The 57,671-nt window shown below is 41.8% G+C and carries 57 protein-coding genes (2 of these 57 only partly in view); 17 read left to right on the top strand and 40 right to left on the bottom strand.

Annotated features, from left to right (window positions below):
- The 9 genes from LU361_RS14230 to LU361_RS14190 form a co-directional block, all read right to left on the bottom strand.
- Window positions 1–91: the start of a hypothetical protein gene (locus LU361_RS14230; RefSeq protein ID WP_233089501.1), read on the bottom strand. Its footprint begins 365 nt before the window's first position; only the first 91 of its 456 coding nucleotides appear in the window; the start codon lies at window positions 89–91; its stop codon lies off the left edge, out of view.
- 16 nt (window positions 92–107) lie between these two features.
- The gene (locus LU361_RS14225) at window positions 108–353 is read right to left on the bottom strand and encodes a hypothetical protein (RefSeq protein ID WP_233089500.1); all 246 of its coding nucleotides are present in this window, start codon (window positions 351–353) and stop codon (window positions 108–110) included.
- 177 nt (window positions 354–530) lie between these two features.
- Entirely contained in the window at window positions 531–713 is a 183-nt protein-coding gene (locus LU361_RS14220; protein ID WP_233089499.1) for a hypothetical protein, read from the bottom strand.
- Window positions 714–1,251: 538 nt separating this feature from the next.
- A complete protein-coding gene (locus LU361_RS14215) occupies window positions 1,252–1,647 on the bottom strand; it encodes a hypothetical protein (RefSeq protein WP_233089498.1) in 396 nt (131 codons plus the stop codon).
- Window positions 1,648–1,729: 82 nt separating this feature from the next.
- A complete protein-coding gene (locus LU361_RS14210) occupies window positions 1,730–2,422 on the bottom strand; it encodes a hypothetical protein (protein ID WP_233089497.1) in 693 nt (230 codons plus the stop codon).
- Window positions 2,423–2,611: 189 nt separating this feature from the next.
- Window positions 2,612–3,328, bottom strand: coding sequence for a hypothetical protein (locus tag LU361_RS14205; protein ID WP_233089496.1), 717 nt, complete (start codon window positions 3,326–3,328; stop codon window positions 2,612–2,614).
- A 163-nt stretch (window positions 3,329–3,491) separates the two neighbouring features.
- Window positions 3,492–3,797: a hypothetical protein gene (locus LU361_RS14200; protein WP_233089495.1), complete on the bottom strand. Its 306-nt coding sequence runs from the start codon at window positions 3,795–3,797 to the stop codon at window positions 3,492–3,494.
- A gap of 71 nt (window positions 3,798–3,868) precedes the next feature.
- Window positions 3,869–4,480, bottom strand: a complete 612-nt coding sequence (locus tag LU361_RS14195; RefSeq protein WP_233089494.1) for a hypothetical protein — start codon at window positions 4,478–4,480, stop codon at window positions 3,869–3,871.
- Window positions 4,481–5,289: 809 nt separating this feature from the next.
- Complete coding sequence (locus LU361_RS14190) at window positions 5,290–5,799, bottom strand: protein kinase family protein (RefSeq protein WP_233089493.1); 510 nt, start codon at window positions 5,797–5,799, stop codon at window positions 5,290–5,292.
- A 658-nt stretch (window positions 5,800–6,457) separates the two neighbouring features.
- Here LU361_RS14190 and LU361_RS14185 point away from each other — a divergent pair.
- Complete coding sequence (locus LU361_RS14185; RefSeq protein ID WP_233089492.1) at window positions 6,458–7,408, top strand: IS110 family RNA-guided transposase; 951 nt, start codon at window positions 6,458–6,460, stop codon at window positions 7,406–7,408.
- A 46-nt stretch (window positions 7,409–7,454) separates the two neighbouring features.
- Here the strand turns inward: LU361_RS14185 and LU361_RS14180 are convergent.
- The 5 genes from LU361_RS14180 to LU361_RS14160 all read right to left on the bottom strand — a co-directional run bounded on the left by LU361_RS14180 (window position 7,455) and on the right by LU361_RS14160 (window position 11,249).
- Window positions 7,455–8,638, bottom strand: a protein-coding gene (locus LU361_RS14180) for an IS3 family transposase (protein WP_233089491.1) whose coding sequence is annotated in 2 segments (ribosomal slippage) — window positions 7,455–8,356 and window positions 8,356–8,638 — 1,185 coding nt in all. Because the reading frame shifts where the segments join, the coding sequence is not laid out codon by codon here.
- A 33-nt stretch (window positions 8,639–8,671) separates the two neighbouring features.
- Entirely contained in the window at window positions 8,672–9,601 is a 930-nt protein-coding gene (locus tag LU361_RS14175; RefSeq protein WP_233089490.1) for a hypothetical protein, read from the bottom strand.
- A 64-nt stretch (window positions 9,602–9,665) separates the two neighbouring features.
- Window positions 9,666–10,487, bottom strand: a complete 822-nt coding sequence (locus LU361_RS14170; protein ID WP_233089489.1) for a serine hydrolase domain-containing protein — start codon at window positions 10,485–10,487, stop codon at window positions 9,666–9,668.
- Window positions 10,469–10,738: a serine hydrolase domain-containing protein gene (locus LU361_RS14165; RefSeq protein WP_233089488.1), complete on the bottom strand. Its 270-nt coding sequence runs from the start codon at window positions 10,736–10,738 to the stop codon at window positions 10,469–10,471. The genes LU361_RS14170 and LU361_RS14165 overlap by 19 nt, the downstream gene beginning before the upstream one ends.
- Window positions 10,728–11,249, bottom strand: a complete 522-nt coding sequence (locus LU361_RS14160; RefSeq protein ID WP_233089487.1) for a hypothetical protein — start codon at window positions 11,247–11,249, stop codon at window positions 10,728–10,730. The genes LU361_RS14165 and LU361_RS14160 overlap by 11 nt, the downstream gene beginning before the upstream one ends.
- Window positions 11,250–11,641: 392 nt before the next feature.
- On the opposite strand from LU361_RS14160, the gene LU361_RS20370 reads away from it, so the two are divergent.
- On the top strand, window positions 11,642–11,863 hold the full coding sequence (locus tag LU361_RS20370) for a site-specific integrase (RefSeq protein ID WP_350338019.1): 222 nt from the start codon (window positions 11,642–11,644) through the stop codon (window positions 11,861–11,863).
- A gap of 72 nt (window positions 11,864–11,935) precedes the next feature.
- The gene (locus LU361_RS14155) at window positions 11,936–12,892 is read left to right on the top strand and encodes an integron integrase (RefSeq protein WP_233089486.1); all 957 of its coding nucleotides are present in this window, start codon (window positions 11,936–11,938) and stop codon (window positions 12,890–12,892) included.
- Window positions 12,893–12,975: 83 nt separating this feature from the next.
- Here the strand turns inward: LU361_RS14155 and LU361_RS14150 are convergent, their stop codons facing one another.
- Window positions 12,976–16,095 carry a choice-of-anchor I family protein gene (locus LU361_RS14150; RefSeq protein WP_233089485.1) on the bottom strand — a complete coding sequence of 1,040 codons (3,120 nt, stop codon included), beginning with the start codon at window positions 16,093–16,095 and terminating at the stop codon, window positions 12,976–12,978.
- 279 nt (window positions 16,096–16,374) lie between these two features.
- Between LU361_RS14150 and LU361_RS14145 the strand changes: the two genes are divergently transcribed.
- Complete coding sequence (locus LU361_RS14145) at window positions 16,375–17,352, top strand: DNA replication terminus site-binding protein (protein ID WP_233089484.1); 978 nt, start codon at window positions 16,375–16,377, stop codon at window positions 17,350–17,352.
- A 12-nt stretch (window positions 17,353–17,364) separates the two neighbouring features.
- Here the strand turns inward: LU361_RS14145 and LU361_RS14140 are convergent, their stop codons facing one another.
- Together LU361_RS14140 and gorA are read right to left on the bottom strand one after the other, a co-directional pair.
- Complete coding sequence (locus tag LU361_RS14140; RefSeq protein WP_233089483.1) at window positions 17,365–18,258, bottom strand: sterol desaturase family protein; 894 nt, start codon at window positions 18,256–18,258, stop codon at window positions 17,365–17,367.
- A 55-nt stretch (window positions 18,259–18,313) separates the two neighbouring features.
- Window positions 18,314–19,681, bottom strand: a complete 1,368-nt coding sequence (gene gorA, locus LU361_RS14135) for a glutathione-disulfide reductase (RefSeq protein WP_233089482.1) — start codon at window positions 19,679–19,681, stop codon at window positions 18,314–18,316.
- Between the two features lie 672 nt (window positions 19,682–20,353).
- On the opposite strand from gorA, the gene LU361_RS14130 reads away from it, so the two are divergent.
- Window positions 20,354–20,965, top strand: coding sequence for a glutathione S-transferase family protein (locus LU361_RS14130; protein ID WP_233089481.1), 612 nt, complete (start codon window positions 20,354–20,356; stop codon window positions 20,963–20,965).
- Between the two features lie 72 nt (window positions 20,966–21,037).
- On the opposite strand, the gene LU361_RS14125 is transcribed toward LU361_RS14130, so the two are convergent.
- Complete coding sequence (locus LU361_RS14125; RefSeq protein WP_233089480.1) at window positions 21,038–21,310, bottom strand: hypothetical protein; 273 nt, start codon at window positions 21,308–21,310, stop codon at window positions 21,038–21,040.
- 816 nt (window positions 21,311–22,126) lie between these two features.
- Between LU361_RS14125 and gshA the strand changes: the two genes are divergently transcribed.
- A complete protein-coding gene (gene gshA, locus LU361_RS14120) occupies window positions 22,127–23,749 on the top strand; it encodes a glutamate--cysteine ligase (protein ID WP_233089479.1) in 1,623 nt (540 codons plus the stop codon).
- Window positions 23,750–23,833: 84 nt separating this feature from the next.
- Here gshA and LU361_RS14115 read toward each other — a convergent pair whose 3' ends face one another.
- From LU361_RS14115 to LU361_RS14090, 6 genes are all read right to left on the bottom strand, one after another.
- Window positions 23,834–24,268 carry a hypothetical protein gene (locus LU361_RS14115; RefSeq protein WP_233089478.1) on the bottom strand — a complete coding sequence of 145 codons (435 nt, stop codon included), beginning with the start codon at window positions 24,266–24,268 and terminating at the stop codon, window positions 23,834–23,836.
- Window positions 24,269–24,392: 124 nt separating this feature from the next.
- Entirely contained in the window at window positions 24,393–25,217 is an 825-nt protein-coding gene (locus LU361_RS14110; protein WP_233089477.1) for a phosphate ABC transporter ATP-binding protein, read from the bottom strand.
- Complete coding sequence (gene pstA, locus LU361_RS14105) at window positions 25,217–26,044, bottom strand: phosphate ABC transporter permease PstA (protein ID WP_233089476.1); 828 nt, start codon at window positions 26,042–26,044, stop codon at window positions 25,217–25,219. The genes LU361_RS14110 and pstA overlap by 1 nt, the downstream gene beginning before the upstream one ends.
- Entirely contained in the window at window positions 26,037–26,924 is an 888-nt protein-coding gene (gene pstC, locus LU361_RS14100; RefSeq protein ID WP_233089475.1) for a phosphate ABC transporter permease subunit PstC, read from the bottom strand. Before pstC ends, pstA begins: the two co-directional genes overlap by 8 nt.
- Before the next feature lie 31 nt (window positions 26,925–26,955).
- Window positions 26,956–27,783, bottom strand: coding sequence for a phosphate ABC transporter substrate-binding protein (locus tag LU361_RS14095; RefSeq protein ID WP_434064671.1), 828 nt, complete (start codon window positions 27,781–27,783; stop codon window positions 26,956–26,958).
- Window positions 27,784–28,040: 257 nt separating this feature from the next.
- Window positions 28,041–29,003, bottom strand: a complete 963-nt coding sequence (locus tag LU361_RS14090; protein WP_233089473.1) for a ribonuclease Z — start codon at window positions 29,001–29,003, stop codon at window positions 28,041–28,043.
- 230 nt (window positions 29,004–29,233) lie between these two features.
- Between LU361_RS14090 and LU361_RS14085 the strand changes: the two genes are divergently transcribed.
- From LU361_RS14085 to LU361_RS14075, 3 genes are read left to right on the top strand one after another with little or no spacing between them, the layout of a single operon-like run.
- Entirely contained in the window at window positions 29,234–29,815 is a 582-nt protein-coding gene (locus tag LU361_RS14085) for a ferritin-like domain-containing protein (protein WP_233089472.1), read from the top strand.
- Between the two features lie 31 nt (window positions 29,816–29,846).
- A complete protein-coding gene (locus LU361_RS14080) occupies window positions 29,847–30,230 on the top strand; it encodes a c-type cytochrome (protein ID WP_233089471.1) in 384 nt (127 codons plus the stop codon).
- A gap of 10 nt (window positions 30,231–30,240) precedes the next feature.
- Entirely contained in the window at window positions 30,241–30,933 is a 693-nt protein-coding gene (locus LU361_RS14075) for an RNA polymerase sigma factor (RefSeq protein ID WP_233089470.1), read from the top strand.
- 56 nt (window positions 30,934–30,989) lie between these two features.
- On the opposite strand, the gene LU361_RS14070 is transcribed toward LU361_RS14075, so the two are convergent.
- A complete protein-coding gene (locus LU361_RS14070) occupies window positions 30,990–31,853 on the bottom strand; it encodes a YncE family protein (protein WP_233089469.1) in 864 nt (287 codons plus the stop codon).
- A 144-nt stretch (window positions 31,854–31,997) separates the two neighbouring features.
- On the opposite strand from LU361_RS14070, the gene LU361_RS14065 reads away from it, so the two are divergent.
- A complete protein-coding gene (locus tag LU361_RS14065) occupies window positions 31,998–32,753 on the top strand; it encodes a helix-turn-helix domain-containing protein (protein ID WP_233089468.1) in 756 nt (251 codons plus the stop codon).
- Window positions 32,754–32,865: 112 nt separating this feature from the next.
- On the opposite strand, the gene LU361_RS14060 is transcribed toward LU361_RS14065, so the two are convergent.
- The 4 genes from LU361_RS14060 to LU361_RS14045 all read right to left on the bottom strand — a co-directional run bounded on the left by LU361_RS14060 (window position 32,866) and on the right by LU361_RS14045 (window position 34,939).
- Window positions 32,866–33,090, bottom strand: a complete 225-nt coding sequence (locus LU361_RS14060; protein ID WP_353304455.1) for a DUF2798 domain-containing protein — start codon at window positions 33,088–33,090, stop codon at window positions 32,866–32,868.
- Window positions 33,087–33,518 carry a MarR family winged helix-turn-helix transcriptional regulator gene (locus LU361_RS14055; protein WP_233089466.1) on the bottom strand — a complete coding sequence of 144 codons (432 nt, stop codon included), beginning with the start codon at window positions 33,516–33,518 and terminating at the stop codon, window positions 33,087–33,089. Before LU361_RS14055 ends, LU361_RS14060 begins: the two co-directional genes overlap by 4 nt.
- A 10-nt stretch (window positions 33,519–33,528) precedes the next feature.
- Complete coding sequence (locus LU361_RS14050) at window positions 33,529–33,813, bottom strand: putative quinol monooxygenase (protein ID WP_233089465.1); 285 nt, start codon at window positions 33,811–33,813, stop codon at window positions 33,529–33,531.
- Window positions 33,814–34,009: 196 nt separating this feature from the next.
- Window positions 34,010–34,939 (bottom strand): N-acyl homoserine lactonase family protein, encoded by a 930-nt coding sequence (locus LU361_RS14045; RefSeq protein ID WP_233089464.1) that lies wholly within the window; start codon window positions 34,937–34,939, stop codon window positions 34,010–34,012.
- Window positions 34,940–35,271: 332 nt separating this feature from the next.
- Between LU361_RS14045 and LU361_RS14040 the strand changes: the two genes are divergently transcribed.
- The 5 genes from LU361_RS14040 (at window position 35,272) to LU361_RS14020 (ending at window position 41,492) form a co-directional block, all read left to right on the top strand.
- Window positions 35,272–36,840 (top strand): cryptochrome/photolyase family protein, encoded by a 1,569-nt coding sequence (locus LU361_RS14040; protein ID WP_233089463.1) that lies wholly within the window; start codon window positions 35,272–35,274, stop codon window positions 36,838–36,840.
- Window positions 36,841–36,906: 66 nt separating this feature from the next.
- A complete protein-coding gene (locus LU361_RS14035; RefSeq protein WP_233089462.1) occupies window positions 36,907–38,271 on the top strand; it encodes a DASH family cryptochrome in 1,365 nt (454 codons plus the stop codon).
- 19 nt (window positions 38,272–38,290) lie between these two features.
- A complete protein-coding gene (locus LU361_RS14030; protein WP_233089461.1) occupies window positions 38,291–39,286 on the top strand; it encodes an NAD(P)/FAD-dependent oxidoreductase in 996 nt (331 codons plus the stop codon).
- A gap of 101 nt (window positions 39,287–39,387) precedes the next feature.
- Entirely contained in the window at window positions 39,388–40,665 is a 1,278-nt protein-coding gene (locus LU361_RS14025) for a putative DNA modification/repair radical SAM protein (protein ID WP_233089460.1), read from the top strand.
- A gap of 8 nt (window positions 40,666–40,673) precedes the next feature.
- Entirely contained in the window at window positions 40,674–41,492 is an 819-nt protein-coding gene (locus LU361_RS14020; RefSeq protein WP_233089459.1) for a TIGR03915 family putative DNA repair protein, read from the top strand.
- Window positions 41,493–41,494: 2 nt separating this feature from the next.
- On the opposite strand, the gene LU361_RS14015 is transcribed toward LU361_RS14020, so the two are convergent.
- The 5 genes from LU361_RS14015 to LU361_RS13995 all read right to left on the bottom strand — a co-directional run bounded on the left by LU361_RS14015 (window position 41,495) and on the right by LU361_RS13995 (window position 43,406).
- Window positions 41,495–41,671, bottom strand: a complete 177-nt coding sequence (locus tag LU361_RS14015; RefSeq protein ID WP_233089458.1) for a DUF6435 family protein — start codon at window positions 41,669–41,671, stop codon at window positions 41,495–41,497.
- Between the two features lie 15 nt (window positions 41,672–41,686).
- On the bottom strand, window positions 41,687–42,034 hold the full coding sequence (locus tag LU361_RS14010) for a thiol-disulfide oxidoreductase DCC family protein (protein ID WP_233089457.1): 348 nt from the start codon (window positions 42,032–42,034) through the stop codon (window positions 41,687–41,689).
- Window positions 42,035–42,143: 109 nt separating this feature from the next.
- Window positions 42,144–42,863, bottom strand: a complete 720-nt coding sequence (locus LU361_RS14005) for an SDR family NAD(P)-dependent oxidoreductase (RefSeq protein WP_233089456.1) — start codon at window positions 42,861–42,863, stop codon at window positions 42,144–42,146.
- A gap of 148 nt (window positions 42,864–43,011) precedes the next feature.
- Window positions 43,012–43,155, bottom strand: a complete 144-nt coding sequence (gene ykgO, locus LU361_RS14000; protein WP_233089455.1) for a type B 50S ribosomal protein L36 — start codon at window positions 43,153–43,155, stop codon at window positions 43,012–43,014.
- Complete coding sequence (locus LU361_RS13995) at window positions 43,155–43,406, bottom strand: type B 50S ribosomal protein L31 (protein ID WP_233089454.1); 252 nt, start codon at window positions 43,404–43,406, stop codon at window positions 43,155–43,157. The genes ykgO and LU361_RS13995 overlap by 1 nt, the downstream gene beginning before the upstream one ends.
- A gap of 516 nt (window positions 43,407–43,922) precedes the next feature.
- Here LU361_RS13995 and LU361_RS13990 point away from each other — a divergent pair.
- Complete coding sequence (locus tag LU361_RS13990; protein ID WP_233089453.1) at window positions 43,923–45,359, top strand: amidohydrolase family protein; 1,437 nt, start codon at window positions 43,923–43,925, stop codon at window positions 45,357–45,359.
- Window positions 45,360–45,461: 102 nt separating this feature from the next.
- The gene (locus tag LU361_RS13985) at window positions 45,462–46,541 is read left to right on the top strand and encodes a purine nucleoside permease (protein ID WP_233089452.1); all 1,080 of its coding nucleotides are present in this window, start codon (window positions 45,462–45,464) and stop codon (window positions 46,539–46,541) included.
- 159 nt (window positions 46,542–46,700) lie between these two features.
- Here the strand turns inward: LU361_RS13985 and LU361_RS13980 are convergent, their stop codons facing one another.
- The 6 genes from LU361_RS13980 to LU361_RS13955 all read right to left on the bottom strand — a co-directional run.
- Window positions 46,701–48,368: a glycerol-3-phosphate dehydrogenase/oxidase gene (locus LU361_RS13980; protein WP_233089451.1), complete on the bottom strand. Its 1,668-nt coding sequence runs from the start codon at window positions 48,366–48,368 to the stop codon at window positions 46,701–46,703.
- Between the two features lie 7 nt (window positions 48,369–48,375).
- Window positions 48,376–49,863 carry a glycerol kinase GlpK gene (gene glpK / locus LU361_RS13975; RefSeq protein WP_233089450.1) on the bottom strand — a complete coding sequence of 496 codons (1,488 nt, stop codon included), beginning with the start codon at window positions 49,861–49,863 and terminating at the stop codon, window positions 48,376–48,378.
- A 144-nt stretch (window positions 49,864–50,007) separates the two neighbouring features.
- Entirely contained in the window at window positions 50,008–51,489 is a 1,482-nt protein-coding gene (locus tag LU361_RS13970) for an SLC5 family protein (protein ID WP_233089449.1), read from the bottom strand.
- A 205-nt stretch (window positions 51,490–51,694) separates the two neighbouring features.
- Entirely contained in the window at window positions 51,695–54,628 is a 2,934-nt protein-coding gene (locus LU361_RS13965) for a TonB-dependent receptor (protein ID WP_233089448.1), read from the bottom strand.
- 664 nt (window positions 54,629–55,292) lie between these two features.
- Entirely contained in the window at window positions 55,293–56,339 is a 1,047-nt protein-coding gene (locus LU361_RS13960) for a LacI family DNA-binding transcriptional regulator (protein ID WP_233089447.1), read from the bottom strand.
- A gap of 92 nt (window positions 56,340–56,431) precedes the next feature.
- On the bottom strand, window positions 56,432–57,671 hold the 3' portion of the coding sequence (locus tag LU361_RS13955) for an alpha-amylase family glycosyl hydrolase (RefSeq protein WP_233089446.1). 392 nt of this gene lie beyond the right edge of the window; 1,240 of the gene's 1,632 nt are visible here — the last part of the coding sequence; its start codon lies beyond the right edge, outside the window; the stop codon is at window positions 56,432–56,434.

The following is a 57,671-nucleotide window of genomic DNA, read 5'->3' as shown; positions in this document are numbered from 1 at the left end:
GCCTATCCACTATATCATTTCTCTGTAGAAAGGAGCTTACACATTCAGCTCCAAGCCATGATGCCACTCTTACATTCTTCGGTAATTCCATTTTTCACCCAACGCTCTTATAAACGGCGCGTGCTTTTTTTTGCATTATAAATATACCTACCTAAAACCAGCACACCTATACCAATAAAAACTTGCCATAAAAGCTTTAAATAGAATTTCGTAGGATCAGAGACCAATAATACCTGATATGTGCCTTGAGATTTACTTACAAAATAAAACGAGCCATCCAAAGCGTCCACAATAGTGATAATTACCAATAAGCTGCCAGCAATCATCATAAGAGAACCACCAAATTTATCCATATTTACGCTCTGAACACATAGTTATTTTCTACGATTTTTATGCAATTCGTCTTTTGTTTTTTCGTAAGCTTGGGCTCAGACCTTGAGTAAACATAAGTATCCGTAGATATAAGCAATGCTATCAACAAAGAACGCAGCGAAACACTGTTTAACAAACTTGTTGTGTTTTGATTACTGCTAACGTTCAGTATCGGCACATTCCTTCTGCTGGTTTTGTTCAACCTTTTCTTTTTGCTTAATATTTTTTTGGATTATACGAAGCTTCTTGTCATAGTACTTTTTATCTACAGGGCGAATAAGAAAGAACCAGAAAATTAGTGCTAACCCAATACCTATTACGTAACCTGTTCCCCAAGTCATATTCGTACCTCAGAAACTGGTGTAACGCCACCGAGAAAGCTCTTTCTTAACGGAAATTGCTTCAGCTTTATGTCTCGGGATGAGCACAACATGTTTACAATTATCTTTAGTTACCAAAATCACTGAATGTGTGACTACTGGTCCGTAATTAGTAAGTCGTTTATCAGTTTTAACTTTTGTAGCTTTGATATCAGAACGGTCGAATCTATATTTTTTCTTAAAAGTAAAGGAATGGCAGGGTTGTATGTAAAGACCTTTTGTCCCCATAAATCGAGACGGTGGTGAACACTAAATCAATAGAAAATAGAGCTAATCCAGTGCATACTAATGCTGGCACTAGAACCAAAAGCTGCGAATTATCGACGTACGCCAAAAACAATACAGTAGCGCCAAAAATGCATGCGAGCATGGAACAGATATTCTCCAAACTGAATCCATGAGAATACTTATACCCTTCTGACTTTTTCCGATTCATAGCATTAGTGCATAACGCCGCAAGCAAAGGCGAATGTTTGTACGAGTCCAGTAATACGTAGTGCTACGACTTTGGCTTACCTTGTTCGTCATTATTGGAGAATTCATTCTTTGTACCTGGCTGCAACAACACATAAATAAGATAGCTGGACAAGACCAATAAACCTAGCGACACCCAACGGCCGTAACCTACACCTCTAACACTTGAATTAAATATTGGAGCTATGATTGTACTCCAAACAGAAATCAGGCTTCCCAGGGCAATTAGTACAATAAGAACTAATGCGGCCCACCATGACCATTTTTTTCTTTTTATGAAACTGGTACCTGTTTGATACCACAAACCAGCCAAAAATATATAAATAATCGAAACTTCAACTCCGCCTGGTATTGCAAATGTACTCACAACAGAGATAAGTGCAAAGCCAAAACAAAAGTATGCAATAAGATTCTTACTCATATCTTTATAAAGTGCCTAACACCGCCAGAAGGGCTAAAAAACCAAAGCTAAGTAGTGCTTTTTGGTCACTCTGACAGCCTTGTTATAAGTTGGGCTTCGATACATTAATTGTCATTCCTGGTAGAATACCAACCTCTTTTAGGCTTCGATTATCTAGACATGGCTCTCCTATCGGAGTCTTAGTTATCATTCTGGCATTTTTGATCATTGTATCATTTTCATTGGTAAGCACCCATGAGTGACCATATTCAAATGGACCTATATGGTCTTGTAATAGGAAATATATTTCATCTGTTAGCGCGCTGAGTGAAGAAAAAGCCACGTGTGGGAGATCGAACACATCATCAGAACCAGTTAGGGGTTGAGCATTAATGGTGATAAAAGAACTGGTTTTAATAGATTCGGTAATTCTTTGAGCAATACATTCAGGCGGCAGAGTGTTATCACTAGAATTAAGTACCTCTGTGACTTTGTTTTCGATGAGCTTTTCCATTGACGCTATACCCTCTCTCTGAGATCTCATTCCATTAACGTTCTCTTGGAATGATTCGTCACTCTTATAGTCGGAAGGTGCATAGAGAGCTTTATGATTCCAGTTCAATGTACCGAAAAATAGCAACACTAAAGTAAATGGAAAGAGCATCAAGAACCATATGTACAGTTCCCGATTTGCGGGATCTATAAATGGCAAAACGCCAGTTCCGCTTATCTCTGCAACACCTGCAAATATTGCAATTACAGACAGTGGATTTTTAACTACTCCAGTATTTTTCACTAGCCTTCCATAATTTAAAATTTACTCAGACTCATAAGGCGCAGCGTCTTATACTACGTCCCAGTGAGCGATAGCGAACGAATTGAACACTCTATTAAGGACTCGTGTCTCAATCGAACACATCCGCTGCAAGCTGTGTTGCATGGACAATGGTTCCGTCCTCCTTTTTACATGTAAGAGGAATTATAACTACGGAAGTGATTTGTCCGGCACAATTCTCTGCCCATCCCCAGTCAGATAAGTGATTTCACCCTGATCACCTCTAAGATAAAAAGCAATCTTTTGTTGAGAGAAGTAAGGACTGTCGTGAATTACAAGTTCAAGATTCTGAGAGTTGAGCCAACGCCCTTCAATCCCGGCGCCTTCCGTGTGATGCTGAAAGATACCATTACCACCTGTGGCCCATTTCATGGATGCACTTGTACACTTATACTTGCCATTTACGTAGCAATCAATCACGCGAAATACTTTATTCCCATCAGGAGCAGCTAACTCAAGCATGACCTCTTCTCTCCAATCGAACTTCTTCCTTGACCGTATTTTCTTCTTGGAACGAGGAGTGCTGATCTTGGATAAGAACGCTTCGAGATGTACTTGGCGATTTTCAAGCTGTTCATCGTTAGCCTCTAAGCTCCTCCATCTATCTATATCCTGGCCACTATCGACGATTATTCGCACTTCTTCGACATAACTTACGGGTAACGATTTAGTCTCCCAAAGGGCAAGGACTGTGGCAAAAAATACGTCTATAGACTCATCAGGATTTTCAATAGAGTTCGCAAGAGAGACCTTTACCTCTGCCGCCGCCTCTTCTGGAGTGCAGCCGTCGTTATAAGTGTTAAAAAAACAGTCATACGCATCAGCAAATACATCATTCTCTTCAATTGCTGTGCCCCAAGTGCCCATGTTCCGAGTTTCCCTATTCTAATTCAAAGAGGTTTAGTGAGTTTCTGCTTCAAGCCGAAAGCGCCATGCTTATGTACAATAACGCTCACATAAAAGGCGAGCATTAACAAATCTAGCCCACGCTTTTTGTGGGCGATTTTTGATGTGCTTGTTATATATTTTACTATGTAGCATTAAGATAAGCCCCACCAAGCATTCCGCCAACAACAAACAGAATAATAAAACCAAGTACGCTTAAAAATGACTGAATCGAAAAAAACCAAGCTTTTTTGAACAAATACCTTACACCTATAAATAAAACAGCAAGTCCGCTTAGCAAGCCCGATATTACAAGAACTAACTCCCAACCCAGTATTGTGCGAACTTCAAAAATGCCTTCCTTGAACAGATGTAAATCTATTTGTGACACTCCTAGCAATATGATCCCTATAAATGTTGGAATCCAAACAAGAAAATTTTTGCTACTCATGTTTTACACATAACGACCGCGTAATAGACGCAAGTTTGCGAGCGTCCTTATTGGCGCGCTTGTTCTATGTATCACTTTCTGCTGCCTAGGAATAGTTTCATTGATAAACCGAATGCTAAACCGCCACCGAGCCAAATAACTGCCTGAATAGCAATAGCGCTAACGGTCAACTGGTTTTGGAAAATTTTTGGTAGTACCATAATACAAAACATTAAGACTCCATAGGTTACACCCATTCTGAGCCAATTAGTTTTCTTGGCCTCTGAGAGATCGCTTGATACAACTTCGGCAAAGCGACCTTTTTCTTTCTCAATCCATTTTTCTTCACCGAATATTTTCAGCCAAATCCAAATTGGGAACGTTAAGGCAAGTAATATTAGACTGGTGATATTCCAAAGGCACGGTATTCGTCCGTGACACTCTGGGCATACATAACCAAACCAGTGGCCAAGTGAATTGCCTTTAGACCAGAGTCTACCATCATTTAGCGCACTACATTCAGGGCATGGAATGTACTGTCTCTCCATTAAAGGAGCATCACTAGTTTTATCTATTAGGGTTACCTTAGGGATTCTCTGTCCAAGGATTAGCTCATTGAATGCAAGCCCCGGATTGATAATCCAATGAAGCAACATTGGGTGAGGTAGTTTCCATACTTTGTATTTTTCTTTATCGAATTCCATACTTACTCGGTACTCTATTCATGGATGACTTAGAACGCTAGGGTAAATCGAAGACGCATAGCGGCTTTCGATTTGGCCCACTTGTTGTACGTTTTGAAGTAACAAGAATTACTTCGCTAAACACTAATTTACCACGAAAATAGCGGACTGAGAGCCAAAATTCACCGTAAGCCAACGCGGACAAAGAAAATACAGGCTGAAAATCTGGAAGTTTACTGCAATCTAATGTGATCAAAGAACAACAAACAGAAAGAGCTGTAAAAACTGGAGAATTTTAAACTTGGTAACCACCATTAGGAATTAACACTTTGGTTTATCGAAATTTAAGCAACTAAGAATTGTAATTTTAGACAACAAAATACAGACAAATTAGAACTAAGAAAATACCACGAGAGACGTACAACGCTAGGGTAAATTGAAGACGCGCAGCGGCTTTCCATTTGACCCACTTGTTGTACGTTTTGAAGTAATAACAATTATCTCACCGAGCCTTAATTTACCATGAAATTAGCGAGTCTGAGAGTCAAAATTCACTGTAAGCCAACGTGGACAAAGAAAATACAGGCTGAAAAGCTGGAAGTTTACTGCAATCTAATGTGATCAAAGAAGAACAAACGAAAAGATTTGTTGGAACTAGAGAAATTTAAAATTAGTAACTGCGATTAGGGACTAACATCTTAGATTACCGAAGTTTAGGAAACTAGGAATTGCGATTTTAGACGACAAAAAATAGTGAATTCATAACCAAGAAAATACCACGAGAGACGTACAACACCTAAAGCAAGCGCACATTTATGCGTCGCTTGCCTTTATTTGTTAGGGAGTTCTGCACGATCAAATTTAGAGATACGCGTAGAACGCCCATTAAATTTTTCTTTTGCCAGCTCATTTAATGAATCCACGGCCTTACTTACTGCCACTAGATCACTATTGGTAGTGGCGAACTCATTTGACTGAGGTTTTTGCTCAAGCTCTCGGAATTTGGCCCAAAACTCCTTTTTGGAGATTTGCACATAACAATGAATTGATCCTGCTTGAAGAAGCCTAAAACTGAGGTTCTGTGTATGACCTGTGAGCGGCTGAAGCCCCCATGACACACTAGAGTTTAATAATTCGAAGCCTTGCCCTTTAAGTAACTCAATGACTTCGGTTGCGAGAAGATCAACCTCTTCATCGCTGTTCAGTATTTTCCTGGTTCCATCGACGCCTAGGCCAGCTTCAATGTGCTGAACATCATGATACTTAAGCACTGCACTTTTTGGAAGGCATCCACTTATCAGCGTCGTCATCATAATTATAGCTATTACACGAAATTTCATTTGTGGGCCTAACGCCTCAATAAATAGCGCGCAAAGCGCGCCCAAGAGAAGCGATTTGTTTGATTTTTTAAATGTTCACTCAACTAATAACGCTGCCCATAAAATTGGAGATATTAGCGACAATGCCACCAATGGGTATCTGAACTTCCTTGCCGGCTCAATTACTACTAAATAGCTAAAGCCTACTAGTGCAACTAAGCTTAAACACAGCCAAATTATTGAAGAATAGTATGCAATATCTAGAGAGATAAAGAAGTCTAGTTGTCCGTATAATTTTCGGTATAAGAATGCGCCAACTATTACCACGATATAGACAACATATCCAAGAGTCAGAGACCAAACTGCAGTGTTATTTATATTAGCTGGATTCATGACGGAGATTTAACGCAGCGAAGGTCCAAGCAGCTTTTGCTGATGTTCTTTGAGCGGCTTGTATGGATAATTTCCACCATATTCCCCTTTCGTATAAAGTGAAGCCCGTAACCCAGTAGCAGCTAGTGTACCGGTTCTGTAGCTCGATGAGCGCCTGGTTTTAAAACCGTTAACAAGCAGGAGTACAGAACCGACCCCGGATGTATAAACTAAAGTTCAACTCGAACAGTCGAATGGGCTGGGCTGCATTCAGCCTCGAGCCCGAATTTAGCAAGGTAGAGTTCTTATGGCAAATTTATCAAAGAGTAAAACAATTGTTAATGTCGGTGTTGACGTCGGTAAGTTTTTTCTCGACGTATATATTCATGAAAAAAACATCTATTTTCAAGTCAGTAACGATGCAGATGGTATCAAATTCATCTTGAAAAGAATTTCCTACTATCGAGTCAGTCGCGTCGTTATGGAATCTACGGGACGCTATGAATTCGATCTCGCTCAGGCTTGCTATCAAAAACAATTGCCTGTCGTTATTGCAAAACCCTCATCCGTACGTCAATACGCAAAAGCCATTGATCAGCTGGCTAAAACTGACCAAATTGACGCCAAATTAATTGCACAATACGCTGCGATAATACAACCAAAGCCCACACTTCAAAAAAGTAAAAACCTAATCATTATCAAGGGTTTACTTACTCGTCGGCGTCAACTCATGCAAATGAGAACACAAGAATTAAATCGCGTAAAAATTATGGGAAAAAGTTTAGAACTTTCATGTAAACGAATCATTAAATGCTTGGACAAGGAAATTGAACGCGTTGAAAGTAAGCTGCAAAAACACGTAGAACTTCAACAAGAATGGCACGATAGACAAAAACTTTTGCAATCCGTACCCGGTGTTGGAAACACTTTAATTTATTCCATTCTGGCAGACTTGCCCGAAATCGGAACCTTGAATTCAAAACAAGTAGGAAAACTCGTTGGTGTCGCACCAATGAATCGCGACAGTGGGTTATTTAAAGGGAAACGACGTATTCAAGGTGGTCGAGCAGAAATTAGAACCACACTGTATATGGCAACGCTCAGTGCCACTTTATGCAACCCATTAATACGAGCTTTTTATAAAAAGCTCGTATTAATGGGTAAACACAAAAAGGTTGCCATCACGGCTTGCATGAGAAAAATGATCACGATTTTAAATGCTATGGTCCGGGATAATAAAGCTTGGTGTATAGATTAATTTATTGGGCAGTGATCTTGCCCCGTTAAAACGGACACGCTCTTTTTCATGCGGTTATTCGCTCATATTCTATCGGTGAACAGTAACCTATTCCCGAATGCAGCCGTTTTCTATTGTAGTAATCATTGATGTATCGGGCCAAGCCATACTTCAAATCTTCTGCCGTAGAAAATGTCGTATTACGAATAAGCTCTGCTTTCATCGAATGGAAAAATGATTCCATGTGTGCATTATCAGTACACTTTCCTGGTCTACTAAGACTGTGTTCAATTCCATGCGTTCGAAGTTCTTTTTGATATTCCGAACCTCGATATTCAACGCCACGATCTGTGTGTAAAATCAGTCCTTTGGGTAGCCGTCGTTTACATAGGGCATTTCTTAAGGTTCTTCGCGTAATTACCGTTGTTCTCTTCGCATCAAGACTCCAGCCCACAACACGACGTGAATACAGATCCATAATGACTGATAAGTAGTGCCATTGATTCTTCACCTTCAAGTACGTTACGTCCGCTACCCATACCTTATTCTTTTCTCCAGGAACCGCTCCCTCTGGGCGAAGGTTCTCACCTGAGGATAAAAAGCGCTTCATGCCAAGCGCTCTATATGTCACCCGTGTCACTCGGGCAATCAACCCCATTTCCCGCATAAGTCGAGCGACTCGTTTGCGAGCAACCTGAAACCCCTTTTTTAACAGAGCTTTCCATATCCGAGGGCTGCCATAACGCCCCTCATTTTCATCTGAAATCTTTTTGATGTGCTGCTTAAGTAGCTCATCTGACTTGTGTCGATCCGAGGGTTTCCTATTACACCAATCATAGTAACCGCTACGAGACACACCCAACCATTCACAAGTACGTTTGATGTCTAGTTCTTGTCTGAATCTCTTGATGAATCGATATCGTGCTGATGTTCCTCCGCAAGAAACCGTTGCCACTTTTTTAGCAAGTCAATCTCCTGTTTAAGTTTCTTGTTTTCTTCCTCAAGCCTTTTAACTTTTGAAAGTTCTTTCGCTTGCTTACGATTGGACTCTGTTAATTTCTTGCGTTTATCTGCCACGATCTTTCCTTCACGATATTCTTTACGCCATCGTGACAGCATAAACGGACGGATATCAAGTGCAGTAGCCACTTCCTGAACTTGAACACCTTGAATCAAACTAAGTTGAACCGCTTTAACTTTAAATTCAGTTGAGTATTGCCAAGTTTTTCTTGGTTGAGTGTATTTGGGCATTGGACACCTCGTCTTGTTTGACTTGGGTGTCCGTTAAAACGGGGGAAGATCATTGTCCGACAGCAGCACCTTGTTAGGCACTGCCTCCCGCGAAGGTTTAATGTCAATTGACACGGATATTTTCCCAAAAGGAGAACGCTCAGACACCTTACTATTATCAACTAAACTGTGTGTACACCAGCCTTCGACCTTTTCAAGGTACATGTTACGCTGTCCAACAAGAGATTTGATTTCCGCAGGGTTAAAAACGCTTTCAAGCCCCGAGAAAACCTGCTGGGAATTTCTAAATGGCTGAATGATGCCAAATGAAGACCACATAGTTATCAGCGCCCAGATTCTGCAAAGCAGCTTTATGTCTTTATCAATTTCCACCCACTCAATTTTAGGAGAGCTTTCTTTATGGGCTATAACTTTGTTTCTGAAAAGCATCGCTCGTGAATTTGTATTTGTGAAATGTCCTTCTGTGCGATGCATTTTCTCTTCGATTATTTCAGTTTCACCTTCACTACATAGACCACTATCTTTTACATAATCAGAAACTATCGGCCAAAGCTTACGCAGTGAGTTATCTCGATTGTCTTTGCTCACAAGCTTACCAAGCATGCAGAAAACCGTGTACGTGCCGCCCATGAGCCATTGGGCATAGAAGGCGTGCTCTTTGAATGGGTCTTGTTCTGTATCAACATTTTGAAATGCGTATATTGCAGCCCGCCATTCAATTATCTCTAGGATTAATTCATCTATCCCTTGAGGGTATTCACCATTTTTAAATTCATCGCTATTTATATATTCATCAAGGTGACGAACTTCTCTTTCCCAATACTCTTTATCCTCATCATTGTGAGCAGACTCTTGGTACGACTTATATGAGTCGAGCCGATTTTGAGCATCATCAGGATGCAAATGCTTAGCCGTTGCACTTACGGCATAATTCTTTGCGTCATCTTCTGTGTCAAATCTCATGAAGTTAATTCCTAGTTTGAGTGCCTAACGCCAGTGTAATAGGCGCGATGAACTAGTGAGCGTCCTAATTCACACTTTTGTTATACATTAATTCGGATTTAATGAGTGTTTTGACGATTTCTATTGCAAGTTTAATGACATCTGCATTATGCGTATTCATTAAAATACTAATTGAGATGTCATCATCTGGAAATACAATAATAAAGGTATTGAATCCATACTCTTTACCTCCATGCCCTACGGCACGATTGCCGAACCATTCCCCGATATACCAGCCTAGACCATAGCTTTGAGTATAGGTGATGTCGGTATTTACTCTAGATGACCACATCAAGGATCTGTTAAATGAAGAAATGTTAGCATGATCGCACCCCGCACCATTTGATGCATGAAATCGTCCCCACTTAGAAATATCTGCAATAGAAGAAAAAGCAACTGCACTTGGAGAATGCCTTTTTACATTGGGTATTTTTCCCAAGAGTAAAATTTCACCACCTTCAAAAAGCGTTGGAAATCTAATGCGGGATTCATCTATAGAGTTTAAATCGAATACAGTATCCGTCATGCCTAATGGACCCAGAATCTCCTTCTGTATAAATTTTTCGAACCCAATTCCTGCAACTCTTTCAATTACTGCCCCCAATATGTCGTAGCCTACATTGCTATACATCCAAGAACCTGACTGATGCCTATCTATTGAGAATTTATAATCACCTCGAATAAATGACTCGAGAGAACTTAGTTCAGAGTCTTCTAAATTGTATCTACCCCAATTATATGTGGTTTTGTTTATACAGGCTGTATGATCTAATAAATCTAAAATACGAACACTTCTGTCAATATTAGAACAACTTTCCAGCTCGGGAATTATATTAAGACTCGACAATTCAGATCTAAATCATGGTTCTCAGATGCCTTAACTACTGCAAAAGCAGTAATTGTTTTAACCACAGATGAAAGCATATATATCCCGTTTTCATCACTGTTATCTTTTAAACCGAAGAGAGAAAAGCCTTTTTCGAAAATTATTCCTCTGCCTTTAGTTATAGATATATCTAAATCAGGAACCCCATATCTTTCAACAAAACGTAAAATTGCATCATCAATGACTGTCTTCGAAGATGAGCTAAGCTGCATTTTTTTTCTCGCTCTTTTCTGACGAAGTATGTCCCAAATATTGAACAGCTTCAGGTTGTGATTTATCTTGCTTAGAAATTACAAAATTATATGTTGAAATTTCATTTTTGTGATTTTCGAAATACATTGTCTTTCCATAGAAAACCTGCCTTCCTGAAACCAACTTTAATATTATAGAACCACGCACATTCTTAGGGTCTTCAGGCTCATTATAATTAATATGTAATATTTGCCCATAAAGAGCACCTTCAAACTTGAATACCCTTTTTGTTGTTTTCCCGTCAATAGATTTGTTCCTTTCAAACTGGCCCTTTACTTTACTTCCAGTCTGCTTTATCAAAATATTCCCAATCGGCTCCTTATGCGAGCTATCATACCAAGCCCAACTTCCATTTATTTTTGCTTCTTTACTAATGATGTTTACGAAGCTGGGCCAATATTTGGCAATTAAGGCTGTAATGATTGCCGCTACGAGACCAGAGGCCAAACCTAATAAAAAATCGATTTCCAAAGTTTTACTCCTGCTTTCATATTCATGTATAACAGTTTAATACACGTCCAAACGACGCTTTTTCCCAAATATACCGTCACAGTAACGTATATTTCGGGTGAATTTTTCTCAACGCTATCCTGAAAGTCTCACTACGTCAACGCCTCAGACAATTTGGCGCGTAATTCATTTTTGTATTTTACGTCATTACGACGTATATCCTCAAAACTCTATAGTCTCCTAACACTATGATTTTTCTTATATCTCTGAATTTTCTAAAAATTTGTCCAAATAACCATACTTAGGTTGATTTTTCAAATCGGCATTTTCCGATAGGATATTTGAAAATTTCTAACCAGGTTTTTATTGTGGAAGACATCCCAAAACCTATTCCAAAAAACCCGACACGACTTATGGATCAGCTACGAGCATTCATTCGTGCAAAACGTTTGTCGTATAAAACAGAAAAAACCTATTGTTTCTGGATATTACGATTTATTCGTTTTCATAAACGCAATCATCCCAAAACCCTAACTGTTATCCATGTCAACGAATTCTTATCAAATTTGGTATTACACGAAAATGTATCTGTCAACACTCAAAAAACAGCATTAAATGCGTTGGCTTTTCTATAGGAGCCTCTGATTAACCTCAAAATTACTCAGCGTGATCTCAAGCGTGCAATTGCAAGGCGCCGCTTGTAATTAATGGCCGTAGTCCTTAATAAAAGCGGCAACACCGCAAATGTGCGCTTGAGATCAGGACCAGCCGCTCCAAGCATTCACGGCGTTCGCAAGCTCACCCCTACGGGGCCTGCCGGTTTTTCCCTGCTCTGCGTTGTGCTTTTTCGATTTAACCCGTTAGACCTTCAAAAGCACGTCTTGATCAGAAAAAAACTGATTGGCCTGAGTGATCTTGAGGTTAATCAGAGGCTCCTATACAACCAATTTTTATTAATGCCGCTTGAGGGTGTCGAATTTAAACCGAGCTCAAGAGAACGACGAATTCCTACCGTCTTTTCTCACCAGGAAGCTATTTCGGTGATTAGTCAATTATCTGGTCAATTCAGATTGATAACTTCACTGATGTACGGTTCCGGCCTACGCGTAATGGAGTCTGTTCGCTTACGTGTGCAAGATGTTGACTTTAACAATGGCTGTCTAATTGTACGTGAGGCAAAAGGTAATTATTGGCGAAGAACTCTGTTACCAAGTTCACTCGTTGATGATTTACAAAAACAAGTCAGTTTTGTATTAGCGCAGCACCAAAAAGACTTGACCGACGGTTTTAGTTCCGTTTATTTACCGTTTGCTCTAGAAAGAAAATATCCAAACGCGTCAACGTCACCAGGTTGGCAGTATCTATTTCCAGCAACTCATCTATCTGTTGATCCTAGATCAAAAATCAAAAGAAGACATCACATCGGCGAACAATCGGTGCAACGTAAGGTTAAAGCTGCAATCAAAACCGTAGGCATCCACAAGAAATCTGGCTGCCATACTTTCAGACATTCATTCGCAACCAATTTATTGAGAAACGGGACTGATATACGAGCAATTCAAGAAATGCTCGGCCACAGAGATATCTCTACAACCCAGATTTATACTCATGTTGTAGGAATGCACGAACGAGGTGTTACTAGCCCGTTGGATTTCTCTAACTGATAATTTCAATTTTAAAATCAAAAAAGCCCCGCAATGCGAGGCTTTTTCTTAACGAATTTATTTTTAGAAAAATTTAAATTCGTTTAGTTGACTGAATCACGCACGGTGATTTCATAAACGGTAGTAGTACCACTGTCTTCGTGACCAACAAATAATAATGCTTCGCCGGTTGGGCTGTCTTCTGCAGATACGAAGTCCATACCTTCTGGTCGCTCGTCACCTTCGTTGTTAATTAATTGAAGGAATTGCGGACCAAATGGGCTGGTGATGTCGTATAGGTAAATATCGCTTGAACGTTCTGCACCAATAAAGGCGTAGGTACGGCCATTGATAACGCCCACGTCAACAGCTTCTGGTTCTGCACCACGGTCATCTGAACGGCTGTCTTCGTCGTTGAAGTCTAAACCAACGCGGCCAGCGGCTAATTTACCGAAGTCGTCACCACTGTCGAAGACGATGCCTAGCTCTGGGTTCCAAATTGAGAAAGAGCGTGCGCCGTAGGCGTGGATGGTATCGATATCGCCGTCACCATCATCGTCGCCGTCTTGATCTGTGGTTCTCAAACGACCAAGAATGGCTTCGTCTTGTGCGCTGGCAAATTCTGGGTGGTTAGGATCAAGCTGTACAGGAGCTTCACCTGGAGTCACAAAATCCTCTACGCGGAATTCTTCAGAGAAACCGTCGTAGTCACGTGAATCACCTTCGTTTGCGGTAACAACAAGATCAAAACCGTCGGCGTTGTAGGCAGCAATGGTGTCTGGCTGATAAAGGCCAACCACATTGTCGTAGCTTTGGAAGTTAACGGCATCGTCGCGGTTACTGGCGTCGATTTGGTTACCGCGAATGGAGAAGTCTTTGGTACCTAATCCGTTGATGCTGGTAACGCTGTTGTCGGTTAAGTTGATTACGGCAATGGCGTTATTTTCTTGGAATACAACAAATGCGGTCTCAGAATCGCTACTTACGGCAATGTATTCTGGCTCAAGGTCTTGAGCAACAGATGCACCTGGGCCAAAGATGCGAACATCGTCGTCAACTTCTGCAGCACGTGCAGCACCTTCGTTAAACGCGGTAAAACCAATGATGGTGGCAGTCATTGCCGGTACACCATCAATAACGTCGATAACAGCAACGGTGCCTTCTGGATCAACAACGTAATCGTCGTCTGGCTCACCTTCACCAGCTACAACCACTTTGCTTCCGTCTGGAGTGAAAACCACGTTATCTGGAAGTGCACCTACTTCTACGGAACTTAAAAAGTTTACTGAATCACCAGCGATGTCGTAGAAGGCAATTAAACCATTGTCTTGGCTAACGTCGGCTTCAACAGCAACCGCAAGAAGATCTTCAAACACAGCAACACTGTTGGCGTTACCAATTGCTGTACCAGCCAGATCACCCACAAGATCCAAAGTTTCAATAAGGGTTAATTCGCCATCGTCAACGTCAGATGCATCCAGTACATCTACGCTTTGCGCTACGGCGTTAACTACAAATACACGCTCACCTGCTACGTCGTAAGAAACAATTTCCGCCGCGCCTTCTGGATCATCTTCTACAGTTGTGAAGGTAGCGATTGGCTCCATACGAACGGTTTGAGAAACCACGGATTCGCGGTTAATTTGCTCGCGAGACATTGCTAGCAATTGAGTTTGCTCACCCGCAATACCGAAATCGTTGTCGTTGATTAACAACATAGTTTCGTCATCGAGTAGCGCAATACCTTCTAGTTTAGTCTGCGCAGTCACACCTTCTGGAAGATCAGTCAGTGTATTAAACGCCAACGCTTTGGCCACAGGGGTAGCATCAAAGCTTACTAAATCGAATACATTTTCCAGTACGCGCGGCTCGTCGGTTTCGTTAGGCACAACGGTCGCAATGCTTAAATCTGTACCAAGAACATTTTCAGCCGTTGCAAGATCAATTTCGTATAGCTTAGTGGTTTGTGAACCACGCTCCAGCACCAATAGTTCGTCGGTGTCTAACGCGGTCATTTCAGAAATGCGCACCAAAGTAAAGTTGTTGCTGCTGTCGCCGCCCAAAGCTTCATTGCCAAAGGTTTGTGGGCGGTCGATAACGTAAACGTATTCACCAACAGCAGAACCTAAAGAGCCGTCGTTATTTAATTCATATTTCATTAAACGAACGTGACGCGAATTACGGTAAACGTCTGCGTCAGTGTTTGCCAATGGGCTTTGCATAATGAAATAAAGGAATTCTTCGTCGGGAGAAACCGCAATAGATTCAATACCACGATTCAATTGACGGAAGCGGTAAACATCTGGGATACCGCCGGTAACTGGATAATCTGCGTCGGCGAGATCGGCCGCTACACTTTCTGGAACAACACGCTCTATGATGGTTCCGTCTGCGGCAACATGAATTAAAGAAGGACCATATTCTTCAGCAATCCAGAAAGTACCGTCGCTTAGTTTAATTAATGCTTCTGGGTCGATACCTTCGTTATCGAAAGGAAGTTGAGCCGCGTTATTGTCGAAACTTAATTCGGTTGTGGCAGCTTGAAGATCGTTGGTGATACCAGTAATCAAATCACCGTTGGTATCGCGTAATTCAATTTCTTCAATAATTTCTGCGCCTACGCCAGACTCAGAAGATACCAAACGCCATTTGGTAATTTTGGGTGTATAAGTTGGCTGCGGGAAGATTTTATCGGAATCATTACCCATGCCACAGAAATCTTCGATACCTAAAATATCACCAGAATCATCACAACCAATGTTTGGACCGCGATCGGTAATAGTGTAAAAAACGGCGGCTGATTCGCCTGGCATATGGAAAGCGCCACTACCGAAACCGGTGGTGAAATCCAGGGTGGCAGTTTGAGTTCCCGACGTGAAAGTGGCAGAACCCAACGCTCCTTGTGGAATATCGATAAGCGAAGCGCCTGACTGGCGAATAGAAGCCAACAGGGTTTCTACTTCTGGTGAATCGCCCGTATTGCAAACAAAAGACGTAGACGTGACTTCTGCTTCGTCGAGCATATTGTTCGAGTTTGAATCTAAACCCGAATCAATTTGAACGCCGCCGAATTCACAATTTGCATCACCAGCCAATAAATTGGTTTGGTTTACCAAACTGTTTAATCCATTATCACCGTTATTACCATCATCCCCGTCGCATGCCGCTAAAGCGAATGTTGCTGTCGCTACCGCTGCAGCCATAAATTTTTTATTGAATCGCATTATGAATCCCTGTTCTTAATTTTATACACACAAATTCGGACACATAATGGGCAGAACACATGACTTTTACGTGACATATAAATTACATTTAAAAGTCAATATAATGACGTTAGAATGAATATCTGACTCTACAATCAAGTAAGTAAAAAACGCGAATTTTTTGATGACAGAAGTTTTAAAAATTGACAGAGCAACGACGTAATATTTATCACAAGATGACAGAATTGTTTTTGCTGCGAATAAAACAATAATTTACGCATTGAATCGAAACCATACTATATGCAAGATTCCCAACACATATTAAATACCGCTATCGAAACCTTTACAGAATTAAAGCGTTGTAAAGAGCGTTTTCTTCAAGCATTCCACAGCGATGACAATTACGCCCTTCCCCATTGGCTTCCTCCCAAGGGTGGAAATGTTGATGCCCAAGAAAAACGATTGATTGCATCGATATTATCAGCAACAACACTCTCATCTTCGCCAGCGAATACCGTCGATAAAACACTCGATAAGGCAATTAACAAAACAACCAGTAAAATAACCGACAACAAAGAACCGTCACAAAGAATACGTTCGGGCATTGTCGTTACTACAGAACAAGTCATAGATTGCGCAATTCAGTTTAATCTCGCGAAAGACAACTTTAGAGACGCTATTCGAGAAGTAAAAAATTTATCCGGACTTAAAAAAACTAAAATCGGACGGATCATTGATCAGATATTAGTGAAAGAGCCTAACGTTACCCCAGCCGCGTTAAAGCAATTAAAAGACTTGCAAGCACCAAATTTGGATTTCATTGCGTGTTATCGAAAAATACAGATATTGCCAAAAAATCTGCAATCCATCAGCTGGACTTGGATGTCACAACACAAAGAAATTACGCGAGTCAGTTTAGATGAAGCCATTGCAATGGCCCTAAAACTGGAAAATGAATTTACTCGTGATGCTGTATTGAATCAGTTGTATAAAGAAGATCCTAATAAACCTCTGGCCTACATCAAGCCGATCAATTCACAGTTGCGAGCAAATTTGGTTTGGAAAGAAAAAGTAGCCTCAGATCAAAATAACGAGCAAGCGTACGAAACTAAGCGTAAAACCGTCGTCACCTCAACAATCGTGTTATCTCAGGATGGGAAATTACCAAGAATAAAATGGCCGGTTGAAAACCAGCCATCGCATCGTCTTGCTCGAAGTGATCGTAAAATCGAATTAGATCCTATTATCAACGCCCTTCATTTGCATCGATACTTATAAAATTGCACGCGCCTAGGAAGTAGCACGCGATTCCGTATTCGTTTTATTAGAAACGGACTTTTCTACTTTACGATGACTCAGGTCATAATTGCCTTTATTAGAACGGAAAGGCATGGTTAGTAAACCAGAAATCCAAGTCACTTGTTTTGGGTCTTTGGCGTAACTCACGCCTATTTCCATATCATCGTGACCCAATTTTGGCTGCGCGCGATAGGTTCCAAATAACTTATCCCAAATGGATAAGCTAAAACCAAAATTGCTGTTAGCTTCGTTGATAATCGTAGAATGATGCACTCGATGCATGTCTGGCGTGACTATAATTACTCGTATGATTTTATCGAGCCACAACGGCAATCTTACGTTACCGTGATTAAACATCGCACAGGCATTTAATACAATTTCAAACAGAATAACGGCCACTACCGGTGGACCAATTAAGAAAATAGCACCGGCTTTAACAAACATTGAAATCACAATTTCAATGGGATGAAAACGCGTACCGGTGGTAACGTCGTAATCTAAATCAGCGTGATGAACTTGATGTAAACGCCATAAAATCGGCAACGCGTGAAACATTACGTGTTGTAGATAAATAACCAAATCCAACAACACAATAGCAATTAAAGTTGTCGCGATCAGAGGTAATTCGACGTTATTGAGAAGACCGGCATTTTGCTCTTGCGCTATTACCGCAAGACCCACAGCTGCCGCAGGAAATAGAAAGCGGAGCAAGATGGTATCGAGAACAACTAAGCCTAGGTTATTAAACCAACGTGTAGCTTTGGCAATGACGGGTTTACGTGCTGGGGCTAATAATTCCCATAGCCCCATAACGCATAAAATACCGATAAAAAAACTTAAACGAATCGTGGCTTCGTGATTAGTCACTAATTCTGACCAAACCATAGTATTTCTCCGTAAAACGCCTTAAATTCATTTAAGTTTTCATTAAGGCAACGATTTATTTTTTAATTACTTCACTGACATCACGCATAGTCACCCACTCTTCTGCCGCGGTTGGGTGAACACCAATGGTGCTGTCAAAATGCGCTTTGGTGACACCGGCTTTAATCGCTACACCAATTAGCTGTACCATTTCACCCGCTTCAGGGCCAACCATATGCGCACCAATCACTTTATCGGTTTCACCATCAACCAATAATTTCATGAGAATACGTTCTTGAGTTTCACCCAATGTCAGTTTCATGGGTTTAAAGCTGGAGCGATACACGTGAACTTCGTTGTATTTTTCAACGGCTTGTTCTTGAGTTAAACCAACGGTGCCGACATTAGGTTGAGAGAAAACAGCCGTCGGAATATCGTCGTAACTGATTTGGCGTTTGCCGTCACCGTATAAGATATCGACAAGTACCATCGCTTCACCCAACGCAATCGGGGTTAGTGCAACACGATCAATCACATCACCCAACGCATAAATGGAGGGTTCATGAGTTTGAAAATCGTCGTTAACAACAATTGCGCCGTTTTTAGCCAATTGCACCTGGGTATTTTCCAAACCAAGGTTTTGAGTTTTTGGCTTGCGACCTGTTGCGTACATAACCAAGTCAGTGGTGGTGGTTGTACCGTCTTTAAAGGTAACCAGTAATTCACCGTTATCTTGCTTTTTGATTTCTGCGATGTCGCTGTCAAATCGTAAGTTAATGCCTTTAACTGCCACTTGTTCAGCTAAAAATTCACGAACTTCTTGGTCAAAGCCTCGTAAAAATAAAGGACCACGATAAACCAGTTCTGTTTGCGCACCTAAACCGTTGAAAATACCTGCGAATTCCACCGCGATGTATCCACCGCCAACAACAATGACACGCTTTGGAAATTCTTCTAAGTAGAATGCTTCGTTAGACGTGATGGCGTGTTCTGAACCTGGAAATTCAGGAACAAATGGCCAGCCGCCTACAGCGACAAGAATTTTTTCTGCGCTAAACTGTTTACCGTCAACTTCAACGGTATGTGGATCAACCACAGTTGCTCGACCATTGATCACTTCAACACCCGCCTTCGCCAGCATGGAATCATAAATGCCGTTAAGACGCTCAATTTCGCGAGTTTTGTTGTCGCGAAGCGTAGGCCAATCGAATGTTTGTTTTTCTACATTCCAGCCGAAGGTTTCGCCAACTTCAATATCTTCACCAATATGCGAACCATAAACGAACAACTTTTTAGGCACGCAACCCACGTTCACACAGGTTCCACCCATAAACATGTCTTCAGCAACGGCAACTTTGATTCCCTTTGCAGCCGCCATACGGCTAGCACGAACACCGCCTGAGCCGGCGCCAATTACAAATAAGTCATAATCATAGGTGGACATAAACTACTCCAATTCGGTATCTGTTGATTCACTAATAGCCTGTAACAACCGTCGCTATTAGATCTAATTTTTATCGCTTCACAAGATTCATCAATCTAAATGTAGCTGTGTTCTTGCGCTTTAGGTTCGCTTACTGCGTTCAAACTGTGGCAATGGCTTCATGAGAAATCATTTTGTCGTAAAAGTTCGTCGCCAAGCGCGGGATTAAAAATAAATTTTATGATGAATATTATAAATTCTGAACACTTCAATACGTAAGCAACTTTACGTTAGAGCTTAACGTTAAAGTTTACCCTTCACAAAACCTTATTCAGCGTTCAGATCACTCACTCATTATTTTCAAAAACCCTAAATTAGATAGCAACAATACCAGCGCATTACCCTACCATTTGGTATGTAGGACTTCAAGATAGCCCGATTGATCCGTTTGAGACACATCAAAGTATACTTTTTAGACAAAAATGTTCAGCTACTACAAACTTGAGTGTATAAAAAAGCTCGATTAAATCGCTTTTATCAATGATTGCGTCACCATTAATCTAATTTTTAGAACATTACGGTATTTCAGATTATTCTAGTTGCCAATTAACCTAGTGATTCCGACCTATCCTACTGATTTGTTTAATTAACAAACAAACGCAATAATAATATTTAATAAATGAAGGAAGATTTATGTATACCCTTTATTACATGCCCGGCGGTTCTTCATTTGGGATTCACGCTTTGCTTGTGGAACTCAAACAAAAATACACCCTAAAATTTTATGGAGATATTCCCAACTATCTGGAAATAAATCCAACAGGTGGAGTACCAACGTTGGAAGATGACGGAATGATCATCAGAGAAGGGGCTGCTATCGCTTTGCATTTAATTGAAAAACACGATTCCAATTTATTGCCAACATCCAGACCTGAACGAACCGAAGCCTTGCAATGGTTAATGATGGCAAACGCCAGCATTCATCCGGCTTACGGAAAAATGTTTTTTATTGCCAATAACGTTAAAGATGAAAAACTGAAAATAGAATTATTTCAGGCGCAAGCTGAAACCATTTCAGACATGTGGCAAATTGTGAATAAACAATTGGAAGGAAAAGCGTTTATTTGCGGTGACGAACCAACCGTCGCAGATTTTTTGCTGCCGGTTTACGCAAACTGGAGTCGTTTTTTCCCGGTAAAAATTAATTACGGCAGTAATTTTCTTAGCTACTGCGTGAAGATGATGCAATACCCTTCTTTCGCAAAAGCGATTTCAGTAGAAAATATCGAATACTCGGTTTTATAACAGTTAAATACCGAGAGTACTCATACGATATTTTAATAACTCCTGAATCAATTCGGAAACCTTCAGGTATTTTTAGATTTCAATAGCAACGCTGTGGCCGCGACGGCGGTCACCGCCACTGCGTGTATCCAGTAAACACCAGCGTTGGCTTTTTCTGCGATCGGAGCCCTCTCTCTGATCAAAGTGAGCGGTGATTGAATGAGAATGTTGGTCAACGGCTTTATAGGTTTGTGTTTTTGTATAAGTAGTCGCGTTTACTTTCTCTACTTTCTTTGATGCTCGAACTCGACTTTCTTTGGCCACAAATGGGATTTCATTTAAATGTGAATAGTTTGATACTTTCATACCGTAAATCCTTTATTACTGAGTCTCAGAATTTCAATGGACTCATTATCGATACAATTGACCAATCAAAACATTCACACACTCTACCGATTTTACAAAAAACACACAATGTTACTATGAAATTCTAATATAGGCGCCTCTGATTAACCTCAAGATCATTCATTTTCGCCCAATATGCAGTTTTCCAGAACTGCTCGGGTAAAACTTCCAACAAATAACCTCTCAGTTATCGAGAAAAATAACCCACACAAAACGCAGGCCGGAGTTGTAAAAAATTAAGCGTGCTGAAATCAGATCTGTTGAAATAGAATGCTTCGAAAAAGAGTGCACTAATAAGAACGGCTTTATCGGTTAAATTAACCTTATAAAACACACAAAATATCTATTGATAATATTTACTTACCAATAATTAGATGGGATACACAATAAATTCAGTAATAATTGAGAAATTTACAATTTGCCAATACCAAAAGATTAATAGATAAAATTGATTACTTTTTAATTAAAATAATTAAATAAGCACGCCAACAAACAGAAATAACAACAATAAGTTCAATAAAAAATGTTTTTCGCGACAAAGTGATTACTTTACAACCAATAAAAATAAGGAAAAATTTTACACTATAGAACCATTCATATGCCATTACACGGGTTTTCATTAAAAATGTTTCTTTCACTTACTCACTGATTCGGTAAAATCCAGGCCCAATAATTAAGAGCACTTAATGTCCATAAAAATTTTGGCATGCATCTTTTAAAAATAATTAAGCCTCGTAAATTTCTTTTTCGCTAAGCATAAAAACAAGGACTTTCACATTGTTGCGCCTACGAAATATTCTCAACGACATCTCCCGAACACACAATCATGCAGGTATTCACCAAATTACCCGAGGCATTGAAAAAGAGAGTTTACGAATCACACCCAATGGCAAATTGGCAACCACACCTCACCCATCGCTTTTTGGGTCACCACTAACACACCCAAATATCACCACGGATTACTGTGAGTCGATGGTTGAATTTATTACGGAACCCAATACCGATCCCGTAAAAGTATTAACGCAGTTAGAAGAATTGCATATATTCAGCACACACAATTTACCTACTGAGCAGTTATGGCCGGTCAGTATGCCTTGCGAATTGGTGCCCGATGCGCATATTCCCGCGGCAAAATACGGATCATCAAATATCGGTAAACTTAAATCGATTTATCGAGTTGGCCTTGGTAATCGTTACGGTCGCTTTTTAACAATTGCCGGATTGCATTATAACTTCTCGGTTTCTGATGAACTGTGGCAATTTTTATATAAAGATGCGAATAGCCAGTTATCATTCAAAGATTTCAAAACCGATGGTTACTTAAAACTCATTAGGAATTTTTTACGCAATTATTGGTTATTGTTGTATTTGTTTGGCGCGTCACCTTGCACGTCGAAAAACTTTCTTGACGGAAAACAACACGACTTACAAGATTTAGAGGGCTGTGAAAACACACTGTATTCTCCACACGCTACGTCTTTAAGAATGAGTGACTTAGGGTTTAAAAGTAACGCGCAAGACAATTTGTTAATGACTTATAATTGTTTAGAAAACTACATTCGCACGCTATGCTCTGCAATAACCCAACCACACAGTCGTTATACAAATAATGGCCTTAAAAATTCAGACGGCCATTACCAGCAGCTCAACCAAAATTTATTACAAATTGAAAATGAATTTTACAGTGTCGTCCGACCAAAGCGGACCACCCAAAAAGGTGAAAATGGCTTGTCTGCGCTTGCCGAGCGAGGCATTGAATACGTAGAAATCCGATGTCTCGACTTAAATCCATTTACCCCAAACGGAATAACTCATCAGCAAATTCAGTTTTTAGATACCTTCTTGTTGTATTGCCTATTAACTGACAGCCCCGCTTTAACTCAGCAAGATATACAAGACATCAGAAAAAACCAGCAAATTGTCGCCTACAACGGCCGCGATAAAAATCTAGAACTGATAAAAAATGGGCAATATACGCCTTTGCAGTCTTGGTCGAATTCTCTGTTCAACGACTTACAATTAACAGCCCAACTACTGGATGATGCCGAGCACAATAAAACTGCATCAAAGACCAAAAACACAACCTATTCGCACAGCGTAGAAAAAGAATACGAAAAAATAAAAGATCCAACACTCACGCCATCGGCAGAAATTCTATCGACATTAAAACAACAAAAATTGGAATTTTCAGAATTTTCGATGAATCTATCCAATCAATACAAGTTTTATTTTGAGGCAAAAAAATTGAATAACGCGTGCTTATACAAAAGCACTGTTGAACAATCTGTTCAACAGCAACAATACGCAGAATCGAAAGTGGAAATTAATTTTGAAGATTATTTGAGGGAGTACTACTTACGCTATACCCAATTATTGGATTCTAATCGCAACCTTCAATAACTCATACAACCGCTCTTACAAGAGCGCATACAACAAATACTGTTAATTTAGCTATGAATGAGACAGAACAAGGCAAAACAACAGTTACAGTTTGATCAAACCGTGTTTGTATTTATAAATCGCTTTTTCTTCTTCGTAATTTAAATTACGTCTCGAAATCGCCAAGCAAGCCAAAATATTTAAAAACGGAAGTAACACGGTGTGGATCGTAACGCCGTCTAGGCTAAACCAAACTAAGACAATCACTCCGCAGATTAAGCTAGGTACAAACCGGTAAACCAGCTTAATGGGACGCCCCAACAGTTTGATTAATATTCCAGAAACAAGCCCAGGCAGTACAAAGACATACAGAGGAACAATTCCTGGAGCCAGCGATAACGCGACTAACATCGCAACAGTACCAAACAGAGCAGATAACAGCGCAAGAATAATACTCTGTTCTTTCAGCAATTTAATCACCAACGACTGATACTCATCGACTTCTAAATTGCTCTCTGGTGATTTATACACGTCATTCATAAATTTCAGCCTAAATTATAACCACACCGTAGTAAAATACTGCCCGTTGCAATTAGTGCTGATTATTCAATGAGAATCTCACCCAGCTTACTGTTTATTGATGCATTTTTATTGCGCTTTGAAATTAACCTTTTGTGCCAGAAATGTACGCGGAGGTTAAAGCATTTTTCGGCGACTGAAACAAACATTGGCTGTCGCCAAATTCGATCATTTTACCGGCGTTATTTTCCGTCCAGAAAAACGCAGTAAAATCAGAAATACGCTTTGCTTGCGCTAGGTTATGAGTAACGATCACAACCGTATAATCTTCCCGCAATCTCATGATTAAATCTTCAACAACACCAGACGAGATCGGATCTAACGCACTGCAAGGCTCATCCATAAGCAGTATCTCTGGCTCTAAAATTAACGCTCTGGCAATGCAGAGTCGCTGTTGTTGACCGCCAGAAAGCGCCAATGCCGGGGTATTTAGGCGAGTTTTAACCTCTTCCCACAAGCCCACATCTTGCAATGCTTTTTCGATTTTTTCTTGTCTCAGGGCACGAGATTTAACACCGTGCTCTTTTAACGGTAAATCTAAGTTGCGAAAAATAGACAGTGGAAATGGGTTCGGCTTTTGAAAAATCATGCCGATTCTGCGACGCAAGGTAAGAAAATCGATGGAGTCTTTAACGAGGTTTTCGCCATCAAAAAAGATATCACCATCGACTCGAACATCAGAATTTAAGCTTGAGAGTTGATTGAGTGTGGTTAGAAAACTGGTTTTCCCACAGCCTGAAGGTCCAATTAACGCCGTGATTTTGCCGCGACGCAAAGGCAGAGAAATACCGCCAACGGCCAATTTTTCTCCGTAATAAATGGATAAATCGCGAATATCCATATGCAATGATGTCGGCGAAATTGCAACGTCATTATCAATAACAGAATCGATTACTTCAGCAACAGTCATTATGAATACTCACTTCGTCTAAACCAAGAGTCCAACAAACTCTGAGCCAAGGCGTTCAAAACAATAATTAAGACAATTAAAATAAGCGCAGATCCATACGCTGCTTGATCACCGCCGGTTACATTCATGGTTAAATCGTAAATATGAACCGCCAACACCCGCGCAGAATCAAACATGGATTCTGGCATCCGATCCACGTAACCGCTGGTGAAAATAAGCGCAGCGGTTTCAGCCGTGGCACGCCCAATGGAAAGCACAAGGCCCGCAATAATGGCCGGTTTTGCTGCTGGCAATAAAATTTTCCACACCACCACCGAGCGGCGCATACCCAAGGCGATTCCGCCTAAGCGCCAATCGGAATTTACCGCACGAATACCCGACTCACAGGTTCGAATAAACACCGGTAAAATCATGCACGCCAGTGTTAAACCGCCCGATAAAATCGAATAACCCAAGCCGAGATAAATACAGAAAAAGGCGTTGCCAAACAGTCCGTAAACAATGGACGGAACACCTGCCAACACATCCAGTGCCGTACCAATGTGCACCGCACCGGTATTACTTCGAGAAAATTCCGCTAACCAGATTGCAGTCGCTATGCCAAGGGGTAACGCAATGACCAATGCAATCAGCAATACCCACAGCGTCGACACAAGAATCGGCGCAATTCCACCGCCGCGGCCAGCGTCTTCGGGTTCTGAAACAATAAAGTCCCACGACACCAGAGAGTAACCTTTGAGAACAACATCACTGATGATCCAAACAAACGCGGCAACGACAATAAGCGAGATGCAATAAATGCTGAAGCTAAATATTCGATCAGACACGGGCAAACACTCTCGACTTTTCGTTTAGATACGACGCCAGATAAGCCAAGAGCCAAACAATGAGCGTTAACAACAAACCGGATGCGTACAAGCTGGCGCGATGATCACCGAGCGCGTACGCCATTTCTAACGCAATGTTAGAGGTTAACGCACGCACAGGAGCAAATAAGCTATCGGGCATCTGAACAACATTGCCCGCGACCATTAATACCACCATGGTTTCGCCAATGGCTCGGGCAGTAGACAACAACACACCGCTGATAATTCCACTGCGTGCAGACGGAATAGCAACGGCAATGATCATGGTTTTTTGGGTAAAGCCTAATGCGTGTGCACCGGCAAGTGTATTGCGATTGACTCCGGACAAGGCCGCAGCGCTGGTCAGTGCGACCGTTGGCAGGATCATTAACGAGAGTACGATGGCACCGGCTAAGACACTGGTTCCAGGTGCTTTTATCGCAGCAATTAAGGGAACCAGCTCGGTTAACCCCCACAGCCCAAACACCACCGAGGGTATGCCAGCCAAAAGATTCAGCAATGAGCGAAACGCTTTTTTCGGTAAACCACGGGCATAGAATTCAAGATAGATTGCGCAAGCCAGGCCAATCGGTAACGCGATGAGCACCGCCCCCAAGGTCAGTGCCAGCGAGGCAACAATCATGGGCGTCATTGCGTACAGGCCCTCAAGGGGGTACCAACCTTCATCTAAAAAGAAGCGTTGCCACTGGCCAGAAGCAATTAACGTCCACGATTCAGAAATCAAAAACCATAAAATCAAACACAGCAGCGCCGCACACAAAAAGGACAGCACGCTGAGTACAACAGACACCACAACATCAAGCTTGCTGCCCAATTGAGTGTATGACGCTTTAGAAAGCAAAATAGAAATCCTACCCGATTCGAAAACTTCGTTATGGTGCTACAAAAAACTGATTTTCAATTAAATCGGAAACAGCATCTGACTGAACGAATTTTATAAAATCTGCGGTTACACCGTTAAGTTCGCCCTTGGTCACCAAATTAAGAGGACGCGATAACGGATAATCGCCACTGGCGACACCAACAACCGATGCTTGTTCACCGTCCATAGGCAACAATTTAATGGCAGTGCCTCGATTGTGTTCGAATTCCGCGGTACCAATCGATACATAACCAATTGCGCCGGGATTACCAGAAACGGTTTTGATTCCCTGCTGGTTATCACCAATCACCACTTGAGGTTTAATTTGACTGTTTTTTAGTTTAAAAAAGTGCAGGAAAAGCTCTAGGGTTGAGCGCCCTTCTGCCTTATTGACTACAGTGATTTCAACATCATCACCGCCTACCTGACGCCAATTTTTGATGTTACCGGTGTAAATATCAACAATTTGATCGCGAGTTAATTGAGTTACGGTATTGGATGAATGAACGATAATACCGATTCCGTCGAGCGCGATAACATGGGGTGTTAAATCTTTTTCGGAGTCTTTCAGACCTCTCGATACCATACCGATATCAGAAAGACCAACACGAGCATCGTTGATGCCACGGGACGATCCTCCAGTTTGCACGTTTATTCGAACATCGGGATGATTTTTTTCATAGCGCTTTGCCATTTCTAACGCCAAAGGAGCTACTGTGCTGGATCCGGTTAAAGTTAAACGTTCGCCGGCAATTGAAATATTACTGAAAACAGATAAGCCTATACTTACGGTAAGTGTTAGGCTTTTGGTTAAAAATTTACGGGATGCTTGAGACAATAGGTTTCGAAACGACACTCTCATCAATACTACTCACGGAATAAAACGGTAAAGGCTATTCATTTAATCAACCTAAAATTATCCGTGTTATTGAACCTCACTTTCAAGTAATAATTTTTTTTGTGACATATTGTTTAAATATGCCTAAATGAATATTCGAAATTGGCAATCTATTCTTGATGCGTCTGTCCCAGAATAAAAAGCCAAACATTCATTTATTAATATATTTAAAATATTAAATTACACAAACCTCTGATCTAGATTTTATCGATTTTTTTAAGTTCTCCAGCATTACTCAAACAGAATCGCTGTAAATCACTGGCGAGAAATAACCTACCCTCATACACATTTAACGCTTCACGCTCTAGCTCATCTATGGATTTTGCATTACCCGCACCAATTTGGTACCTCGAACTAAAATGGGTCAAGATTAAATTGGGCAGTTGGCTCTTGTGTGCAAATTTAGCCACCTGTTCAGCATAACTGTGACCATACATTTTTGCTTTCTCAGCAAACTCTTTGGAATAAGTAGCTTCGTGAATTAATAATTGACAATCTGCAATGTCGTTTTTAAGTAAATCGGGATTGTCGTTATCACCACAAATAATTATTTTTCGACCAGCACTTGCGGGTTTTATAAAATCTTCAGCCTTGACGGTACGACCGTTAAAAATCACGTCTTCGCCCGATTGCAGTTTTCCCCACAAAGGTCCGCGTGGAATGCCGGCAGCATTTAATTTTTCTTGGTCAATATTGTTGGCTTTTTTAATTTCGGTAAAAACATACGCGTAAGATGGAACTCGATGCGACAATTCTGTGATAGAAACGGTTAACTCGCCAACACAAACTTCGCCTAAATCTTCAGAGTGATAAAACACAATGTCATACGGCAAATGCAAATCGGTGAATTGTTGCGTTGCTAAAAACCATTCCTTTATTTTTTCCGGTGCGACAATAATTAAGGGCTCGGTTCGACCACCAATGCCCACACTCGCCAGCAACCCCGGAAGCCCGTAACAGTGGTCGCCATGAATGTGAGAAATAAAAATTGCCGCTAATTTTTGTGGCGACAACGATGTTTTCAAAACTTGGTGCTGTGTCGCTTCTCCGCAATCCACCAAGCACCATTCACTGCTATTGCTTTTTACGACTGCCGTTGCCGATACGTTCCTAGAATTTGTTGGAACACCAGAAGATGTGCCTAAAAATTGTATTTCCATGATCTAAAAGCTCCTAAACTGCCCTGCCTGTGCATCAATAATGTTCATTTTATAGTGCAGAAAACCTCAAATAGTATCAGGCGTACAGCTTGTTCAACCAGTAACCACGCTCACCTTTATTTTATTCCATTGTATTGTCACCTTTTTTCATCTCACGCATCTACTTAGACAGCAAGCGTTATAACTGAGCGCTAAATCCCAGATAAGAGAACTGAAACGAGGGAACCGAGATGACAAAACTAGACTTAAAAAATACCGCCTTAGGAAGAAGACAATTTCTAGAAACCGGTGGGAAAATTGGACTGTCCGGTGCGGCTATTGCTCTGCTGAGCGGCGTGAATACAGCATGTGCTGAAACACCGGCAACCAACCTTCAACTGGAAACCGACGTTCGCATTTTAAATACCGCACTTTCAGCCGAACACGAAGCTGTCGCCGCCTACCAGGTGGGTGCCGAAAGTGGTTTATTAACGCCCGGTGTATTAAAAGTTGCTGTTAAGTTTCAAGGTCACCACAAGGAACACATCGATTTATTAGCAAGCACTGTTAAAAAACTCGGCGGCAAACCAACAGACGCAAAACAACAGTACAATTTTCCGGTGCACCAACTCAACAATGAGCGGGATGTACTCACCTTTGCCGCAGGATTAGAACGCGGCGCAGTCAGTGCCTATGTCGGGGCCATTCCATTGTTTGATAACGGCGATTTAGCAAAAGCCGCAGCCAGTATTTTGGCAGACGAAGCCATGCACTGGGCTATTCTTCGACAAGCTCTGGGATTAGACCCGGTTCCGGGCGCGTTTTTCTCGTAATGCTAGACGGACACTTCTAAACGGATACTTTATGATCACTCGATACCTAGCGATCACTTTAGTAGCCTTGGTGAACAGCACTATCGCTGGCGAAAACAAGGACGTTTCCGTCGGTGAGCAACTGTACGTTCAGTGCACTGGCTGCCATTCACCGAGCTACCACAGAACAGGGCCAAAACATTGCAATATTGTCGGAAAACAAGCGGCAACGGCAAAAGGATTTGACTATACCGAGGCCTTAAAAAATTCAGGAATTATTTGGAATTTCGATTCTTTGGATTTATTTTTAAAGAACCCCATAAAAATGGTGCCCGGAACCAGTATGGGTTTTATTGGTATGAACCAAAAACAGCAACGGCATGAGTTAATACGGTTTCTACAAACTCTAGATAACAACAACCCACGGTGCCAGTGAGCCTAACTCAATGATTAAACAATCGTTAGTTTCAACCATCAATAAACTGAGACCCAATAGCACTCTGGTCAGCGATGAGCAATTAATTATTCAAACTCAAGCTGGCGAAAAAAATGCGTTTGAACACATTATGCGGCGCTACAACCAACGACTTTTCCGTATAGCACGCAGTATTTTAAAAGACGACACAGAAGCCCTAGACATTGTTCAAGAAACTTACGTCAAAGCCTATTTTCAGCTCGATCAATATCGTGGTCCGACGGGGTTTGGCAGTTGGTTGTCGAGAATCGCAACCAATGAGGCTTTAGGTCGTCTGCGCAGTTCCAAATACATCACCTACGATTTCGATGACCCAGAGTATGAATTTGATATGGAGTCTTGCGAACCCGAACCTTTAAATTATCTCGCCAATCAACAATTGCGCGAACTACTCGAAAACGCAATCGATCAATTACCGCTTCACTACCGCAGTGTATACGTTCTTCGCGCCATTCAAAAATTAAGTACCTCAGAAACGGCAATTACCTTAGACATTAGCGAAGATACGGTAAAAAAACGATTTTCTAGAGCCCGAAAAAATTTGCAGAAAATTTTTGAATCGCATTTGCAATCTGCCGAATTATCGGTATTTGAATTTGCCGGTGAGCGGTGTGATTTGATTGTGAAAAATGTGCTAGAAAAACTGCATAAAAAATTAAGCTAGAAAAAGGCGCTCAATGGCAGTATTGAGCGCAAGCGATCTAGCGAACCTGGCCGAAATTACTTCTCGTATTTATAAGCAACCACTTTGTTTGCCATCAAATACGGAACAACAATCAAGTCTTGTCCTTCAACCAAGAAAAAGTCAGCCGCAGAAGGCGCTAATTTTTCACTGGATTTAATCGAACCTTTATCGTCCAAAGTCAACAATTCACCTTTCATAAAGTCGGTAGCTAACCAGCCGCCGTCGATTGGGTGCAATCCATCAAGATTCATCCAAGCGTCGTTGCCCTTCTCACGCAAGTTTTCAATTTTGCCGGTTTTTAGGCTGATTTTTTTGAGAAGACCACTGGTGTCGGTGGTGAAATCCGCACCTGGATTAAGGCCCCAAGAAGCAACGTACAAGTGATTTCCTTTTACAACTAAGCCGTTTGGTGATTCAAGCTCTTTGCCACTTAACCAAACTTTTAACTCATTATCTTCGAGTTTATAGATTTTGTTTCCAGCCCAATCGGATACGTAAAGCGTGCCTTTTTTATCGAACGCTAAGCCATTTAATACCACGGCTTCTGGCGCTGGGAATCGCGCGGTAATTTTGCCTTCTTCAACATTAATAACAACAAGTTCTTTGGTGTCGGCTGCATATAAGTAATCACCTTTTAAAGCCAAGCCTTTTGGTGAACTTAAACCAGACACCCATTCCAAAGTGTGAGCTTTGCCATTGCTATCAATCAGGCCGATGCTACCATTGTTGTCTACGGCAAGTGGGCCCTGGTTAATATTAGAAACGTAGTATTGACTGCGTTGCTCATCGTAAACCACTGATTCCGGCATTTTGAAACCGTCGATCTGCCAAACCGGTTTAAGATCAGCCAGTGCCGAACTGGCAGCCAATAACGCGCCGAATAAGAAAGGAAGTTTCATAATTTGTACCCGTGTTCTTGTGAATTGATACAGCCTATGTAACACTACGATGAACTATTTCACTAGCTCATATTGAAAAGGTACAAATTTTTAACCCTAATGTCTAATTTAGGGTTAACGATATGACCCACGCAGGAGCATCGCATGCAGGAAGTCGCCCACTTTGAAATTACCCTCGCCTTAAAGCAGGCTTTTAAAGCTCGCGGTGTTACCTACAAAGATGTTGCTGAACGCATTGGGGTGTCAGAGCAAACCATTAAACGTCTCTTTCGAGAAAAAGACTGTTCGTTAAGTCGGCTCAATGAATTATGCGACGCTATTAATATCTCTGTCTACGACTTACTTGATATTTCACGCCAACACAACGAAGCCGCAACCAAGCTAACCGACCAACAAGAAGAATTTTTGCGAGACAACCCGTCTCATTTTTCTTTCCTGTTTTTTCTGACAGCGCAATACAGCTTGGAAACCATCAAAAGTCGATACGAACTCAGTGAAGTTACCACCTTCCGCTATTTGCGCGATTTGGATAAACAAGGGTTTATTGAATTGTCGGCAAACAATCAGTTTCGATTGTTAATTGAAGGCAGAATTTTAATGCAGTTGGATGGCCCACTCGGTGAAGTGGTTCGACAGCGCAATCATTTTTTCCTTGAATACGTGTGCGATCACGACGGCGAAACCGGATCGACGTTTTCAAGTTCCTTTCGCTTAATGTCAACCGATACGCTCAATGCCTTACACACGGACTTTGCCAAGCTCGATAAAAAATACCGCAAAGCCTCTTACCAAGATGCGTCTCTCCTTCCGAAAGAAAAATTACATCCAGTAAAGTGGGTATCAATGGTGGCCCCGTTTGAAATTTGTGGCCAGTGGCCGCTGGATAAAAACATTGAATAATGTCTGGACATCGCCCAGCCATAGTTTCTTGTCATACCACTCTGCCATAGCAACGAAGAGCATTACCGAAAAACGTTTAGCAGTTAAATTGATTTAATGACAGTTAATTGATTCAGTGGCTGTTAACAGGTCCGAGAATCGCCGCTGTAATTCGTTGCGCAATGGGCGAAACCACAAAAGAAATAATTCCCGCAGCCGGCCATGCTAATAAAAAAGCAAACAACCACTTGCTCACAAAACCCGAGCCAACACCAATATTGATGTAAGTAATCCATAATGTCATAAAGAATGACAACATACCTGACATAAGCACAGTAAAAAGTATTCTATGTTTCATAAGTTGAATCGATTGATTAATAAATAGTAGTCAGGCAACAGGGTATTTAAGGTTTTTTTCCCTTGCTTAGAAAGCGATAAATGTTTAACTCGACCGTCACAATCATCTGCTTTTACGAGAAGTAGTTCATCATCCAGCAGCTTATTGATGGTTCTGCTCAACACCGGTTTAGATACGTCAATTCTATCAGCAATTTCAGCCGACGTTAGAGAAGTACGCTCCAGTTCTCGATCAATCACGATAAGAATAAGAAATTTTAATTGCGATAAACCGTACTGAGCAAAATAGTCTTCCAACTCACGCAACAATAAACTCGCATTTCTCAACGTGATCAGCGTCTTCTCAACATTATCGACATCGAGTTCCTTAAATTGGCGACTGTAATTCTCAATCATCGCCCTGGCAGGTAACTCTTTCAAAAAAAACATAGGCGGATGTTTATCCCAATAATTTTAGCTTTGTAATTTCAACCGGTTTTTCAAGCCAAGCTTCATAAGCCTCAAACACCGGTTTAATGTAAGGCTTGGCGTAGTGTTCATCCAGCGCTTCTTGGCTCGTGAATTGCTCGTACAAACACAGTTGATTTTCTTCCTGGTTTTCGTGCAACCAAAAAGTAATGCAGCCTTCCTCTGCTCGTGTGACTTCGAGTATATCAACAATGGCTTGCTTTGCCGTTTGATAAAATTCTTGTTTGGGGGTGATAAAAGCAACTAGGCACAACATAAACACTCTCCTCTCTTTAATTTAGTTATCATGGTAACTAAATTGCTGAACGCCATCAATGGATAGTTTCTGAGCGAAACTAAATCGTCATACGATTGAGCACGAAAAGAGAAAGAGAAAAAAGAACAAGACATAAAGACAAACAAACGGCTGCAAGCTTAAAAGCAACCGCTTGTTTATCAATAAGATTCGCTAGTTAGCGTACAGATTTGGGCGCGTGAGGAATTTTTTGGTTGCCGTCGTGGTCGTGCTGGAGAATGATTTTAGCTCCAGAAACCGCAGCTAATGCATCAATCATTTTCATGCTCGCTCGGGTTTGCTTAACGTCGTAATTGAAACCAGGCACACGAGAAAAATGATAGTTAGAGGCAAAATGCCATAAATCGCCCGATAAAATAACCGGACCAGACTCTAAATTAACGTACAACACTTGGTGCCCCGGTGTGTGGCCCGGTGCTGGAATAATAACCACAGACCCGTCACCGAATACGTCGTGGTGACCATTGAGCTTAACCACTTTACTTTGATCAAGCTTTGCGTAAGTGGCTTTGCGGAAATTAAATTTGGGAGCGTCTTCACCAAAGGCGGCGTTGTATTCGGCTTCTTGAATAAACCAGTTGGCGTTGGTAAACGCATTTGCGTTACCGGTATGGTCAGCGTGCATGTGCGACATTGCCAAGTACTCAACAGAAGCCGGTGATATACCGTTTTCTTTTAGCAAGGCCGGGAATGGTTTGTCTAAAAACAAATTGATTTTACCACCGGCAATCGACAATCCGTTTTCAAGCTTAGCAACTGGTGCCGGAATCCCGGTATCCCAAACCATGAGCTTGTCTCCATGGCGAATCAAGTAACAACTCGCCACCATTTTATGGGCAACACCAACATCAACACCCGGAGACCAGTGAGAGCGATCGGGTGCTTCCACGCGGCCGCATTCAAACACTGTAAGGCTATCAACTTTTGCGCCTTTACCTAAACCAGATGCTACACCATCCAACACCTTACTGTTTACCGCCGCATCCACCGTTAATAACTCGGTGTTTTCGACAGCCAATGCCGCGGCACTGACCGCAGAAAGCATTGAAAAACCGGCCGCTTTTAGCAACTTTCGAGCACGTTTCATTTGAATGTTCACTTTCACAGGTCTCTTATTATGAGTCTTCATCGGGTTTTTAAATGAAATATTTTAAAAATATAAGAATGAGTTTTTTTAAACTTTTTGGAATATTTAAATTATTCGTTCAAAATTATAACACCCATTCTGCATAACCCTCTATAGTATTTATCACAAGTTACTCATTCTAAATACTCTCAAAATACCTTCGTTGATCAGCGTTATTTTTCCCTCTTGGTGCCAATTGCCCAATCAAGCCTGTGCGAAAAATCCGATAAGCCGTTGATACGTTTTCAAAGTTGCTGCGTATAGCCCTCATTTGACTGAGCTTTTGGCCTGTTATGAAGATCGATAAAAATTACCGTACCGTGCGCTTGATTTTGGGCGATCAACTCAACAGTCAACACTCTTGGTTCAATTCCATTGATGAAACCGTCTTGTACGTTATTGCCGAACTCAAACAGGAAGCGACGTACGTAAAACACCATATTCAAAAGCTGTGTGCTTTTTTTTCAGCAATGGAAAGCTTTGCGCAAGAGCTAACCCACAAAGGACACCAGGTATTACATCTAACCCTCGACGAAACCGAGCATTTTTCGTCCATTATCGAGCTGCTAGCCACTATCACTGCCAGTGCCAATGCTGATGTATTGGAATACCAACAACCGGACGAATATCGCCTGCTCACTCAGTTGCGAAAATTGTTACCGCAAGCATTAGGTGAGACTCAGATAAACGAAACCAACAGCGAGCACTTTTTAATTCCCCTCGAAAAGATTCGCACCTACGTTAAACCACAACAGCATAACCGCATGGAATCTTTTTATCGAAAAATGCGCAAGCGTTTCGATATCCTTATGGACAGCGAAAGCCCAGAAGGCGGGCAATGGAATTACGATTCACAAAACAGAGAAAAAATAAAAACCAAAGATTTAGCGCATATTCCGCAACCGATGATGTTTGGCACTGCCGTTGATGCGTATTTTCAGCGAATTAAAGCCCATAACATACCCTATTTTGGCGAGTACGACGCCTATCTCTTATGGCCGGTAACACGAACACAATCGTTGCAATTGCTCGACTATTTTTGTGAATATTGCTTGCCGAACTTCGGCCGTTTCCAAGATGCCATGATTGGAGATCACCCATTTCAGTGGTCACTTTATCACTCTCGGTTATCATTTTCGTTGAATACCAAACAAATTCACCCGATGGAAGTTATCACAGCGGCAATACAGGCATACCACAGCGCACCAACGGTGATTACCTTGCCGCAAGTAGAAGGATTTGTTCGACAAATTCTGGGGTGGAGAGAATACATTCGCTGTGTGTATTGGATCAATATGCCTGAATACCCAAACACCAATGAATTATCGGCACACAATAAACTGCCCAAATACTTTTGGGATGGCAGCACGAAAATGGCCTGTATGAAACAAGCCATTGGCCAATCACTAAAATACGCCTACGCACATCACATACAACGGCTTATGGTGACCGGTAATTTTTGCCTACTTACCGGTATTAGCCCAGAGGAAGTCAACGCCTGGTATTTGGGCATTTACATTGATGCGATTGAATGGGTAGAAATGCCCAACACCCATGGCATGAGTTTATTCGCCGATGGCGGTTATGTTGCGACCAAACCCTATTCTGCCAGCGGCAATTACATCAATAAAATGAGCGATTACTGCAAACACTGTTTTTACGACATCAAACAAAAAACTTCGGAAAATTCCTGTCCGTTTAACAGCTTGTACTGGAATTTTATGCATAAGCATCAAACACGGCTCGCAAACAACCCAAGAAATATAATGATATATCGTAACTGGAATAAACTCGGCGCAGAAACGCAACAAGCCACGTTAGCACGCGCACAATGGTGCATCGATAATTTAAGTTCTCTGTAAAACCAAGATTAAAGAGACTATTCGATAAAAGCTATTGACAGAGGCACTCGACAGGAGCTATCGACGATGAATGATCAAAACATCAATGATGCAAACCAAAATAAGCCAAACCCATCGGCTACCAAAGCCTATGGGAAAAGTATCTATCTGTTTACTAACGACTTACGCATTGATGATAATCTTGCGTTACAGCAAGCCTGTGAAGCATCCGAACAACTGCTGTGTGTTTATATTGTTGCCCCACAAGCTTTTACTGAAAATACCTATGGTTTGAAGCCAATTGGTGAGCACCGCTGGCAATTTCTCTATCAATCACTTATGGATTTAAACCGATCACTCGAACAGCTCGGCCAACACTTGGTTATTTATTACGACCACCCGTTAGAAGTTATCGCCAAATTAACGACACAACATGCTATTGATGCGATCTTTCGCAGCCAGCAAATCGGTGTTCACGAAAATCAATTCTGGAAATCGCTAAAGCAACGGCATTCATCGCTATCATTTATTGAAGCACCAACCTACACAATTTTTTCTCAAACGAATTTACCTATTGATTTAGGCGACTTTCCTGTTAGTTTTTCCAAATTTAGAAAAAAAGTTGAAAGCACAAGCTACATCGACAACCTACAGAAAACACCAAAAATAAAAGCGATGCCACGGGCTTTTGCAAGTACCTTGAATGAGTTAACAGAGCATCCTTCTATTTCCGCCATTAATGCTAGCAAAAATTACTACCCCGTTACCGGTGGAGAAACCGAAGGGTTAAAACACCTTAAAAACTATTTCAGCACATCTCAGCCAACCACGTATAAAGAGGTTAGAAATGAATTAGACGGCTGGGAAAATTCAACAAAGTTTTCTTTATGGTTGGCCCAAGGTTGTGTGTCGGTTAACACAATACTGACCGAACTCCAAAATTTTGAAGCTCACGTAAAAGCCAACGAATCAACCTATTGGATTGCCTTTGAATTATTGTGGCGAGAATATTTCCAATGGTTAGCAATGTCAGCAAAAACGCGCCTTTTTCAAAGCTCTGGTATAAAACAAACTCAAATCACATCGCATTTTTCGCCAACGGCATTCCAATCTTGGTGTGAAGGCAATACCGCAGAACCTTTAGTGAACGCCTTAATGCATCAACTTAACGCAACGGGATTTATGTCGAATCGAGGAAGACAGTTGGTGGCCAGTTATTTTGTCAATGAATTAAATTTGGATTGGCGATACGGCGCGGCGTATTTTGAACAACAACTCATCGACTATGATGTCGCTTCAAACTGGGGAAATTGGCAATATTTAGCCGGAGTAGGAACAGACCCAAGAGGTAAACGGCATTTTAATATTCAAAAACAACAAGCGTTGTACGATCCCGCGCAGCGATTTATTCGGCGCTGGTTAAATCAAAACTCTTTAACAATAGCTATATGATCTTTAAGGAATTAAATCAATGAAAGTTGCGGTAATCGGGGCTGGAATTGCTGGATTAACTTTTTCCCAATTGTCCCAACAACAAGGCCATGACGTTATGGTCTTCGAAAAATCACGCGGACGTGGTGGCCGCTTAGCAGCAAAACGTTTGGATTGGGGAACCATTGATATTGGTGCACAATACTTCACAGCATACGACTCTAGATTCAAAAAGCAATTGGCAACATGGTTACAAGAAGGCGCCGCCGAACGCTGGGATTTCACCCCGTTTGTAACGACGGACGAAGGTGTCAGTCCAAGCCCAGATAACACCGAGCGCTATGTTGGCACCGCGCAAATGAACAGCATTGCCCATTCATTATCAACGGGCTTGAATATCCAAGTAAGTACGGAAATACAAGCCTTACACCACACATCCGAAAACAACCAGTGGCGCCTGCAAGATAAACACGACCACTTTTTGGATGAGTCTTTCGACGCAGTAATTGTGAGTGCACCGGCCGAACAAAGTGCCAAACTCCTATCTGGCACGGCCTTAAAAACTCGAATTCCACAACAAATCGACGAGCCCTGTTGGACGCTCGCTCTTGCCACTCGCGGAACAGTTAATGCCGATGTTCAAGGTGTTTTTGGTGACAATACCGTTGCCTGGTTATCTCGCTTGTCGGCTCGCCCTCAACGTGCTGCCAACCCAGAATACGACGATCTCTGGATGTTGCATTTTTCCGCCGATTGGTCACGCGATAAAGACAAGCACAGCGAAGACGCGATGGTTCAAATTGGCATAAACTGGCTGAACAGCAAACTCCAACAGCATACACACTCGCCACTGGAGTTAGTACACCACTATCGCCATTATTGGCGTTACGCCCGCTTAAAAAGCAATTACGAACAACCGAAAATACTCTTTGATAAGACATCCAACATTGCCGCAATTGGCGATTGGCTCGTCGGTGGCCGGGTTGAAGGCGCGTACTTATCCGCTTTGGATCTTGCCGAGCAGTGGTTTGATTAACCACCCAATCCGTTTATTGACCCTGCTGGCTGGTAATTTTACTTGAGCGACTGGTAAACACCCGATATACTGTATTTATAAACAGTATATCGGTAAAGTTTATGAAAACCCTGCATAAATTAGCAATATTAGCCGATGCAGCAAAATACGATGCATCCTGCGCAAGTAGCGGTTCTATCAAACGCGATTCTAAAAAAGGCAAAGGCATTGGCTCCACTTCCGGCGGCATGGGAATTTGTCACAGTTACACACCCGACGGCCGATGCGTTTCCCTTTTAAAAATACTGTTAACCAACTTCTGCATTTACGATTGCAGCTACTGCATTAACCGATCTTCTAGCGATGTACAAAGAGCGCGTTTTAGCGTCGAAGAAATTGTCAATTTAACCCTAGATTTTTACAAACGTAATTATATTGAGGGTTTGTTTTTAAGCTCCGGTATTATTCAATCTTCCGACTACACCATGGAGCAGCTCGTAAGTGTTGCTAAAACACTGCGTAAAACCCACGACTTTCGCGGCTATATTCATTTAAAAACCATTCCCGATGCCAGCCCAGAACTGCTTCAACAAGCCGGTTTATACGCAGATCGATTAAGCATCAATATAGAATTACCGTCCAAGAAATCTCTGAAACAATACGCACCAGAAAAAGACCCTTCGACCATTCATCAATCTATGACGCAACTTAAAGATCATATCGATGAATCCAAAGAAAGTAGAACTCAAAAAAAATCCGCCGTAACCGTTACTCGTCGATCGGGAGAAAAAAAGAAATCACTTGTGTACTCCCCTGCCGGTCAAAGCACGCAAATGATTGTTGGTGCCGATGAATCCTCAGACAAGAAAATTCTCACCTTATCCCATTACTTGTATAACAAATACAGCATGCGACGGGTGTATTACTCTGCGTTCAGCCCTATTCCCGACGCCAGCGCTGTTCTACCAATAAAATCGCCACCGCTTATGCGTGAACATCGTTTATACCAAGCCGATTGGTTACTGCGGTTTTACGGATTTAACGTCAATGAAATCAGCGAGAACAATTCCGCCAATGATGGCATGTTAGATCTAGAGATAGACCCAAAACTGGCCTGGGCCATCAATCACCGAGAATTTTTTCCCGTTAATATAAACACGGCAACCCGTGAAGATTTATTGCGGGTTCCGGGCATTGGAGCTATCGGCGCATCCAGAATCATTCAGTCACGAAATTTTCGTCGGTTACGATACCAAGACCTGAAAAAAATTGGCGTATCGGTCTCTAAAGTTTCTGCGTTTATTGAAACTCAAGACCACACCCCCAAACAACTGGATTCCCAGTATTTAAGACAGAGCTTTGTTAAACAAGAAAATCAACAATTATCATTATTTAATTAACGTGTCTTATGGTTAATATCCAAGTTGAAACCTACAAGCAATGGCGTACTCAAGCCAGGGAATTACTCTACCGACAAATTCCCCCCGAAGATGTTCACTGGCAAGTTGATCAACAAAGCAATCTGCTGTTTTCTGAGGACGATACTGATTTCTTAGAGTTACCCATCAAACAAAAAACTATTTCTATACCAAAGGCATTTTTAGAGCTGGCCAAACCCGTATGTCACCATAGAGACAACAGTCGTTGGGGCCTACTCTACAGCATTGCCTGGCGGCTTGTTTTCGAAGATAAACACTTACTCAATTTTGATATCGACCCACAGATCGCAAAAGCCATGTCGATGAGAAAATCCATTGGGCGCGACATCCACAAAATGGAAGCTTTTGTTCGTTTTCGCAAAACACCTTGCGCTTCAAGCCCTGAAAAAGACTATTTTATTGCCTGGTTTGAACCCGAACATTACATCGTACCGCTGGTGGTTTCATTTTTTACCCGGCGATTCAGCAATATGCATTGGTCTATTTTAACACCAGATCGGTGCCTGCATTGGGACACAAAACAAGCCTGGCAAACCGAGGGCGTGACAAGGCCCGAAGGACTGCACGACGAATTAGAAGAGTTGTGGAAAGCGTACTACAAGAACATTTTCAATCCCGCTCGCTTAAAATTAAAAGCCATGCAAAGCGAGATGCCGAAAAAATACTGGGTCAACTTACCAGAAGCACCGTTAATTGGTGAATTGACCCGCCAGTCTATGTTTCGAACCGAAAAAATGATGACTAATACATCGTCCGAAATTAACAACAGAAAATTAAAATTGAAATAAATTTATGCTTTAGATTTTTCCAGTTCGTCTATCGATAATCGAATGGCTTCGGCTTTTTCACTGATTTCAGAATAACGTTTGATATCGCCATTGCGCTGATATTTCATGCCTTCAAGCAATAACGCCTGATACTCTTTGTTCAATTGTTTAACAGGGTCTTTTTTGAATAGATTAAACATGATCGTAAACCACCCTTAGATTTTGCATTGTTGACAGACATAGCGTTTTTCATAGCGGCGAGCGGCCCACTTTTCATACAACCAATCAGCTATTTTCGACACGGGCCAAACTCGTAATAGTTTGAATAAAAAACCGTACGGTGTGTAAGACCAAATCGCAACGGTCGCATCCAAACCTTTTACCCAAACACCATCGGCGTTGCGTAAATGAAGTACCTTCAACAAAGATTCTTTGTCTAATTCGTTATCGCTTAAGGTATGAACATCGACAAATTCAATGTTTTGCCCGCAACGTTTTTTTAACCAATTAATTTCTTTGCTGCACAAAGGGCAGTTTCCGTCGAAATACAGTGAAGGTTTCACACAAGAGCCCTTTTGATGGGTTTATTTTTGGGTTTTACGTGCACAAGGCATGTTCAGTTCACATAAAAGCGTTCGAGTTTTCACGCGATAAAACCAGCAATTCAGGCAATTATTTTTGGCTTAAATTAATATCACCAACTTCGGTGTGTTTAGAAAGAGAAAGGATCATTTCAACAGATGAGATAATATCCGACAAAGGAATGGGAATTTGCTCAGAAAACAGACCTTTTTTAATATCGTCGAGCACTTCTTCGGTGGCAACATTGCCAGGATTAATCACCGTAAAGCCAATATTTTCCGGTTTTAATGCTTTTCTTAAGCTCTGAATAGCGCCGCGTAAGCCAAATTTACTGGCTGCATAAGCAACCTGATCGGATGCGATTTGATCGACACCAGAGAGCGCTCCCAAGTATATTGCTCTTGGGTTGTTCGACAATGATAGATTTTTGGCGATCTTCTTGGTTAGCTCAATAGGTGCAATTAAGTTAACCAACATAATGTTGTGCGTTTCTTCAGCCGTGGTTTTACGAAAATCAAAATCGTCACTAAAACCCTGCTCTTCCCAAATTCCACTTGAATAAATTAGCGCATCAATGGGTTGTTGCCCAACACTATCAATAATCGCTTGAATGCCATCGGACGTTGAGAGATCGGCCGACAACCATTGGCAGTGCTGCGCCTCAGTTCTGGAAACACCAATAACATGGTGTTCTTTAGAAAAATGATTCACTAATTCTGCTCCAATACCACGACTGGCACCAACAATTAAGATAGTTTTTTTCACCGCACTGATACTCCCATTCAAGTACTCCCATTCAAGTACTCCCATTCAGGTACTGCTGATTCAGAAATTTATTCTAATCAGAACAGTCATACCACAACAACCACGTTCATCACACAGTCGGATTTTCGTGATGTTAATCAGCACTCAAAGAATAAGGTATTCTCCGAAAAGGGCTTCAAACGAAGCCCTAAATTTAACGCTTTTTCTTGGTCTTACCTTGTACCGCTTTAAAACGAGGGTTTGATTTACAAATCACGTATATACGCCCCCTGCGTTTTACGATCTGGCAGTCAGGGTGACGAGATCGAGCGGTTTTAAGGGAGCTAAGCACTTGCATTATTTTGCACCGCCGCGCTTATAACGTTTATTGAACTTAGCCACACGACCGTCGTTTTGGCTAACGCGCTGTTTACCGGTGTAAAACGGGTGCGATTTGCTCGACACATCAATGGTCATATAGGGGTATGTCGTGCCTTGGTAATCAATGGTGCGATCGGTTTTTAACGTGGACCCAATAACAAAGTAGGAATCTGATGTTGTGTCATGAAATACAACATCACGATATTCAGGGTGGATATCTGGCTTCATAGAGCATCTCTCTTGATAGCTTAATTTCAACGAATGGTGTGATTATGAACAATATGTTACATCACATCACACAAAATGAGAATACATCTCATTAGCAACAATCTCAAGATGCAGTATCCACTCAATAAATAAGGATTTACGAAATAGATCGCCCTATTACACCCCCTCTGTTACACCATGCCAAAATAATCATTATTCAAAAATAAAAATTGCGGCTCAACGTTAAAGTTACAACAGAAGCTTAGCGTTAAATTTTTATACATAGCATAAATTATTAGATTAATAGCGGATGCTTATTATTTGAATCTGTCTATTATCTTGCTCGACAATACTAAAATTTGTCTTTTAAACCATAAAAATTAATCTTTAAACGCTAATAATAGAGATCTGTAATACGGTAAATATCAATCAATTTTGATTGAAATACACAGCCTTGATGATAACTTTGAATTTCCCGCGCAATACCAATACACTCGTTTTCTACTCGGAGCGTTGTTATTGGTGTTTATAGGATTTATGAAATATCTAACTTACACAGTGTGTGTTTTTCTTTTTGCATTCTTTTCTCAAACCGGCGCTGCCGATACTCATTCCAAAATGGAAGCTTGGTTTAAAAACTTTAAAACCACAGCAACACCGCAGCAAATGTATAACTTTGTTAGAGCGCTGCCCAAAGGCGGTGACTTACATCACCACTTAACAGGGTCAATGTACAGTGAGTGGTGGTATGAACTCGCCTCAAACCCAGCCAGTAATGGCGGTTATGAGTACTTCACACGGGTCGAGCTTTTACCTTGTCGAGGTTATAATTCTGACGAGTTTTCACCGAATAGTCAGTTTTTTTATTTTAAAACCATCCAGAAATCGAATTACGAAACGCTATCAGCCTGCGAGAAAAGCACTTACAAATCACTCTCTGAATTATCCCAAAAGGAAAAAAACGGATTTTTATCCAGTATTCGCCTTGATGAACCGCACGAAGACAGAAAAGAGTTTTTCGAACGTCATTGGCAACGTCTCGGCGACATGACTCGCAATCCCATTATTCGCTCAAAATTATTGTTGCGAAAAATGCACTCCTACAAACAACAAAATGTAACTTATCTGGAAACCATATCAAACCCAAGCGGGTTTGTTCATCCAGATGGCTCATACATAGCGCCTGAAAACGTTTTAACTGTATTTAAAGACATGCTGAATTCCCCCGAGGCAAAAGCAACAGGTGTTACCGTTCGCTTCCAGATTTCGATATTACGTTTTTCTGGTTTTGCCGAAAAAGCGTTGGTTTCAGCATTTGAGTTTATCGATAACAATCGCGACTATTACGTCGCTATTAATTTTGTTGGCCGAGAAGACGACGGTCGCGGCCACCCTTTGCGTTTCTTAGAAACCTTGCGTGAATTACGCTTACATTTTCCGAAAATCAATTTATCCATTCACGGCGGAGAAAGTGTAGAACCTAATAAACACGTAAAAGACACCCTGTTAATCGGCGCGACTCGAATTGGTCACGGTTTAAATTCAATTATGGACCCAGACACACTGCTTCTGTTGCGAAATGGAAAATACCTAATTGAAACCAACTTAATCAGTAACTATAAACTGAAATACATTACGGACTTTAAAAAACACCCCTTCCCCGAATACTTGCGCGTGGGTATTCCTGTGGCTCTTTCTACCGATGATAACGGCATGTGGGACAGCACCTTCAGCGATGAATTTTATGTCGCCATTAAAGAATACAATCTCTCTTGGCAAGAATTAACTGAGATGATTACTAATTCAATTGCGTTCAGCTATCTTGATGACACCAGCAAACAAGAACACATAACCCAACTCAACAAATCCTTGAAAAAATTCATGAAAGCCAGACTTGCGAATAAAAAGCTGGCCGATGTTACTCCTGAACGGTCATTTATTTGCGAGTACGACAATCAACTGTGTGAATCTTAAAGATTAACAAGCCATTATTAACACATCATTATTGCATGGCTTGTTAATTGCTTTTATCACGATTTACAGCTTGGTATGAATAAAGTTAAAAAAGGAAAACGTGTGAAACTTGCATTACATCTTTTATTGTTGAACCTGGTTGTTGCATCACCAAACCTACTGGCCGAATCAACACCAATCAAAGTCAACGTATTTATCGCCTCTATGTTTGAAATTGGTGACAACACAGGCGATAAAGCCGGAGAATTTCAATACTGGTACGACAGCTATTTTAACACCGAAAAAGCCGATCAAAAGCAGTATCGAATTCCCATCGTTGGTGCTGAAAAAGAGGTTTACTGCAACAGCAACGGAATTTGTGGTGCAGTTTTAGGCATGGGAAAGGTAGCCTCAGCCAGTTCTATGCAAGCTATTTTACTGAATGAGCGTTTCGATTTCTCTGATGCCTACTTTATTTTTTCAGGCGTTGCAGGTACACCGCCGTCAAAGGGAACCATTGGTGACGTCAGTATCGGAACCTACGTTGTCGACTACGATTTGGGCCATCGATGGGCCAGCGACGAAGTTAAATCCGGCGCCCCTTTATTCACTCCACGTAACGGCTATGAAGCCATACGCTGTTACAAAATGCCTGAGCATTTAGTGTCATTTGCTAAAAAAGCAACAGAAAAAATGATTTTGGCAGATTCGCCCGATGCCAAAGCGTACCGCTTACGTTACCCTGATAAAGAAGCTCGACGAGCGCCAAAAATAATCTACGGCAGCCATTTTACCGGTGACACTTTTTTTCACGGCCCAGGCTTATCCAACGAAGCACAATACATGTCCGAACTCTATCGAGTTGACGACTATGTAATTACTGAAATGGAAGCGTCTGGCTTAATGCAGGTTTTAGTGCGACACGGATTCGCCGATAAAGCCATCAGTTTGCGAGCAGCGGTGAATTTTGATCAAGGACACCCTAAAGAATCAACTCTAGCTCACCTTGATCCTGCGCCAGGTGAAACCGCCGGAGGATTTGATCAAGCACTGCAAAACATGCACGCCGTGGGTTTAGAGTTAATTAATGGATTAGCAAAAAAACCTTCTGCATTAAAGGTGAGCTTAAAGAAAGCAGCCACCCCAACCGATGACAGCTGCACAGTAGATACTGAATTATTGATTCAACCGAAAGACTACTAGCGTTATATTTAACAAAAAAATGGGCCGCAACATGATAGTACAACGCATTCGAAAAACGCTTACGTTGTACTATCACACCGCGACCCCAACTTCCCCCGATTATGTGCTACAGCGGGCTGCTTCACACACTTCAATAAATTCAATAACGCTCAACTCTGATTAAGACTGAGAAACTGCTCTTTCGGTGGATAATAGTGCTTCGCCGTTGTCCGATTTTTTCGACAGTTCCCTCTTTTCAAAATATTCGTTAAGTTTGTCATCGGCTTGTTCGCCAAAAAGAATTTCGCACGCTGTTTTTAAGCCCGGCGAATTGAGTAAATCTTCGTTTCGAACCACCAACGCAACTTTTGATCGTCGTCTGAGAAAATCATCCAATTTAACAATCATTTCTCGCTGGGCGATAAATTCTATTTCTGCCCGTAAGTACTGGGTGTTTTCAATTAATATTTTGCCCGATTCAGGTCGTTCTTGAATAATATCCAACACAGTAAATGCTTCGGCACCGTATCGACGCCATAACCGGCTCGATAGAGGTTCAGGTGAAGAGGAATCCGTTAGCTCGTCCAAACGAATTGATTTTGCGCGATTAATGAAATCCAAACGTACAGACTCATTCGGCTCGCCATACCATTTCGTTCCTGCCGCCGGTAAATCAATGCCCAGCTCGTGAACAATATCAGAAATTTCATCACCCACATTAATGCAGTCGGTTAACTTACCGCCAAAAATACTTAAGTGTTTATCTTTATTGTTTACATCAATTGCGTGCTTACGCGATAACTTTACCCAATTGGCAATCCCATCCCCGCTTTTTTGCGCTAGCGGACGCACACCGCAACGTTCGGAAATAACATCGTCTTTGGTTAAAGGCTTATCAAGGTTTAACAACGCATTAACATTATCGAGAACAAATTGCCGATCTTCTTCCGTCACTTGTGTTATTGGACTCTCCACTTGTGTGTCCGTTGTTCCAATACAGGTTTTCGGCCCCATTGGGATCACAAAAAATAATCGTCCGTCGCTGGCAAAAAACGCAAGTACGCGCTCCTCTTCGGTCAGCCGATCAACAATCAGGTGAATGCCCTTGGAAAACAAATGCTGGTGATCCGTGTTTTGTTCCGTAATTTGATTGTGTTGATCAACGAACGGACCGCAAGCATTAATTAATACTTTCGATTTAATCGTAAATTCTTTACCAGAGGTGTTATCTCGCGCTTTGGTATGCCAAACACCATCAATGCGTTCAGAACCAAGCGATTCAACATAATTTACTGCATCACAGCCGTAATCCATGCTGGAGCGAATAAAGTTAAAAACAAAACGCGCGTCGTTATCGAAGAGATAACAATCGGAATATTCAAAACCGCCTTGAGCGTTGGATGTATCGATAATAGATTCCAGTTTATTGAGTTTGTTCACCGAATGGTAAGCGGGAGCCCGAGTGACAAATCGGCCAAAAATCCAGTAGAGAATCGTGCCCATAAAAACCAGTGGCGCGGGATAACGAAAGCCATTGGCAATGGTGGTTAAGAATCGAATTTCTCGAACCGTAGACGGATAGCTCTTCATTAAGTGGTTACGACTTTTACATAATTTATTCACCAGTAAATATTCGTAACTCTCTAAATATTTAATTCCTCCCCACGCAAGATTCGACGATTGAGAGCTGGTTTCTGCGGCAAAATCGCTGCGATCAATAAGCGCAACCTTTGCACCTTTGGCCGCCAAAGAAGCAGCCGAAACCGCGCCGTTTATGCCACCGCCCAAAATCAATACGTCGTAAGTATCACGACCGAGTTTCTCAACACTGTTATTCCTGAGATTCATTTCCTACTCACTTTTGAATGACTCGACCCACCGCATCGCGCCATCCGGTTAACAGATGTGCTCGCGCCTCAGCAGTCATAGATGATTTAAATTCTGCATCCCGTCGCCAATTAGTAGCGAGTTCTTCGAAGTTGCCAAATATTCCGGCTTTCATGCCACTTAAATACGCCGCTCCCAGCGCCGTGGTTTCTAAAATGGCCGGCCGCTCTACGTTCATATCCATAACATTGGCGAGAAATTGCAACAGCCAATCGTTTGCGACCATGCCACCATCAACTCGCAAAGACGTGGGTGTAATGCCATCTTCGGCCATTGCGGTAAATAAATCCGCGGTTTGATAACAAACCGATTCGAGTGCTGCCCGCACAAATTCATCGGGACCGGTTGCGCGTGTTATACCAAAAATTGCGCCGCGGGCATCGGGCTCCCACCAAGGTGCGCCAAGCCCGGCAAACGCTGGCACTAAATACACACCGCTGTTATCGCTTAGGCTGCTCGCCATGCTCTGGGAATCTTTAGCACTGGCGATTAAACCCAAACCGTCGCGCAACCATTGAATCGCCGCACCCGCGACAAAAATAGAACCTTCAATGGCGTAGGTTGTTTCACCGTTAAGCTGGTACGCAACCGTTGTTAATAATCGGTTTTTTGAGATCACCGGTTGTTGACCCGTATTCATCAACACAAAACAACCTGTACCGTAGGTACTTTTTATCGTTCCAGTGTCGAAACAACATTGACCAATACTGGCGGCTTGTTGGTCACCGGCAACGCCATAAATTGGAATGCTACGGCCAAAAATATCAGGCGCAGTCATACCGAAATCGTCGCTCGAATTCAGTACCTTCGGTAATACCGCAGCGGGCACGTTAAAAAGTTTTAACATGTCTTTATCCCATTCACCGCGATGAATATTATAAAGACTGGTGCGACAAGCGTTGGTCGCATCGGTAGCGTGAACCGCGCCGTTGGTAAAACGGTTTATCAAAAAACAATCCACTGTACCAAACGCCAATTTACCGACCTCGGCTTGTTGTCGGGCACCGTTAACATGATCGAGAATCCAAGCAATTTTTGACGCAGAAAAATACGGGTCAATTAACAACCCTGTTTTTTGTTGTAATTCAGTCTCAACATTGTCGCGCTTGAGTTGTGCGCAAAACTCTGAGGTACGACGATCTTGCCAAACAATGGCGTTGTATAGAGCTTGCCCAGATTGACGATCCCAAACAATCGAGGTTTCTCGTTGATTGGTAACGCCGATAGAGACAACATGAAACCCTTTTGCTTCAGCGTCTGCAAACGCTTGACGCGCCGCGGCTAAAGATGAACGCCAAATAATTTCTGGATCATGTTCTACCCAGCCGGAATTTGGGTAAATTTGCGGAAACTCTTGTTGCGCAATCGCAATAATATTTGCCTGACCATCAAAGGCGATGGCTCTGCTGCTGGTGGTACCTTGATCAATAGCAAGTACACAGGGCTTTTCGTACACGACGTTGTTCTCCACAAACAGAATTCTTCGGTAATCTATAACGCTAAATTTTTGTATGATTGATGCCTAAAAAATAACTAAAAAAGTGACACATCCCTGCGTCTAATATTTTCTGGGATCAACTACATACACTCATAGATTCAGCTATTTCATTGACGTCACGTGGTGATCGTCATTTGATAATTTTTTTACTTGGCCAAACACCAATTCTGTATGACCACCGAAGAGAAAACGATTGGCAATTAACGCAATAGCAACACAACAAATCAACGTAACAAACATTAAGTGAATATAATGAGTTGGTGTCCAAACAAAGGTGAACACTGCGTATTCCAAAACGCCGACTACAACTGCAATGATTGCGGCTCGGGCATCAACATTTTTAAACAACAAACCAACAATAAACGCAGACAGAATCGGCATGCTGAGTAGCCCGTTTAATTGTTGAAGTAAATTAATAATACTCACCGCACCACTGTATACGGGCACCAATAGCAGCGCGATACAAACAAAACCCATGGTAATAACGGCATTCAGTTTGGGCACATTGGCAACTTTGCCAAAATATTTCTCGTGAATATCACACACATACAATGCGGTGGAAGAATTTAAAACACTGTTGAAGCTGGTTAATACGGCAGCGGCAATCGCAGCGGCAAAGGCGCCGGATAACCACATAGGTAACACGTCACCGACAATTCTTCCATATGCAGCATCACCAATATTTCCGTACAATTTATAAGACACAATACCTGGCAATACAATCAACGGCGGAACAATCATTAATCGAACAATGGCTGCAACGTAAACGCCCTTTTGACCTTCTTCTAAACTCGGTGACGCCATTGCTCGCTGGGTGATGGTTTGATTGGTGCTCCAGTAATAAGTCTGGATAAAAATCATTCCGGTGAATAACGTAGTCCAAGGAATGGGAGAATCTTTATCACCAATTAACGTTAAACGCTCAGCGGGAATACCCGAGAAATCAAAATTAATTGCTTTTAACGCTAAAAACACCACCAACAAACCTAACCCCAGCAACAAAACACCACTGTAGGTATCAGAAACCGCAACCGCTCTTAATCCGCCAAAGACCGCATACGCTGCGCCCACAAGAGCAAAAGCAACTGCCAGAACAATAATTGGTAAGTCAACATTAAACATGGTTTGCATGAATAACGAGCCGCCGTATAACATCACCGGCAAATAAATAAAAATATTACCCAATAAAAATAAAATACTTACCAAAGCGCGAATACGGTGGTCTTTGTAGCGTTTTTCTAACAATTCGGTTGTTGTGGTACATCCGTAACGGTAATAAACAGGAAGAAAAACTTTTGCTAATATAATCAGACCGATAACTGCGGCAAATTCCCACCACACTAATAGAGCCATTTGGTTGCCGTTCATTCCAACCAATTGATCGGTACTTAAATTTGTTAAGGTGATTGAACCTGCAACAAAAATCCAAGAAAGCCCACCCCCAGCAAGAAAAACCTCTTTGTTTTCACCTTTGACCGAATGATCTTCGGATTTTTTTGCATCGCGACATTTGAAATAAGTCGCCAGACCAATCAGGCCAGAAATCAGAAAAAAGACCGCAATTTGTAGATACTGCATGTCCATATTATTTACCTCTATGGGATCTAAACCTCAGTAACTCACTTATTCAGCAGCAATGAGTAGTCTGAATTATAGGAACCTATAATTAAAAGGTTACTTGATACAACAAATGTTGCAGTCTATTTATTATTAATGAGTCATACATTGTCTACAACCTAGGAAAGCAATCCTGCTCTCCTAGGTTTTCACTTGTATTCGCTAATCGATCTTAGAAAGAGCCACGAATACCCAGTGCAAATCGACGACCGTTTTCTTCAAAGGTTTGCAAGCGTGAACGTGTGCCGGAATAAACAAACAGTGCTTCATCACCTAAGTTTATGCCTTCAAAAAACACGGTCAGTGAATCTGAAACTTCATAGCTTGCCGTGAAATCAATTTGCATATATTCATCAACTACTTCGGTAAAACCACTCTCACCAACGGTTGTTTGAACGTAGTCACCACGATTATTCACCGACAAACGGGTAGAGAATCCGTAGTTTTCATAAAATGCGGAGACATTCCATGAAACATCTGAAATATTCTCTAAAGTAGACGTTTGTTCGGTAAGACCATCGACACTGCTGTCGGCAAAGGTAATGTTGGCCAACATGCCCCAACCGCTATCCCACAAGTACTGACCGGCTAATTCAAGACCGTAAACATCGGCGTTATCCGAGTTTTCAGGCTGGGTTGCATCAAACTCAACAAAGAAGCTCTGATCGGTTACGGTACCATCTGGAATGTTGTTGTTTGGATCTTGGTCCGTGCTTGGGCCCACATCAATCAACGTTGGCGTGGTCACGTTAGAAACAAAACCGTCAATGGTTTTATAGAACACGGCCGCAGACGCATTCACTCGATCACCAAAATATTCAAGAGATAAATCAAAGTTATCGGCACGAATTGGGTCGAGTTCAGGATTACCGCGAGAGATCGATTCCAATCCAACGTTGGTAGAAGGAATTGAGAACGCAGTGGATAAATCAGTCAAGGTAGGTCGAGTTAATGACTGCGACCAGGCTGCGCGCAAATACAGGCCGTCATCCAAGGTGAAATTAATATTAAACGACGGTAATACATCAAAATATTCATTAGAGAATGAAACTGGCGTGGCTTCACTTCTTAAAAACGTTTGGTTACCCGCCCCTTGATCAATTCGACCAATAATTTGGTTTTGCGCACCGATGGATTCGGATTCGGTGTAAGCAAATCGAACACCAGCGTTACCATTCCAAGGAATTCCGCCTAATTCACCAGCAAGGTTTGCCTGGAAATACGCACCGATTACCGTTTCTTCAACCACTGTCGATTCCGCCGGACGGAACAAGGGTACTAATGCATCAGAAGCGCCAGGAATAGCACTGCCGGCATACAACTCTTCTAGAAAATCCGCATCAAAGGTAACAAAGCTTCGAGCAATATTAGCACTTGTTGCATCTAAAATATCGGGATCGTTAGTCGGAGCACCGTTAGCAAAGAAGGCATCAAATACTTCTGGGTTTACATCGCGCAGTGCGGTGTTATAACCACAAAAGAAACAGTTGGTTGGGTTATTATTGATTGCCCGACTTTCTTTTTCACGATCTGTAAAATCAAAACCAAATTGCAATGATGTTTCTTCATCGAACTCAAATAAACCATCGAGTTTAATGGAGAAGATTTCATCATCGATAACGAAACTGGAATCTCGCGCGAAGTGCGCTCTAAAATTATCTGGGTCTAATTGATCCAACGGAATCTGATTCGCAGCAGCCAACGAAGCGGCGTCGGTCACTAAGCTGTCGGGGCCGGTGAATGACAGATTAGGAACTTCGTCTCCAGGAGAAATTGTCGCTTCTGCACCGCGAACACCCACAACAAAGAAACGACCACTGCCATCGTCGGAACCAGTATCATCACGAGTACCGTCTGCGTTTGACCAAGAAATATCACCCGTTAATGATAAACGTTCATTAATTTGGAATTTACCATTTAATCCGAGCGCAATGGTGTCGGCATCAGATTCGGTAGAACGCGCTAAGAAATCGTTTACCAGGAAATTACTCCCATCTGGAGCCGATCGGTAAGTCGCATTGGTAATAGCTCCGGCATCGTTAAATTGAACGCTGCCTGGCTCTACCAGTGAGGCATCGAATGGAAAAATAGAGTAACCAACCGCAGTTGCTGGACTTTCGTAATGAGAATAAAGCGCGTCAAAGGTAATATCGGTATTAATATTCGGCTGCCATTGAAGGGCAAATGTACCGCTGTAACGCTCGCGTTCTTCAGGGCTTGATAACACCGACAGTGCTGGAATAAATAATCCTTCGCCGCCGGGTGCAATCGGAATTGCATCGTTCGGGTCATCAATGCTACCAGAGGTATCCACGTCAACCTCAAAAAACCCGAGTGCTTCTGCAACATCTGATCGTAAATCGCGTTTTTGATACGCAAATGAAAATAATGCACCGAGAGTATCATCGTTAAAAGAATTACTGACAATACCTGAAAACTTTGGACCGAATTCATCGGAAAGCTCATCGTATTGACTGGCAACGGAACCAGCAATATGAAGGCCCGGATCGTCCAGAGGTTTGGCCGTTTCGACATTAACTCGGCCACCAATACTGCCGTCACCTAAAGACGCAATGGAGGTTTTATTAACGGTTGCTGTTCGAATTAATTCCGAAGCAATAACATCAAAGCTGAATTCTCGGCCGCGGTTTTCGGTAGCGAGTAAGCGACCGTTAAAAGTAACCGCGTTGAATTCTTCGCCTAATCCACGAATCGTCACAAATTGGCCGTCACCACCACGTCCGCGAGTAATAGCAACACCAGTAATTCGTTGAAGAGATTCGGCAACGTTTGAGTCTGGAAATTTACCAATATCTTCTGCTGAAATTGCATCAACCACACCGTCGGCGTTCTCTTTTAAATTCGCAGCCGATTCCAAACTGCTTCGAATACCGGTAACGGTAACTTCTTCGAGGATGTTTTCTTGAGCGTAGGTTGGTAGAGCAATCAAACTTGATAATGCCAAGGCACGCACAGGTAATTTAACAAACGGATTTGACCATTGAACGCCCTCATGTGAAATGTATTTAATGCATTGCGCAAGTTTGTGCTTCTTAAACGCAAATGATAGGTTTCGGTTTTTTATTTTTATTTTTATTTTAGTCATCACTAATCTCCACCAACTCTATTATTAGGTTGTTTTGGTATTGAATTATATTGTCGAAGAATTGAATGCGTTATTTCTTATTTTCAATCCAGACATAACATCTTTAAAAACAGACAGTTTTTACAGAGAGCTTTAAACACTTAATTCTTAATCGATTAAGAATAATAGTTATTATTCACTCTTTTAAGGCTAAACAACAAGCGGTAACCAGGCTTAATTTAGACTTAATTTTTGTACCGAATAAAAGTGGTTTAATACGTTTTCTGTTAATTTTTAGAGCTAACTTTTAAAACAATAATTATGTTCAAAATACTGATTTAATCGTCATTCTTTAAAACTAAAGATAGATCTTTTTGAATGTATTCTTGGGAATTTAACGATAAATTACCAAGAATTATTACTGACGAAATTTTTATAGTACTTGGCTCGTCAATACGTTAATTTGTTCGGTGTTATCCGTTTTGAATGGACTGCAATTATTCTTATTTATTAAAACTAAAGAACACCACACTCTTCTTTAGATTACTTTTGTTTAAATAATCTTCTTAATCCATTAAGAAACTGATCTAATATTCGCCTAATCCGAGAACCACTACAAGTGCTCAACTTTCTTAATTTTCACTTAATTTACAGCAAAAAATACCGCTAAAAAGAAGATAAAATACTAAGGGCAACTTTCGCGAATCATTAGTTCAGTAGCCAAAACCAGGCTTTTTTCTTCACGCATACCAAGAAAAATTTCAGCGGCAATGGTGCCTTTATCTTTGCTCTGTTGATGCACTGTAGTGAGTGTTGGATGCTGCGTATGAGATTCGGGAATATCATCAAACCCAGTAATTTTTACGTCTTCGGGAACACGCAGTCCCAAATGACGCGCCGCCTGTAACGCCGCCAGTGCAATTCTGTCACTCATGCATAGGAGCACTTCGGGCCTTGGATCAGACATGAGCGCTTCTTTTGCGGCTTGATAACCCTGCTTGTGGGTGTTGTCGGGAATTTGCCAAATCATCCTCGGATGAATGGGCGTTTTGTAAGCTTTGGCCGCGTCTTGAAAACCGCGCAAGCGCTGAATAGTGATGGTCGATTCAGCAAACAGCAAACCTTCTTCTAAACGGCAAACTCGATTCTGATCATTAATTCGTAAACCCAGTATGGCTGCGTGCCCAGAAGAAGACATAGACGCTAATGCGTGTTCAGCACAGGCGAGCGCACCAGCGTAATTGTCGATGTTAACCGAAACACAGCCTTCGATTTCAAAATCAACGGTAATAATACTTTTATGCTGGCTGATTAATTGATCCAGCTTTTGAGGTTGCGGCGGCCCGTAAACAATAAAGCCATCAACAAAGGATTCGTAGCCGCTGGTTAACTTAACGTGATCGCGCGATGGCATAACCAATAAATTGTATTCGCGCTCTTCAAATACCTCAGCCAAACCTTGCAAAAATTGATGCGCAACAGGATCGGAAAAGCTGTAGCTCAGGTAGTTGGATAACATAACCCCAATAATTCCAGTTTTACCTGTGCGCAAACTGCGCGCGGCGGCATTCGGTCCGGGATAACCAATAACTCGACACTGATCGAGAATGTGTTCACGCAATTCACGCGACAGTTGGCCCGGCCGATTAAATGCATTGGAAACAGTAGCGTTAGAAACCCCCAATTGTGCGGCCACATCTTTGAGTGTTAATTTACCTACCGTTTTTACCACCGTGCAACTCCTGTTTTTCAGTAAAATTACATTGTTTATCGATTGATAGTAGACAACCTTTTATTAAAGGAGCCAGTGATTAAACTCTAAAATCAATCGGAAATTTCTGCAAATAAAGCCTCGTACGGACCCAAAACAATGGTTTCATCTTCTATAGACCCATGAAACCCGTGACCTGTTAATAAGCTTTTTATACCAACCGTTAATGGGCTGCGAAGCGTATCCCCGGTCATATTCAGTGCAACCAACAGTTTTTGCTCCGCACAGGTTCGAGTCCACAACAACATTTCACCTTCGTCACTCAGGATTTCGATTTCACCATTAATTAAAGCGGGTTGGCCTTTTCGCCAAGTAATTAATTGTCTGATCGAATTCAATGTACTTTCAAGTTGATTTTCTTGTTGATCAACCGATAACCCTAAATGACGTTTATCAACCGGCAACCAGGGTTTTACCTCTGAAAAACCACCGTTTTCAGAATCACTCCAAACCATGGGTGTGCGACAACCGTCTCTGCCTTTGTATTTCGGCCAAAATGGCAAACCGTAAGGATCTTGGATATCGTCGTAAGGAACGTCAGCTTCGGGCAAGCCCAACTCATCGCCCTGGTACAAACAAACGCTACCACGCAATGACATCAGCATCGCAACAGCAACACGAGAAAAGTGGAGACCCTCATTGTCACCCCAACGGGTGGTGTATCTCATCACATCGTGATTAGAAATGGCCCAACACGGCCAGCCATCCCCTATTCTTTCTTCAATGGTAGAAATCACACCGCGAATGTAATCGGCGCTGCAATGTTCTTTAAGAAGATCAAACGTGTACGCCATGTGCAATTTATCGTTACCCGATGTGTACTGAGACATAATCACCAAAGGGTCGTCGGCACTGATTTCTCCAACCGTCGTGGTGTTTGGGTAATCGTTTAACACATTGCGTAAATCACGTAAAAATTCTAGATTTTCCGGCTGGCTAATATCGTAGCGATGACGCTGTAGACAGTAGGGATTATCCGATGATACAGCTAAGGTTTTTGGCTCGTCCGTTGGCGTTGCTGGGTTATCTTCCAACCCTTTGCTGTGGTAATAAAAATTAACGACATCAAGTCGGAATCCATCAACACCCATGTCCAACCAAAAACGAGCATTCTCTAATTGGGCTTCGCGCACTTGTGGATTGTGAAAATTTAAATCGGGTTGGCTGTCTAAAAAGTTATGCAGATAATATTGCTCACGACGAGAATCCCAGCTCCAGGCCTTACCACCAAACAGCGACAACCAATTGTTCGGAGGCGTTCCATCGGCTTTCGGATCTGCCCATACATACCAG

Source organism: Sessilibacter corallicola (assembly GCF_021290925.1).
GTDB lineage: Bacteria > Pseudomonadota > Gammaproteobacteria > Pseudomonadales > Cellvibrionaceae > Sessilibacter > Sessilibacter corallicola.
The sequence above is the reverse complement of the archived record's forward strand: the minus strand, read 5'-3'. Positions and strand labels throughout refer to the sequence as shown.

Coding starts and splice junctions, on each gene's coding strand:
- LU361_RS14020 (WP_233089459.1), top strand. CDS start 40,674: ATGGTTAATATCCAAGTTGAAACCTACAAGCAATGGCGTACTCAAGCC.
- LU361_RS14130 (WP_233089481.1), top strand. CDS start 20,354: ATGTATACCCTTTATTACATGCCCGGCGGTTCTTCATTTGGGATTCAC.
- LU361_RS13990 (WP_233089453.1), top strand. CDS start 43,923: ATGAAATATCTAACTTACACAGTGTGTGTTTTTCTTTTTGCATTCTTT.
- LU361_RS13995 (WP_233089454.1), bottom strand. CDS start 43,406: ATGAAGCCAGATATCCACCCTGAATATCGTGATGTTGTATTTCATGAC.
- LU361_RS14225 (WP_233089500.1), bottom strand. CDS start 353: ATGGATAAATTTGGTGGTTCTCTTATGATGATTGCTGGCAGCTTATTG.
- LU361_RS14165 (WP_233089488.1), bottom strand. CDS start 10,738: ATGCAGCTTAGCTCATCTTCGAAGACAGTCATTGATGATGCAATTTTA.
- ykgO (WP_233089455.1), bottom strand. CDS start 43,155: ATGCAAGTGCTTAGCTCCCTTAAAACCGCTCGATCTCGTCACCCTGAC.
- LU361_RS14075 (WP_233089470.1), top strand. CDS start 30,241: ATGATTAAACAATCGTTAGTTTCAACCATCAATAAACTGAGACCCAAT.
- LU361_RS14005 (WP_233089456.1), bottom strand. CDS start 42,863: ATGGGAGTACTTGAATGGGAGTACTTGAATGGGAGTATCAGTGCGGTG.
- LU361_RS14140 (WP_233089483.1), bottom strand. CDS start 18,258: ATGGTTTGGTCAGAATTAGTGACTAATCACGAAGCCACGATTCGTTTA.
- LU361_RS14080 (WP_233089471.1), top strand. CDS start 29,847: ATGATCACTCGATACCTAGCGATCACTTTAGTAGCCTTGGTGAACAGC.
- LU361_RS14015 (WP_233089458.1), bottom strand. CDS start 41,671: ATGTTTAATCTATTCAAAAAAGACCCTGTTAAACAATTGAACAAAGAG.
- LU361_RS14025 (WP_233089460.1), top strand. CDS start 39,388: ATGAAAACCCTGCATAAATTAGCAATATTAGCCGATGCAGCAAAATAC.
- LU361_RS14195 (WP_233089494.1), bottom strand. CDS start 4,480: ATGGAATTCGATAAAGAAAAATACAAAGTATGGAAACTACCTCACCCA.
- LU361_RS14150 (WP_233089485.1), bottom strand. CDS start 16,095: ATGCGATTCAATAAAAAATTTATGGCTGCAGCGGTAGCGACAGCAACA.
- gorA (WP_233089482.1), bottom strand. CDS start 19,681: ATGTCCACCTATGATTATGACTTATTTGTAATTGGCGCCGGCTCAGGC.
- LU361_RS14070 (WP_233089469.1), bottom strand. CDS start 31,853: ATGAAACTTCCTTTCTTATTCGGCGCGTTATTGGCTGCCAGTTCGGCA.
- LU361_RS14200 (WP_233089495.1), bottom strand. CDS start 3,797: ATGAGTAGCAAAAATTTTCTTGTTTGGATTCCAACATTTATAGGGATC.
- LU361_RS14145 (WP_233089484.1), top strand. CDS start 16,375: ATGCAAGATTCCCAACACATATTAAATACCGCTATCGAAACCTTTACA.
- LU361_RS14030 (WP_233089461.1), top strand. CDS start 38,291: ATGAAAGTTGCGGTAATCGGGGCTGGAATTGCTGGATTAACTTTTTCC.
- LU361_RS14090 (WP_233089473.1), bottom strand. CDS start 29,003: ATGGAAATACAATTTTTAGGCACATCTTCTGGTGTTCCAACAAATTCT.
- LU361_RS14115 (WP_233089478.1), bottom strand. CDS start 24,268: ATGAATGACGTGTATAAATCACCAGAGAGCAATTTAGAAGTCGATGAG.
- LU361_RS13980 (WP_233089451.1), bottom strand. CDS start 48,368: ATGAATCTCAGGAATAACAGTGTTGAGAAACTCGGTCGTGATACTTAC.
- LU361_RS14085 (WP_233089472.1), top strand. CDS start 29,234: ATGACAAAACTAGACTTAAAAAATACCGCCTTAGGAAGAAGACAATTT.
- LU361_RS14035 (WP_233089462.1), top strand. CDS start 36,907: ATGAATGATCAAAACATCAATGATGCAAACCAAAATAAGCCAAACCCA.
- LU361_RS14125 (WP_233089480.1), bottom strand. CDS start 21,310: ATGAAAGTATCAAACTATTCACATTTAAATGAAATCCCATTTGTGGCC.
- LU361_RS20370 (WP_350338019.1), top strand. CDS start 11,642: ATGGATCAGCTACGAGCATTCATTCGTGCAAAACGTTTGTCGTATAAA.
- LU361_RS14110 (WP_233089477.1), bottom strand. CDS start 25,217: ATGACTGTTGCTGAAGTAATCGATTCTGTTATTGATAATGACGTTGCA.
- LU361_RS14050 (WP_233089465.1), bottom strand. CDS start 33,813: ATGTTGTGCCTAGTTGCTTTTATCACCCCCAAACAAGAATTTTATCAA.
- LU361_RS14215 (WP_233089498.1), bottom strand. CDS start 1,647: ATGAGTAAGAATCTTATTGCATACTTTTGTTTTGGCTTTGCACTTATC.
- LU361_RS13965 (WP_233089448.1), bottom strand. CDS start 54,628: ATGACTAAAATAAAAATAAAAATAAAAAACCGAAACCTATCATTTGCG.
- LU361_RS14155 (WP_233089486.1), top strand. CDS start 11,936: ATGGCCGTAGTCCTTAATAAAAGCGGCAACACCGCAAATGTGCGCTTG.
- LU361_RS14060 (WP_353304455.1), bottom strand. CDS start 33,090: ATGAAACATAGAATACTTTTTACTGTGCTTATGTCAGGTATGTTGTCA.
- LU361_RS14065 (WP_233089468.1), top strand. CDS start 31,998: ATGCAGGAAGTCGCCCACTTTGAAATTACCCTCGCCTTAAAGCAGGCT.
- LU361_RS14040 (WP_233089463.1), top strand. CDS start 35,272: ATGAAGATCGATAAAAATTACCGTACCGTGCGCTTGATTTTGGGCGAT.
- LU361_RS14185 (WP_233089492.1), top strand. CDS start 6,458: ATGGCAAATTTATCAAAGAGTAAAACAATTGTTAATGTCGGTGTTGAC.
- LU361_RS14045 (WP_233089464.1), bottom strand. CDS start 34,939: ATGAAACGTGCTCGAAAGTTGCTAAAAGCGGCCGGTTTTTCAATGCTT.
- LU361_RS14055 (WP_233089466.1), bottom strand. CDS start 33,518: ATGTTTTTTTTGAAAGAGTTACCTGCCAGGGCGATGATTGAGAATTAC.
- LU361_RS14190 (WP_233089493.1), bottom strand. CDS start 5,799: ATGAAATTTCGTGTAATAGCTATAATTATGATGACGACGCTGATAAGT.
- LU361_RS14175 (WP_233089490.1), bottom strand. CDS start 9,601: ATGAGATTTGACACAGAAGATGACGCAAAGAATTATGCCGTAAGTGCA.
- LU361_RS14205 (WP_233089496.1), bottom strand. CDS start 3,328: ATGGGCACTTGGGGCACAGCAATTGAAGAGAATGATGTATTTGCTGAT.
- LU361_RS14220 (WP_233089499.1), bottom strand. CDS start 713: ATGACTTGGGGAACAGGTTACGTAATAGGTATTGGGTTAGCACTAATT.
- LU361_RS13970 (WP_233089449.1), bottom strand. CDS start 51,489: ATGGACATGCAGTATCTACAAATTGCGGTCTTTTTTCTGATTTCTGGC.